This window comes from Myxacorys chilensis (assembly GCF_059505265.1).
Window position 1 is genome coordinate 1 of record NZ_JCACKG010000220.1, and the last position, 57,671, is coordinate 57,671.

A 57,671-nucleotide genomic window follows, 5' to 3' on the forward strand; every position below is an offset into this window, starting at 1 on the left:
CTCAGCCTTCTAAACCTTCCCGCAAATTATGAAGAAACGTATGCGTTCGCCCTAGAAAAGAGAGGGGATGAGGAAAGACTTAACTTCTAATTTTTGCTGTTCATTTATCAACCGGCTCTAATTCTACTGGTCTGGCAAGCTATCTCATGTACATGGGTTGTGTCACAAAAATGAGAAGGTGGAAAGGATGATGCCCTTTGACATCATCCTTTCCACCTTCTCCATCCTCCTTTAAATAGTTCAGCGTGCCTGGATTTCTGTTGCATTTGGATGGTTAGGTGGACTGATCGCAGTTAATCATCCACGGGGTACCAAATTGATCAACTAGCATTCCAAAACGGTAAGCCCAAAAGGTCTGCTGAAGCGACATTTGCACCTTTCCATTTTCTGCCAATGTGCGAAAGATGCGCTCTGCTTCTGCCGAATCGTTTAGGTTAATCGATACCGAAAATCCTTTTGCTTCTTCGTAGTATTCGGGTGGGCTATCAGAACCCATCAATTCTTGGTCACCAACCGTCAGGCTAGTATGCATAACTTTGCTGCGCCATTCTGGTGGTGTCTGTTCGACCACTGCTGGCTCCGGTGCTTCTCCGTAAGTCATCATCGCTGTGATTTTTCCACCCAAGCATTGCTCATAGAACTTAAACGCTGTCTCACATTGACCGTTAAACATCAAGTAGGGGTTCAATTTCATGGTGTACTCCTTGAATGAAGGACTAAGGAACGTGATCAGTACAGATTGTTACTCCCTGGACAAAACTGCCCAAGAAGCTAGGAACCGCGTGACGTAATGAGGCTATTCAGAACCTTGAGGCTCAAAACCTTGAGTCAGTACAATAGTACTATATTTTATCTGTTAACTAGAAAAATCTATCTTGAGAAAGACCACAAAGCGCGTTGAAATTGCTGTGAGTCATCCCTAGACGGCTCGATATTCCAGTTAAAGCTTGTTCGGCCGCGCGCAGGCGACCATCACTCTCGCAAAGTCTGAGCAGTTCTATGAATGATGTATTAGAGGATGCATGAGTGCGGCTTTGCTAATTAGCGAAAAAGACACACAACAGGATTTGAAGTTTGGAGATGGCGAATCTCGGTCAGTGAAGATTGCCAAGCATCATGACGGTCATCAACATCAGTGATCGGTGCGTTCACAAGTTGATCGATTGCTTTAGCTCATTAATGTCAATCTTTTTCATCTGAAGCATTGCTTCCGTGGCTTGCTGAGATTTTTCAGAATTGGAATCGTTGAGCATTTCTGGCAAGATGGTGGGAACAACTTGCCATGAAACACCGTATTTGTCCTTCAGCCAGCCACACTGCTGTGCCTTTTCGTCCCCACCTTCAGTTAGCTTTTCCCAGTAATAGTCCACTTCTTCCTGGGTCTCGCACATAATTTGCAACGAGATGGCTTCGTTGAATTTGAAGGTCGGACCACCGTTGAGCGCAGTAAATGCTTGCCCATTCAGTTCAAATGCCACTGTCATGACTGTCCCCGCTGGTTTTCCGTGGACTTCGTATCCAGCTTCTCCGTACCGAGAAATGTTCACAACTTTTGAGTCCTTGAAGATAGTGGTATAGAACTCAACGGCTTCCTCGGCTTGATCATCAAACCACAAACATGGAGTGATTTTTTGAACGACTTGCATGGTATTTCTCCTTACTAGTTTTAAGCGATCGCATGGCAAACTGAACTGGATGATGCTCCAATTTATCCAACCTGAATTCATCCTGAACTCTTTGTTTCTAGCGCCTTCTACAGCGTTGCTAAGTATTCGTCCAAGCAATCGAAACTGGAGTTCCATCCAGCAACAACACCCATTTCTTCGTGCTTGCGCCGATCATCAGCAGACTCATGCACAATTTGGAGCGTCAGTTTCGTCTTGCCGTCTAACTCTTCAAACAGTGCTGTTACCACCATGCCCTGCGGCAGATCTGCGTCCATCACTTTATCGAAGCCTTCACCAAATTCATCAGTGGTAACGATGCGTTCAGGAGGAACAATCTCACGAAAAACGCCTTTACCCGGATACTCTGTGCCGTCAGGGCCGACCATGACATAACGAGATCGCCCACCCGGACGCAGATCTAGTTCAAGCACACGAGTTGTAAACCCTTTGGGTCCCCACCACTGCTCAATGTGTTTTGGGTCTGTCCATACTTTAAACACTAGCTCTCGCGGTGCGTTGAAGATACGAGTGATAGTAATTGTGCGATCGCTTTCTGTACCCGTAGAGCCAGTTTGTTTCACCATTGTGTTTCTCCTTGAAGTAGAGCGGTGGCGTTATTCTGTGCGATCGCGCGCATCGTAATCTATGTCTTATGCTTGCGACCTTTTTTCTTTTCCTCTGCTTGTAATTCCTGAAGATAGTCGTCCAGGCGATCAAGACTCTGTTCCCAGAATTGGCGGTATTGGGTAAGCCAATGATCCACATCTTTAAGTGGTTCTGCCGCCAAACGGCAGGGTCGCCATTGCGCCTCTCGACTCCGGGTAACTAATCCTGCACGCTCTAGCACCTTGAGATGCTTAGAAATCGCAGGTAGACTCATGGCAAAGGGTTGAGCCAGCTCAGTTACGGAGGCTTCACCTTGAGCCAGATGAGCCAAGATAGCACGTCGGGTCGGATCAGCCAGGGCAGCAAAGGTAACGCTTAATTGATCAGTGGACATTTAGGGTGGGAAAGAGTATCTAACTGCGCAGTTAATTAACTATTAGGTTAAACGTACTATTCAAGGATGTCAAGGGGTAATTGGGAGGCTCTTTGTCATTGCTGTATTTGCAAATGACCAATGACAAAGGACAACTGACAATTTTGCTGGATTGAATTATTTACTGATCGCCAGCGTAAACAATGCGGCGGCTGCCAGTGCTGCGATCGTCCGCACATGGTTCCAGAACGTCCAGTTCGCCAGGTATTTGGCCCAGAGGTTTGCGCCTTCTGTGCTGTTAGGTTTAGCAATTGCTAATGCATCGTTGAGTGGGACGTTAAAGGCGATCGTGACCCCAAAAGTACCAATCAGATAGAGTAAACTGCCGACGAGCAAATAAGCAGCACTAGGGTAGTGCCACTTAATCAGCGAAAAGACAATTAGAATCATGCAGGTTATGCTCGTGCCCAGAAACGCAGTCATAAACCAAGGGTTAATCACCGTGATATTGATGGATTGCATGGCAGCAATGCCTTGTGCTGGTGGCTGTTGAGCTAAAGCTTTCATAACAAAGGTCGAGAAGGCGAAAAAAACTCCAGCAATCAGCCCACAACCAAGTGCTGCAATCAGTTTCAGTGAGAAAGATAAGTAGTCAACCGTTGCCATACAACCTCCTGCGAATTACTGCTCAATTTATGTAGCAATTAGCTCAGTGATTTTGGTACGAGCATTTGTAATCGAATCTGCTAACTTTTGTCCGCCATACTCATCATTCTCTACATGAACAAAGGTAATATCCGTAATACCCATAAATCCGAAGACGGTTAAGAGATAGGGATCGTGGTGGTTCATCTTTTCGTAACGTCCACCAGGTTGAAACCCAGAATCTCCCCGTGCTTCGATAATAAACATTTTCTTGCCTAGCACTAGCGGCTTATAAGCATTGACAACATTGTTGGGTTCAAAGTCAACTGTTCGTCCGATCCGCACAATCTGATCGATATACGCTTTGAATCCACTAGGGACGCTGAAGTTGTACATTGGAACACCAATGATATAGATATCAGCGGCTAAGAATTCGTCTACAAGTTGATCGCTGAGACGAATGGCTTCTTGAAGTTGTGGAGTATGCTGATCGGGTGGTGAAAAAGCAGCCGCAATCCAAGATTCATCGACATGAGGAATTGGATTGCGTCCAACATCTCGGTAAGCGATCGTATCGTTGGGATGCTGCTGTTTCCACTGTTCGACAAACTCACGAGTCATGCGGCGAGAATGGGAGCGCTCCCCACGTGGACTTGCATCAATGTGCAGTAGATGTGCCATTGTTCCTCCTGGCTGACAAATTGATTTCTAAAGACATTGTTAGCTTAGAAAAATGCTTTATCCTCCAGCTATCTGATTCTTGTGGCACTATCAAATTCTTGGGATGAGTTTTTGCAATGCGAGTTAATATTTTGTAGAAATGCATACAATCAGAACAAGACGAGTTGGGATGGCATTGTGGAGATTCCAGTAAACCATCAGGCTGAAACAAATTATCTGCCCATTTTGTCGAGTCAAAACCAGGGCTGGGAAAATATTCTAGTTAACCAATTTCGCCATCCACCTGGTGAGGCAACGTGCCATTTTAGCGATGAACACGCAATTTGTCTATCACTGGCAGCTCGTCCCGTTCGTTCTCTGCATATCAGAGGAGGCAAGACGCATATGGGACTGTATGGGAAAGGCGATATGTCCATCACACCGGCTCAAGTGCCACTTTTTGCCCGCTGGGAGGATGAGGATCACTTTTTAGAGATTCGGATTGCCGCTCACTTTGTCGAAAGTGTCGCTAGAGAAACTCTGGACAAAAATCCCGACCAACTTGAACTACTTTCTGAGTTTCGGATGCGCGATCCACAGCTTGAAGCGATCGCTATGATGTTACTGGCTGAACTCCAACAAGAAAACCTAGGCAGCAGGCTCTATATTGAATCGCTCTCAAATGTCCTGGCAGTGCATTTGCTCCGACAATATGCGACTGCAAAACCTCATGTGCCTATTTATGAAGGTGGCTTGTCTCAGCGTCAACTGGTGCAAGTGTTGGACTACATCAACGACCATTTAGATCAGGAAATTAAACTAGCAGATCTAGCTGCATTGCTGGATATAAGCCAATTTCATTTTTGTCATTTGTTTAAGCAAGCGATCGCTACAACTCCCTATCAATATCTGCTTCAGCAACGCATCGAACGAGCAAAACAATTGTTAAAGCAAACCGATCAATCAATTATGGAGATTGCTTTCCAGTGTGGCTTTAACAGTCACAGTCATTTGAGTAAGCAGTTTCGCCAACTTACGGGCATGACCCCAACAGCTTACAGAGCAAATTAAACAACCTTGCCTTTGTAGCTTACGTGGGTTAGCGGCAAAGTTGTGTGGCGGCAGATAACTTTACAACTCTAGAAGCAGCTTTCTAATCCCTGCTGCTATGCAGTGTTAGGCAACTCTAAACTAAAGGGTTGAAGTAATTAAAAATACTAGTTTTTTTGTACTAAAATAATAGTAAACGAACATCAGTCTTGTAAATTCTCCTATTTTATAGGTTCTGCTTCCTGTGCAAAAGAAGACTCATACAGAGATCTCATCTAGCTTTTCGGCTGAGGGTTACAGGCTGCTCAGCCAGTACGAAGACGCCCATAGTAAAATGCATGCTGTCTGTCCTGTTGGGCATAAAGTATTAATGAGATGGAGCGGTTTTAAGTCTGGGAAGCGATGTCCCGAATGCGCAAAGCTTATAAGAGCAGACAAACGTCGAACACCTGAAAGTGTTGTAAGAAAAGCCTTTGAGGATGCAGGCTACCAGCTATTGGCAGAACGCTATCAAGACAATCTGACTCGAATGGACTGTCTCTGCCCTGAAGGGCATCAGATCAAAATGGATTGGGCATCGTTTAAAAATGGAGTTCGGTGTAATGAATGTGCAAAAGTGAAGCGAGGAAAAACCAGGAAACAGAATACTGCTATTAAGGCTCATGCTGCTTTTGAAGCTGAGGAGTATCAATTATTAGATGAGTACACTGATGCTCATACTTTAATGCGCTTCATTTGTCCAAAGGGGCACAGACACGAAATAAGCTGGACAAATTTCGATTCAGGATATAGATGCGCTTACTGCGCCAACGCTGCACCTGTTACACAGGCGCGAGTGCAGCAGTCTTTTGAGACTGAGGGATATCAATTATTAGATAAGTATAAAACAAAAAAAAAGCGGCTTCGTTTTATTTGCCCAGTAGGACACAAATACTCAATATCTTGGGATAACTGGAATGCAGGACATCGGTGTGCTATTTGTACGGAAAGAGTTGTGACCCGCAAGTACGTCAAAGATGCTTTTGGGGCTGAAGGTTATACATTGTTAACTCAATACAACAAAAATAACACTGAGAAGTTAGATTTTATATGCTCAGAAGGACACGAACACAACATTACATGGGCTGACTTTCGCTCAGGATGTAGATGTGCTGTTTGTAATAAACCATCTGTTGATCCTGAAATTGTTAGAGAGTTTTTTATTTCTGCTGGCTACACTCCTTTAGGAGAATATCAAAAATCTGCTGATAAGATTCCATACATTTGTCCTCAAGGTCATCGCCATTCAACTACCTGGTATTCATTCAAATGTGGATGTAGATGTCCAGAATGCAAAGGAAAAATTGTTCGACATGAAGACGTTGAGTTAGCATTTGCTGCTGATGGATATGAACTGCTGGATGAATACAAAAAATCATCTACGCATATGAAATATATTTGTCCTGAAGGACATCAACACTCAATTGTTTGGAGCGCCTTTAAGCAAGGAGTGAGATGTCCGTATTGTGCTGGAATGAAGCCTAGCCAGGAACAACGAGCAATTAATCTAATAAAAAAGGGAGTTGCTGGGTTAATTTACATGTACTTAAAGCGACAAGAAGCTCAAAAACCATTTTCAATAACAACTTTTTCTGGGCAAGTGGCATCAGAGATTCATCAAGAATTAGGAGTACGTCCAAAAGGACATCATCTTGATCACATCATTCCTCAAAGTTTTTTTGATTTTAGGAGACAGGTTGAGATAGAAGCTTGTTGGAATATTGAGAATCTACGCTGGCTTCCAGCATACGAAAATGTTTCTAAAGGGAATCGGCTAACGAGCAAAGATGTTGAGAAGTTTTCTTTAAACCAGCTTAAATTACTAGCTAAAGCATCACGGAAACCGAATATGCTTAACTCTTTTTTGATCTCTAAAAATGTTAGAGATGAAAGAGATTTAAAAGATGATGGCTCTACCTCCAGCTTTATTCAACTACTTTTACCTCTTTAAAGTAGCCTCAGTCTAGAAGTTTAAGGTGGTCTCAGCCTAAATCTCTTTAGACTGCTTTTCTTTAAAGGCAATCAATTACCTAACTATCAAATCATTGGACTTTTTCCGTATATTTCCATAAACAATATGCAATGCGAGTCCACGCACTGTATAGCCGTTGGTAAAATCAGTTACAGGTTAAATTTCCTAACAGGTTTCCCGCATTCTTTACCTATTTTGTAGTATGATGTAGTATCAATAGAGAAGTCGGTTTTCTAACCCTACGCATTCGATTCCATATCACTATATGGTTTTGTCCGGGCGCATGTGCGATGTGAAGCCGCTCTCCCTTCGGGGTAATCGCCACTGTCAATAATGAAGCCGTTAGCGGTCAACAAATTCACCTTACTTAATGAAAGGAATTGAGTATGCGTAAACTCAACTACTATGTCGCTTGCACTGTTGATCACGTCATCGCTGGGAAGGATGATTCGTTTTATTGATCTAAACGGTGGTGTATTTCGACTGGTTTAGTGGATGACCGATGCAGTCCCACAGCAGTAAATCTCTAAGATTAATTATTAGAAAAGAAAGGCAGTGAGAAATTGAGAGGTTAGCGAATGACAAAGACTTTTTATGCTGTTCTAGCAAACTCACTGTTAGCCTCGCTGACCAATAATTTTGTCTGGTTTGCGGTCACGTTTTGGGTGTATTTGCAAACGAAGTCTGTGTTAGCGATGTCAGTTATGGCAGGCGTGTATCTTTTAACGGTTGCCCTCTCTGGATTTTTCCTGGGGTCTTTGGTTGATCGCTACAAAAAGAAAACAGCAATGCTGCTTTCAAGTATTTGCTCCCTTATTTTATATATCCTTGCCTATATCATTTTTGTTTCGACTCCATCCTCTGCCTTTACTAATCCTGCTAGTGTTGTGCTCTGGATATTTATTACGCTTGCCTTAGTAGGAGCGATCGCGGGTAATATTCGCACGATCGCTCTACCCACCCTTGTGACCATCCTGATTCCTGAAGCAAAACATGACAAAGCGAATGGTCTGGTAGGCACTACAAACGGTGTATCATTCCTCATTGCGTCGATCTTTAGTGGAATGACGATCGGATTCCTTGGTATGTACTGGATGCTTGTGTTTGCGATTGGTCTGATGATTCTAGCGATTCTCCATTTAGTAACGATCGCTATTCCTGAGAAGGGAATTGTCCATGTGGAAAATCAAACCAATCACATTGATATTCGCGGAACGATTCGAGTTGTTCATCTTGTTCCTGGACTGTTCGGACTTATTTTCTTCAACTGCTTCAACAACTTCCTGGGCGGAGTCTTCATGTCTCTGATGGATGCCTATGGCTTATCACTGGTTTCTGTACAAATGTGGGGTGCGTTGTGGGGGCTGTTGAGTTTAGGTTTTATTGTGGGTGGATTGGTTGTTGCTAAGGTAGGTTTGGGAAAAAGCCCGTTAAGAACGCTGTTTCTAGCGAATATTGTTATGTGGATCATCGCAATGTTCTTCACGATTCAGGCATCGATCGTATTACTGGCGATCGGTTTATTCATCTACTTGTGCCTGATTCCTGTCGTTGAGGCATCAGAGCAGACTATTATCCAAGCCGTGATTCCACTTGAGCGCCAGGGTCGCGTGTTCGGGTTTGCCCAAAGCATCGAACAGGCAGCATCCCCGCTGACCGCTTTTATGATTGGGCCGATTGCCCAATTTATTTTTATCCCGTTCATGACAACAGGTGCAGGCGTTGATCTCATCGGCAGTTGGTTTGGCACTGGTGCCGCTCGGGGAATTGCACTTCTGTTTACAGTCACCGGATTGATCGGGCTGATTGTGACATTCATGGCAATGCGATCGCGCTCCTACCAAAAATTATCAGCAAATTATCAAAAGCATTAATTTTATGGTGAACCTCCGCCCTGCCACCTCTAATGATTTAGTTCTCCTGCAACATTGGGATGAACAACCTCATGTGATTGCCTCAGACCCAAATGATGATTGGCACTGGGAGGTAGAACTCGATCGCACTCCTGATTGGCGAGAACAACTGATTGCTGAGATCGACGGTCGTCCGATCGGGTTTATCCAGATTATTGATCCAGCCCGTGAGGAGAGTCACTATTGGGGAGATATCGCTGCAAATCTTCGTGCGATTGACATCTGGATTGGCGAAGAAACTGATTTAGGCAAAGGTTATGGAACGAAAATGATGCAGCTTGCCCTTGCTCGATGTTTTGCTAACCCAGAGGTGATGGCTGTACTCGTTGATCCGCTGGTCAGCAACGCTCGCGTTCACCGCTTCTACGAACGGTTTGGTTTCCAGCGTATCGATCGCCGCCAATTTGGTGACGATGATTGCTTTGTGTATCGCTTGAATCGAGCAGATTGGCGTCCTACAAACGCTGAATGATGTCTATAAAGCGCCAATCTTTTCCTCTCATTTGCTTAATTGCGGCTGAATTTCTTTCTCAAGTTGGCAATCAAATTGCTGCGATCGCTATTCCAATTTTAGTGTTGCAATTTACTCATTCAGCGATCGCAACTGGTATCGCTGTAGCAGGTAATATCATTCCGGTTGTCATCGCTGCATTTGTGGGTGGAAGAGCAATCGATCGATTTGGAGCATGGCGAGTGAGCGTCACGGCTGATGTTCTAAGTGGCATCTCAGTTTTATTGCTACCATTGGTTTTTATTTGGTTCGGTTCAGCATCACCTTTGATCATTTTCTTGTTAGTGTTCATCGGTGCATTATTTGATCCAACTGCAACATCTGCTCGTCACACACTAGTTCCCAAGTTTGCCAAACTCGCCCGCATTCCACTAGAAAAAATGAATGGTTATCGGGGCAGTTTAGAAAATGGTGCAGATCTTTTAGGCCCAGTTGTAGGAGCAGTTTTAATCAGCTTGATTGGAACGGTTAGTACATTCTTTGTGAATGCAGCTAGCTTTTTTCTCTGCGCTGTGTTGTTTCTAATCTTCATTCCTCGTCCACATCAACGGTTCTTGAAACGCGAAAGTGGTGATCCCGTTGCAGGAATTCGCTTTATTTTTCAGCATCACCAACTGCGATCGCTGGCAATCAGCGGAATTGCTCTCAACTTTGTGCTGTTGCCGTTTCTCGGGCTGTTGCTTCCCGTTTTAACCACTCAAACCTTTGCTAATCCCGCATTATTGGGTATTTGTCTGTCCCTATTTGGTATGACAGCAACCCTCAGTGCATTGTCCTATGCCACGCTCACCAAATGGTTATCCCGTTCAGCGATATATTACAGTGGCTTGCTGCTAACCGCAGTTTCAGTCCTGCTCTGTGCAATGGCAACCACATCGATCGCATTAATGATTTCGGTGACGCTAGGCGGATTGCTGCTAGGAGCTGGAAATCCTTTGGAACAGACCGTTCTACAAGAGACGACACCAAGTAGAATTTTGGGACAAGTGTTTACTGCCCAAACTGCCATCAGCTATGCGGCAGGGCTGTCGGGATTACTGGTTGCGGGGGTTGCTACAGAATTAACGAGTGCCAATCTAGTGTTGATTCTGGCTGGAAGTTTGTTAGCAATTGTGGCTGCGATCGGCTGGTGCCTCATGCCGCTTACAGAGCAGAAAGCTACTGTTGGGCGATGAAGGCGATCCGAAGCGCGATCGGGTGCTTGTACATAAGAACACTCATGACTGTAAGTATCGCTTATATTTGAACTTTAAGTACTTTGCGAGTGTTGCGTAAACAAATTGTAGTTAGTTCATAGACAAGAACATCAATGGCTTAAAGCATCACTACGTAAAGTCTCGAGGTATTTAGAGACTATACTTTGAGCACCTTTATTCAGGTTCCGCTGAAGACTGTCAATATTTCTTGAAATGTATGTATAAAAAGTGTCCTGAGATAGCCGCTTATAGTTGCATTAGGGGATGTTGAGCAAGGTTAAGGTGCTATTAAATCCAATGTACGATCTAGCAACATTTACCCAAAATGACATGCAGCGCTGTGCGGTTAAACTCCGCAACATGGACGAGAGATCCCAAAGCATGGAAGAAACGGCGGGTCGAATTGTCCGCTATCTTTATGAAAATCTAACTGATCGGAAGACTGGCAAACAAGCTTGTACGCTCGTTCGGTTTTTTAAAACTCATCCTTACGGGGACCTAGATGAAGATCTTCAAGAAGCGGCTCAGGCAATCCTAAAGGGTCGTCCTATTCTTCGAGCCACCAAATGTCTTACTTTGCTAGCAACAGCAGGGGAAGAGCCTTATTGGAATCTCAGGCAAGACTCGATTGGTCATCAGGCTATTCCACTAATAGACGAAGACTTTGTAAATCGCGCTCCTATGATTCTGCAACTAATTCAGCAGTTTGGGTTGGATGTCAGTACGGTGATCGAACCATCGCCAACGTTGATTACAAAGTCAACCCACAAAGCCTTTAACGTCTTTTATGTCGCTAACGCGATCGGCAGCCCGTACATTCCTGCTCAAGAAGAATTTGTACGGCCATATCGAGTTCAGTCCGTTTTAGGGTTCGGAGGCATGTTGCCCTCTGGAAATCTGTTTGCTGTTATTTTGTTTAGCAAAGTTCCGATTCCGCTCGGCACAGCCAAACTTTTTAGGTGGATTTCTGCTTACGTTCGGATTGCCATCACGTCTTTTGATCGGAGGAATGTTTTTATCAAAGATTCTTGAATTGTTGTCATTTCAATTCAATCGCGCTACATCTCGTTTATGGCACTTGCCTACTCTATTCACAGAGTGAGCGATCGCTGAGAATTGAATGAGAGAGCGTGTGTATGAAGCTTGCTATTTAAAGCACAAAAACCCATCTCATAGGTGGGAAGAATTAGCACGTGAATCAAATTCATCGAAAAAAGATCAACTCATCACCTTTTCTCCTCAGGACAACATTATTGTATTAGCTGAATATTAAGGATTAGTTGCAACGATATTGATTGCGGATTCGTGGATTCATTCTGACCATCGGCGCGATTGGCTCCGCCAAGCTCCGGAGGATCGCTCTTGCTAATTTGCTCAACTAAATACCAGAAACCGTTGAAGGACTGACGTAACTCATCAGGGTGAAGGCGATTGCAACTTCTGTAGCCGGAGGGTCGCCTCCTGAATTTGCGTTTGCAGTAGTGCTAAACTTGCTTCACTCGTTTTTCTGTTAACTTCCAAAATCTCAGTTTCCTTACGTAATCGAGTCATTCGCGATCGATGATCCTCGGAGCGACCCGGCTGATAAATCACACCGAAAGAAACTGTAACGTTCGATGCCTCTGCTGTGTTGACACCCACCGATAAGTTCATACCAAAATCGTTTTCTGAGTTGACGTAAGCATTAGGTATCTGCAACGGCTGGATCGGAATACTCACAGATGTCGAGTTAGATGTTGAATTATTAACAGGCACTTGCGGGTTAGATTGCACAATCTGATTGAACGCAGAATTACTGCCGATCGCGCTCGTTTGATTGCTAGATGCGGTTTGAGCTTGGACAGGACTGATTGTAGTAGCCAACTCAGCGCAGATTAGCCCGATTGTGGTGAGAACTAATGCTTGAGTATGGCGCTGCTTAAAGAACTTCACGGTTATCTCCAAAGGGTTCGAGTTTCATCGCCCTAATAGGTCTAAAAATTGAAATGAGTATCAGTGGAAAGCAATACTTACAATACTTTTACGCTGCTATTTACGCTTTTTGACAATGCTATCGAACAGTAATGACTAAGAGATAATTTAATTTTCCATTACCACTTGTCTGTTGCGTTACTTGCGTTCCTACTGCCGAAAGCTTGACTTGAATCGGTGTATTAGTAGAAGAGGAGTGACCACTAATCTCAACAGTTTTTACACCCTTAGATAAATAGGGAGAAAGATTAAAAGATGTGCTGCCCTTCAATACTCGAATTGTTTTACCGTCAACTTTTACCTGCCCAGTTAGAGTTGCGCCTGGGGCTAAAATCGTTAGTTGGCAGGGCTGTTTGAGTGCCACAGCAGAAAGCGTAATCGACGATCGCTGCACTGAAGAAGAGCGAGAAGTTGAATAGGGTTCCATTGTCCAACCTGCGGTGCGATCCTTTAAAGTTTGGCGGAGCAAATTGTGCGAAGGGAGAGCCTGACTGCCATGATTCAATTCTAATGCACCGGCTCTGGACTGGATGATCATCTTGCCATTGCCAATTTGTAGCGAGGACTGAGCGAATCCAGTTTGAGCAATAAGACACGATAGAGTAACCAAAATTCCACAAGCAGAGGAGAGTTGAATGTTCATGACGATTGGGGTTCCGAATGGAGTGGGCAAGACCAGAATCCAGTTGCGAACGACGAGAAGGATGGTAATAGTGGCAACTGAATTCTGTATCAATTGGGATGGGAATCATTTGGTACATCTCATCATTAGCCGATGTTTGGCTTTGGTATGCCGCTAAAGAGTCCATTCATAAACGATGGGTCTAGTGCAGGGCTATAGACATCAACTTGAGTGTTAACCGGAATCTGAATTGTTGGACTACCTAAACCCGGAACGTTTGGCACACCCTGCGCTCCATTGGTAATCGTAGAATTGCTGTTACGAATCTGCGTAGCATCGCCAGGAGTAACAGCAGTCTGAGCGTTTGTGGTCACGGCTGCTCCTCCAACACAGTCGCCCTTGCTTGCCATACTGACGTTGTTCTCTTGCGTCGAAGGCGTGCGAGAGCCATGAATAGCTAGCTGGTTAGACACATCTAACATGACACATTGAGCAGAGGCAGCAGGCGTCAAGGATGGCAAGAAAGGCAGAAGCGCAGTGAGTAAGCCAAGGGAGAGGGGTTTGAACATAATAATCTCCAGAGTGTAAAGAGCGAAGGATAAGTAGAGACGAAGAGTGAGTAGCGACCAACGGACTTCGTAAAGCAACCTCTGTGAGCTTGGCAGAGCCGATCGTGCCCACAAGAAATTTAGAAAGAAATTGCCGATTTTAGCAGCAGCGCGGTGAGGAAATCGGCAAACCTTAGCGCGGGGGGGCATCTAATTTTGTGGGTGATATGCTTTGTCAGTCCTGCAATACGGTTGCATTTGCTGCGTTACCTTGAACAGCAGAGTTACCTACCCCAACTTGGGTTGCAGTCTGAGCATTTCCTTGCAGCACTTGGCTACCATTCACACCCATAGCCGGATAGTAAGGGAACGGGTAGGAACCCAAGCCTTGCAGCACATTAGCCGTGCTAGAGTTGCCTTGAATTGCCGTGTTGCCCACTCCAACTTGGTCAATGGTTTGATGATTGCCTTGTACAACCGTTGCACCGTTTACTCCGGGGAGCTGGCAAGGAGCAACAAAGCATTGAATTCCAGCGTAAGGGACGTCCCCGCCGAGTTGATTCACAACTCCAGTTTGCACATTGCCTTGCACTGCGACATTACCGCTACCGTTTTGCACAACATTTTGGTCAGAGGTTTGAATCACAGAGGCTGCGTTTTGAGCAAAGGCGGGAGCCGCCGCAAAACCACAGATTGAAGTAACAACAGCCAATGCACAGAATTTGAAGGATTTAGCAGACATGATGTGAATTTCCCTAAGTTGATTAAGTTGAATGTCGACGTTGGATGAATCAGGTAGTTTGCCGATTTCTCAATCCTAAAAATCGGCAAACCGTAAGCGTGAAGATCAGTCATTCGAGAGTTGAGATTAGTGCTGGATCACGGTTGCATCGGTTGCATTACCTTGAACAGCAGAGTTACCGTGACCAGCTTGCAGAACGTCTTGGTGACTGCCTTGTAGTACCGTTGCGCCATTGATGCCAGGAGCTGGGTAGTAGAAGGGATATCCAGGTGTACCTTGCAAGACATCCGCTGTGGTGACATTTCCTTGAATGGCGGTGTTGCGGATGCCCACTTGAGCGACTCCTTGCTCGCTATCTTGTTGAACAACTGCGCCATTAATTCCGCCACCGAAGGGAAAAGGAACGCCAGTCTGAGTTACAATTCCTGATTGCATGTTGCCTTGCACTGCCACGTTTCCCTGACCGAGTTGAGCTGCATCTTGCTCAGAGGTTTGAATCACTGAGGCGGCATTTTGAGCAAAGGCAGGAGCCGATAATAATGTTGCAGATAGAAGACCAAACAAGGAGATGGATAAAGATTTTACGGATGCCATGATCGTGTTTCCTTTTGTTGAGTAGAGTGTGTTTGAGTTTGAGAAGTGTTTTCCGTCTCACTGGTTAACTACGACTCGTTTCTTAGTTTATGCATCTTGCGTTGAGCGTTATTTTTAAGTTGACTCATCTGTTGCAAATGCAGTTACTTAAGCGTTGAGATTCGTGAGTTTCAAGGTTGTGACTTTGGATTGTTTTCTCTCACATCCAACATTACGACTCCTCCATCTGGTTTATGCAGCGTCCTCCAGATTTCTTCTAAGATTTCGCGATCGCAAAGGGATGAAACCTAGATGCAGTCTAAATTCTGAATTTCGGGAAAATTCCAAATTCTTTTCGGGCGTCCTGATTACAAGCTCTTCTAGCCGGGGTCTGCATAAATGATCTAAGTCAGTCTTACTAAGAGATAGAAGCAAATCAATCATCTCAACTGGGCAACCTTTCGCCCAAGTCGTTGGAGGATGGCAGATTCATAAGGAGGCTGAAATGGTTGAGCATCAATTAGGGGACGCATTTGTCAAGATTGTCTACGCCAAAGTGAAATCTAACGGCAGAACTGAGATGGTTCCGCTCAAGCTCTACGTTGATGGTTCGTTAGAGCATATTACACAATCCTTGTTCACCTCGGATTCTAGTGTATCTCCGCAAACCATGTTGGGCGATCGCTATCGTGTTCAGCGTCTTCTGGGTCAGGGTGGCTTTGGGCGAACCTACTTAGCCGCCGATTGCCATCGGTTTGATGAACTGTGCGTGCTGAAAGAATTCTTGCCGCATCGGGTGGGTGATTATGAAATTCAGAAGTCCCGCGAATTGTTTGAGCAAGAAGCCAAAATTTTGCATCAGATCGAGCATCCTCAAATTCCAAAATTCCTCGCTTATTTTGAGGAAGACGGACGCTTATTTCTGGTGCAAGAATACATTAAGGGCTGTACTTATTCCTCGCTATTGCGAGAGCGCCATCAGCGAGGCGAAATGTTTTCTGAAGCTGAAGTTGTTGACTGGTTGCATCAACTTCTACCAGTATTAGACTATATTCACGATCGTAAGATCATTCACCGAGATATTTCACCTGACAACATCATGCTGCACCAAGATCACAACACTCCAATGTTGATTGATTTTGGGGTGGGCAGATGGACACTTGAGCAAGTTCAAGGCGCACCGAGCTATTCGCGTAAGCATTCTGTTGTGGGCAAGGTTGGCTACGCGCCGCACGAGCAAATCTGGATGGGGCAGTGTTTTCCGAGCAGCGATTTGTATTCGCTGGCGGTCACGGCGGTGGTTTTGCTGACCGGAAAAGAGCCTCAAACGCTGATGGATTCGTGCTCGCTGGAGTGGCAGTGGCGGGATCATGCTCAAGTTAGTGATCGCGTTGCTCAGGTTCTTGGCAGAATGCTGAATGCCAAGCCGACGGAGCGCTATCTCTCGGCTCAAGACGTAATAGCTGCCTTGAATACTCTATCCTCGCCAAGTGTCACGTTTGTTAGCCAACCGCTGAGCGATTCGGTGACAAATTCGGTGACCATAGTGAGCCAATCTTCTCCTCAAGCAGCGAATGCTAAGCACAACGATGAAACATTCTGTAGCCCAATTCGTGCCAATTTCTCTGCACCATCATTGACTGCAATGTTTGTCCAGAATTGTGAACAAGAGTTGATGAATTGTATTGGGCCGATCGCAAAGTTTTTAGTACAGCAAGCACTAAAAAATGGAAACACTTCCGGAAGGACTACAGATAGAGCCTCAAATGACGCTACTCTCACGCCGGAAGCATTAGTCAATGCTTTAGCAGAAAAGATTCCGAACCCGAATCAAGCGATTGAATTTCGGCATCGGTTATTACATTTCTGATTCGATAAGCTTAAACACAAAAACGATTGCATAAGTGAGCAACTATAGTCGTAGCAGATTATAGGAAGACCAATCGGAAAAGCTGGTTTCTTCGCTCGATTCATTAGCCGTTTTGTAACACTAAGAGGTAAAATCATGTCTCGTTCTATTCACTGTGCTGTCAAACTTAGTGCAATGCTTCCTCTCTTACTAGGAGTTACGCTCTTTAATCCAGCAAAAGCTTCTGCATTAGACATTTCGCAAATTCCGATTCTAGGATCGGCGCTTCAACGAGGATTATCGCTTGAACCTAGTTTAAGGCTTTTCGATCAAGGCATAAACCGAAACAATCTACAAGTTTGCGTTCTGTCTTGCTCACCAATGCCAAATGGTGCAGTGTCTATGCCTGTCGCTCCGCAATTGAATCGCTCTCTGCCTAATGCTGGAGTAGGAACAGGAGGGTTAGTGCCTCAACAGGTGATGCAGTTGCCACAGGTGTTGCAGCAAGGAATGCAGTTGCCAAATCAGATTTTGCAGCCTAATTCGCTCATGCAACAATCGCAAATGCCACTACAAATGCCACAAGCTGCGCCTATGCAATCGCTTCCTCAAGGTGTTGTACCTCAGGGTGTACCTCAGAGTTTGCCTCAATCGAGCCAGATTCAACAAAGACGGACTTCGACACTCCAGCACGTCGGGCAAGTGTTGCAGCCCCAAATCATGCAAGCGATCGGACGTTAAGCGAATCTGTGAGAAGACAGAAAAAAGTCAATGTGAAACGCCTGAACTGCCCTCACACTCTCCTGTAGGAAACAAGGAACAAGAATTAGATTGGTTCCCCTCGCCCCTCTCCTATGATGGGCGAGGGCAATTCTGTTAAGTGCATAATGCTCTTGCTTCTATCGTATGTCCTCATCAGAGGCTGCTTGATGAGCATCAGAAGGCTCTTCTCACTTCCTCCAATTGATGCATTGTTTTTGGATCTGCTGTCATGCTAAACACCCTAGATCACACCACTATTGTCGGCCAAACTCAGCCCTTCATTGAGTTAAATAATCATGGAGAGATTCTACGATTCCAATTGCAAGAAGAGCAATATCAGTTGGGGCGCGATCGCACGTGGTCTGATCTAGAAATTCCCGAACAAACATGGGCTGTTTTATCGCGACGACAAGCGATTTTACAACGCGAAGGTGATTGCTATCGCATCTATGATGGGGATGGCAATACCCCTAGTCGAAACGGCATTTTTATTCATCACGCTCGCCTTTCAGATCAAGGCTGTCTGCTCAAACACGGAATGCAATTAGAAATTGGACAAGATCCAAGCAATCGCATTCTGCTGACTTACCTTGATCCAGCCAGTAGCCCCACAGTGACGCCCAGTAACCTCCGACTCGATCTGAAACCGTTGCGATCGCCCGTCGAACTCGGACGTGAACCCGATGCAACTCGCTATGCGGCCATGAAGCTTGACTCCCCGGTCGTATCTCGCCGTCATGCCACGGTGTACCAGACTCCAGATGGTGGCTACACGCTGCAAGATCACAGTACGAATGGCACGTTTGTCAATGGAGTGCGAGTCGAGCGATTTGCAAAATTGCAATCTGGCGATCGCATCCGCATTGGCCCATTTACGTTGCTCTATCAATGGGGCATGTTGGAACTCGCCGATCGCGGCAACCAAATCCGACTGGATGCGGTTCAACTCGTTCGCAAAGTGACAGATAAGCTCAAAAACGAACGAGTGATTTTAGACAATGTTTCGCTCTCGATCGAACCTGGGCAACTGGTGGCATTAGTGGGTGGTAGCGGAGCCGGAAAATCAACGCTGATGAAAACCTTATTGGGAATCGAACCAACCAAATCCGGCACTGTTTATTTGAATGGAGATGATCTGCGGCAACACTTTGATCTCTATCGCTCACAGTTGGGATATGTGCCGCAAGACGACATTGTGCATCGTGACCTCACGGTTGAGGAAGTCTTGGTCTATGCCTGCAAGCTACGGCTGCCGCCCGACACCAACGTAAACCAAGTCGTGCAGCGAACGCTAGAGCAAATCAAGTTGCATCATGTCAAACAGACCTTTATTCGCGATCTGAGCGGTGGACAGCGCAAACGAGTCAGCATTGGGGTCGAGTTACTGGCCGATCCAAAGCTCTTCTTTCTCGACGAACCCACGTCTGGACTCGACCCCGGACTTGACAAAGAAATGATGGCTCTGTTGCGCGAATTAGCCGATCAGGGACGGACGATCATTCTGGTGACTCACGCAACGGCAAATCTAGAAGTCTGCGATCGCATTGCGTTTATGGGACGCGGCGGAAAACTGTGCTATTTCGGGTCACCGCTTGCGGCACTCGACTTTTTTGAGATGCCTGCCCCCGATTTGAAATACTTTGCCGATATTTACATCAAGTTAGATCAAGGCAAAACTAAGCAAGACGTTCAGGCAACGGTGCAACATTGGGCAACTAAATTTCACAGCACTCAATCGGCTCAGCTAGACCTAGTGTTAGCCGCAAAATCAAGGCGTTCTTCGAGTCAGAAAGACAAATCCTCTATTCAGCATGGACAATCGCCGCTTCAGCAACTCAGATTGCTGAGTCAGCGCTACGGGCTACTCGTGTGGCGCGATCGCTTGAGTCTCTGCCTGACCCTACTGACGGGACCCATTGGGATTGCTCTGATTTATCTCGCCATTCATGACCAAGATCCATTCCTGCAACTCTCCCCACAAGAGGCAATGCACGCTTCTCTCTGCCTGCGAACGGTATTGGTAGTTGGCTGCATTGCAATTTGGGTGGGCATTTCGGGATCAGCCCAAGAAATCGTTAAAGAATCTGCGATCTATGCTCGCGAACGATTGGTCAACTTGGGCCTCGTGCCGTATTTGGGATCAAAGCTGCTCGTTCGCACGGCGATCGCCGCTTTGCAAACTCTGCTGATGGTCGCCGCTTTGCTAATCGGCTTCAAATCTCCAGAGCCAGATCTGTTCTCTTGGGTACTGGGCTTCGGAATCACGAACTTTTTCACGTTGTTGAGCAGCTTATGTTTGGGCTTGTTACTGTCAACGTTTGTTAAGACAGAAACAGAAGCAAACAATGCTCTGCCGCTAATCATGATTCCTCAGCTAATTTTTTCCGGAATCATGTTTGAACTTCAAGGCTTTCCGACCAAGCTGTCTTGGCTGATGTTGAGTCGCTGGTCAGTAGGAGCTTACGGCGCATTAGTGGATGTCAATCAAATGATCCCCGCCCCGATTCAGATTCCGGGTCAAGCGCCGATTCCTCAACCCCTTCAGCCGAACGCGATCTATGACGCTACGTTGCCTAACCTCGGATTGAATTGGATGATTTTACTAGGAAGTGCGGCGGTGTATGTCGCGATCGCGCTCTACCTGCAAAAACGCAAAGATGTGATTTGAGGAACAACTGCGATTACCCCTTGGGGAAACTCCAAAGCAACCGTAAAGGGGAGCGGGCTTAAAAGTTAATTTTTTGCTACAGTTTGCATGATTCCGGTAGGGAATACAGTGTAATGGCAGTATGGCGACATGTTTGAAAGTACAGGTTTGAATGGAAGAAGCATTGAGAAAGTGACACTCTATACAATTAGCTGTAATGGTTTCAGTTGTGATGGTTTCGCCGGATCAGGGTGTTAGATTAAAGTGTTGTTTATTGGGTTGGTAGAGTAGAACATGCCTCCAGTTGGTGTTGGTGCTAGTCGGTTTGCGTCTGCCCTCGAAACGGGTGAGGCAAAGCTCTGGGTGCTGCTCATTGGAGTCAATCAGTACCAAGATGACGCGCTGCCTCCGTTGCGGTACGCTGCCCTAGACTGCCAAGGATTGGGCGAAGCCTTGAGCGAGGCAACTCAACCCTTTCCGCAAAAAGAATTTCTGATTCATCACGATCTCGTATCCGAGAGGCCAACTTTAGCGACGATTCAAGCAAGTTTGCAGCGACTGGTGAGAGAAGCCAAACCGAAAGATACTGTTCTCACCTACTTTTCAGGACATGGCATTGTCGATCCGGCGAGTCAGCAAACTGTGCTGTGTGTCAGCGACACGCAAAAGCAAAATGCCCTCCAGACGGGTTTGGGTCTCCAAGAAATGCTGCAAATGCTGGGGGAGTGCGATGCCCATAGTCAGATTGTGTGGCTGGATGCCTGCCATAGCGGAAACATTACCTTGTCTGGAGCGAAAGGATCTGGAGCGAAAGGTCAATCGACTGATCCGGCTTTGCTCAATCCCACCCCACACCTGCTAGAACTGCTGCGACAGCGAGCCGCTAAAAGTCGGGGATTTTACGCCCTCTTATCCTGCGACCAAGGACAGCAATCGTGGGAATTCCCTGACTTGGGGCATGGCGTGTTTAGCTACTATCTCATGCGCGGCTTGCGGGGAGAAGCCGCCGGGTCGCATGGCATTATTGATGCCGATGGGCTTTACCGCTACGTCTACTACCAAACGCTTCAGTATGTCGAGCAAACCAATCAACAACTCCGGCTCGTCAATCAGCAAAAGCGCAACAAAGGAGACACGCATTTTCATTCTGAGTACTCGCTGCAAACGCCGAAGCGAATTGTCGAGGGAGTCGGTGAAACCATTTTAGGACTTAAGCCCCACATAACGCACATCTGGCAAAAGCGGCAGGCGTTGCTGATCGACGGTTTGATGGAGCAGCCCCTCTATAGCGAGAGTCCTCGAAGTTTGACAGATCCAATTGCAGAAGTGTTGCAGAGTGATGGCAACTTTGAGTTGCAGTGTTTCTCACCGTCCGACTATCCCGCGATCGCTGATCCGTGGCTAGAAGTGCGGAACGTCATTCTCCGCTTTCTTCAGTCTGATCCTGCCTCGTTGGAACCGCACTCCAGCCCAGTGCAGCAGGTTGCGACTCGCTTGCTCTATCTGCGGGGCAGCATTGTGACATCCGAGGAGGGTGACTCTTGGCTGGTCTTGGGCGACGGCGTGAAGATTAGTCGAGCATGGCTGCGGCAAGAACTGCGGCGATCGCGGGTGGCTCAGCAAGTGGTGATTTTAGACTGTCCGGGCGCAGTGGGTCTAGAAGACTGGCTCGACGATCTAAAGATGGAGTCGGATTACGGGCAGTGTATTCTGGCCTGTGCCTCTCCTGCCGACGATCCAGAGTTGTTTGCTCAAGTTTTGCTAGAAGCACTGATTGCGGCAAATCCTCAAACCGGATTACCGATCGCGACGCTGCTGGCTAAGCTTCAGACCAATTTAGACGGCTTGGGGTTGACTTGCCATCTTTGGCTGTCAGGAACCCAAGGCTTAATTGAAGTATTGCCATCGACGTCGGGGAACAGTCCTTCGGCGTCAACTCCATCGATTTCAACCAAACCGATGCCTGCGATTAGCGCAACGAGCAACTTCAAGGAAGACGCTTTGCAGTTTCCCCAAGAGGCGCTCGCGAGTGTGCTTTCTGAGCAGGTAAGTGGGACGCCGACGTCCATATCTGCCCCGATCGTGCTGGAACCAATCGAGGATGACCCCGCCCTAACGGATCTAAAGCATCGCCTGCTGCTGGTGCTGATGCCGTTGGTGGGGCCTGTCGCCCCGACCTTAATTGCTCAAGCCGCCGCGATCGCCGATCATTCTCACGGTCTGATCGAGACGATTTCGCAGCTACTTCCAGCCAGCAAATGCGCTACTTTTGAGCGTCAAGCGCAGGCCGTGATTGAAACGTGGGTAGACCGCCCCGAAGAGACGCCCCCGAAACAAGTCGTCCCAGTTCTATCCGAATCTCCTACGACCTTGCACCAGTCCGCTCCCGACGCGGAAGGGCTGTCTCCTGAGCATTTGGCGGTTGCCAAGCAAGTTTTGCTGGAGTTAGTCGGGCCCATCACATCGGTTTTACTGAACCAAATTCCACCGGAGACCAATAGCGTTGCAGCGCTAGTAGCCGCTCTCTCCAGCCATCTTTCGGCTCAACAGTGCGCCATTTTAGAGCAACGGCTACCGTTAATATCACCCGTTCCAGCTCGAACGGATGAGCAATCAGCGTTGCCTAACGCTGAAGGGGTTCGTCTCACGAAGTCCGTTGAATCGCCGAAGCTAGACCAGGTTTCTACCGGAAGTGGGCGCGGGGTTTCAACTTCTAATTCAGGCGCGATCGATGAAACATTCATTCAAACATGCGAATACGAATTGACTCGAATTGTCGGGCCTATCGCTAAGTGGATGGTGAATGGACAGCGGGGTGAAATCTCAAAGATGTCTTCTGTAGCGTTTGTTGAGACTTTGGCTGCCAATATTCCTAATGATCAGAAGGCAGCAGAATTTCGGCAGCGATTGCTGAACGCAAAGTTTTAAGACAGGTTGAATACTGAGAACTCATTGAGCTAGAAGCGGTTCTCCTTTATGGGTAATGAGTACTCCCTTGCTGCTCATGAGTACTCTTTTGTTACTCGCGGGTACTCCTTTACTGCTTGCGGGTACTCCTTTGCTGCTCATGAGTTCCCCTTTGCTACTTATGAGTACTCCTTTGTTACTCGCGGGTACTCCTTTGCTGCTCATGAGTACTCCTTTGTTGCTTGCAGGTACTCCTTTGTTGCTTGCAGGCACTCCCTTGCTGCTCATGAGTACTCCCTTACTGCTCATGGGTACTCCCTTACAGGTGATGAGTTCTCAGAATTAGTGAACTAGCTCTTAGGGCTAGAAATTGGAGGGTTTGCGGAAGCTGTAGCCTTTAGAGAGCCAAGAGAGCCAAGCGATCGCTAGATATTTCGCCAACGTCTTTGCCCTTCTCTTAAGTGGCAGAAGCGGAAATAAGGGCTGATTTAACAGGTCAGACCCAGATTCCGCAACACTTTAACTTATTTCTTCAATTGGCCACTCAAATGCAGCTTAGATTACTGTTTCTTGTTCAACAAATTCATCGAGATTTCTAAACTCGACTTCATGCGATTAAACGCGGCTGCCAGCGTGCCAATTTCATCGCGGCTATTTTGCTCAAACTCGGTCGCCATTTCTCCCATACTGACGGCTTCTGCCGTGCGTGCCATCTGACGAATCGGACGAATGACCGATCGCTTCAGCAAATAATTGATCACAAAAACGATCGCTAGAAATACTCCCAGCAAAATTGACATGATCAAGGCAAGCGATCGCCGCGAATTCTCCAACACCTCTTCCGCCGGAACTGAGACGATCTGAGCGGCAATAATATCGTTCAGCTTCCAACCAAAGCCATTCTGATCCCCATACGTTGCAATTTGGCTCTTGGGTGCTTTATCGACCGTAGAGTGACAGCGCAAACAGCTTTCTTTTCCTACAGCTAACGGACGGGCAATATAAAACACTTGTCCTCCGGGCAAATCGCGGAAACCAGAGATCTCTTTGGTATTTGATTCTTCACGAAATCGTTTGACTAGATTTGCTTCAAAGGAATCGGCTTTGTCTCGCAAATTAGTCGGATCTAACGTGGCTTCTTTATAGAAAAAGTCTTTGTAATCATCAACTTTGCGGACGCGCTGAAAAACCTCGGTTGCCGCGAAAGCTGGGACTGTTTCGGCAATAAACGTAGAATCGGTGTCTAGTCGAGGATTCAAAAGCGGTTGAATGTTAGTCGTGGTATAGTCGCGCACCGAATTCATGGTCTGAATCAGAACCAGAGCCTTCGACGTGACTTCGTTCTTGGCACGACTTTCTAACACGTTAGAGAGCGCAAGTCCACTCAGCGCAAAGCCTGCAACAAATACCAGAGCTAACAGGACGTTAAATCTAGGTCCTAATTTTAGTCGTTGTAACCACATGCTTCAAACCTCGGTGCTGATAAACTGACTCTGACCCGTTTATAATCTTCAGAATTTAGACAAGTGCAATCTGCGTCAGTAGACAATCCTATAGACAGACAATTCTAGAGCCGCTCACTCAGCAATTTTTTGGAGCTTAGCGGTGCGAATCGCAGTGATTTGTCTTCTGATGTGACTCTTGATGAATCTACTTCTAATCATCGAATGAAATGGAGAAAATGCTGCAAATTTAAACAAAAACTAAGGTTATTCGCAATACTGTTTTACCTGAAAAGAAAGATGGTATGAAACAATTGAATGGTTCACTTGAAGACTCAGCTTCGTTTATAGCTTGTGCAACGAAAGTTCCCTCGTCGTTTATTTCTAGCTTCTCTCGTGATTGCCGCGTGCAGCCCCCAATCTCGCTCGTCTAGCCGACAGCAGCTTGTGTTAGGAACGGTAAGCTATGGCTCTGGCGAGAAAACGATCGCGCAGTACGATCGCTTGATTCGCTACCTTGAAGAAAAACTGCAAGCCGTGGTTCAGCTTGAACCCGCCTACAATGAGCGCAAGGCATTGGAGCGCATCAAGTCGCAAGCGTGGTCGATTGTCTTTGCTCCGCCCGGACTTGCCGCGATCGCGCTGACAAAACATCGATACCTTCCGGTGGCTCCGTTGGTAGGCGTGAGTAGTCTGCGATCGGTGCTGGTCGTTCTAAAAAATAGTCCTTATCAAACTCTGGGATCGCTTGCGGGCAAAACCTTAGCGATCGGACAGCCGGGATCAGCCGTTGGCTACTATTTCCCCATTTTCAATCTCTATGGATTAACCTTGGCGAGTTTAGCGATTCCAGGAACTCCGAAAGCGATTTTAGACGCGATCGCGCAAGGCAAAGCCGACGTGGGAGCACTATCGCTAGAAGAGTTTAATACCTATAAAACTGAGATCAATCAAGCTGAGTTTCGGATCTTGTTTACCGACGCTCATACCGTTCCATCTGGACTTGTCTTAATCAGTCCCAACGTCGATCGCACCGTGCAAGAATCCATTCAAAAACTTCTGAATGATATGCCATCGGTGGTGGCTCAAGAAGCCGGATTTGTTCCTAACGGCGCGATTCCAGACTACACTTACATGATCTCAGTTGTGGAGCGAGTCCGCGCCATTTTTCCTGCCGAAACCGAGGAGGGAGCCGCTTTGCTGACTCAAAAACCTGTGCGTCTATTTAGAGATGGAGAAACACCGCCTGAAACGTCAGCGACTCCTGCGGCTACCCCATTGTCCCCTTCAGATCCCTCTACGTCCTTGCCCGATCCTAGTCCTACTTAATTCACCTGCGATCGCTCCCCAATCTGCCAAAGGAATCAAAACGCTCACTCCCACGTCTTCAACTAGCCATTGATCCGATTTTCTGTTCTAACGTTCGATTCAGTAACTGCTCGATTCAGTCAATATCAGTCAATAACAGTTAAGGTTTCTAATCGCGATGCGTCCCCGTCGAAGCATTCTTGAACTTTTCTCAACATTCCTACAATTTGAAAATGATGCAGCCCGCGATTGGCTCAGCGATGCGCGATTGCGACGGAGTATGCAAGCCAATCTCGATGGCTCCGCAAGCTTCCAAGGGAATCAATCTGAGCAAATTGAGCCGACCGAAACCTTTTGGGCGTTGTACTGGCACAAACTCTGGCAATCGAAGGAACATCCTCTCGCAAGCGGGCATCTGGCGGCTTACCTACAAGAAGTGTGTTATTGGAGTGCCCAAAAGCTGACGCTCAATCTATCCACTCGATCGTCTCTGGCAGATTTCTTTCAAATTGCGATCGCAAAGCTCGATCGCGTCTTAGCTGGGTTTAATCCACAACACAGTTCGGGCTTAAGAAGCTATGCCAGCTTAGCCTTTAGTAACGTAATTAAAGACACACTGCGCTTACGGCAGGAAGTCGATATTTGTACAGATTGGGCATTGCTGCACAAACTGAGTTGCAAACGGTTTGTGGAGTCATTACAAAACTTTGGATTCAATGCCACTACGATCGCGTCCTATCGGTTGATTTGGGAGTGCTTTAAACTCATCCACGCACCCACAGATGGAAAGATTCGTAAATTAGGTAAACCGGATGCAGCGACATTCGAGGCGATCGCTCAGCAGTATAACCGCGATCGCATCAGTACGCTCGATCCTTTGTCTCCACCCACAACACCCGTCTTGGTAGAGCAATGGCTGATTAGTTGCGGCAGAGCAGCGCGATCGCTACTTTACCCGATGCTCGTGTCAGCCGATGCCTCAAAATCGGGTCAAGAGAGCGGCGAATTATTAGACGACATTGAGTTCACCTTTCAAGAATCGTCGCTTATGAAGGTGATTGCTCAAGAGGAAGAAAAGAGCCGCGACGATCAGCGATCGCAGCTAAACGCAATTTTACTGCGATCGCTCGTCAAATTAGATCTCCCGTCTCAGCGACTATTGCAGCTTTACTACGGACAGGGACTGACTCAGCAAGACATTGCAAAACAATTAGACATGAAACAATACACGGTGTCGAGACGGCTTACCAGTCTAAGACAAGGATTATTAGATACTTTAGGCAAGTGGAGTCAAACAACCCTGCATAAATCTCTCGACTCAAACGTAGTGCAAACCATGAGTACAATTTTGGAGGATTGGCTGAAAGTGCATTACGCTCATCCAGACCTTCCTTCTTAAACCTACCGTGTACACACACGTCGTTTATCGCTCCGTTTGGGGGGCGAGGATCTCGGCGATGACGAACCGAGAGACGTGTGTGTTCACGGTAGCCTTCCTAAACCGAGGCAAGTTCATGTTTTCTCCTGCGTCGTCCATGATTACTGATATTCTTCAACTGCATCTAGCCATCCCTGAGACATCGATTGAGCGATTTTGGCAACAGCAGCCATCGCCCTTTTCTGCCAACGGAATCTGCTGGATGGCGTCGCTAAATCAGATCTGCTTGGACGCTCTCTTGCCGTGGATTCAAGAAGTCCATGCTTCAAAGGCGCGGGTGTGGAAGAATCCTGCTAGCCTGTCCAGCATTTGGGAAGTGGTCAACGGTTCCGCCATTGATTTTGATCATCAGCGCTTGGTCATCATTCCGACAGCAGCAGCGGATTTTGAGGAGTTGCGAGTGCCGCAAGAGTGGGCAGACTTGCCGAGTTGGGCAGGAGACTATTATGTGTCGGTCTATGTCAATCCTGACGATCAAGAGATTCGGGTGTTGGGCTATGTGACCCATCACATGCTGAAGCAACAGGGACAGTATGATGCCTACGATCGCACCTACAGCCTAGAAGCTGACTGTCTGATCGGGGATTTCAATGTACTGTGGACGGCTCGCCGTCTCTGTGCGGATGAAGTGCGGCGAGATGCGATCGCGTCCTTACCTGCCCTCTCGCTTGAGCAAGCGGATTCCTTAATTCATCGCCTCGGTGATGCTTCAATTTTGGCTCCTCGTTTGGCAGTTCCATTTCAGCAGTGGGGAGCGTTGTTAGAGCATAACGGCTGGCGACAGCGCTTATATCAACGCCGGTTAGGACTTCCTGAGGCGTGGTCAGTCCAGCAATGGCTGCAAACTGGAATTTCTGATCTGGCTCAACAATTTGGGTGGGGCACAATGGACTTGCAGCCCAATCTCGCCCGTGGAGCCAATGGTGCAGCGAGAGTGCTAGTCCGGCAACTGACGATCGCTGGTAAGCTCTACGAGTTTTGCGTGTTTCAACAAAGTGAAGAGGTGTGGCGATTTGAATTGCAGAGTGCGTCGATTGGAGGTCTGATTCCAGGCGGGTTTAAGTTGCGGTTACTGACCGAAGATTTGATGCCATTTGAGAACAACGAAGACATCGCTACGACTGCCATTGAGCAACTTTATCTTGAAGTTTGTCTCAGTCCAGGAGATGCGTTGACTTGGGAAATCGAACCTTTGCCAGACAGCTATGATCGCGAAATTTTGCGGTTCTAAGATCAAGTTTTAAGGTCAGAGGGCGTGGATCAAATACCTCTTTGGGCTAGTTGCTGCATGCAACTCGGCTCAAGCGGCGCGTTTGTCATTAGAATTATTGGCAACTATCTGCGACAGAACCGACGATCGCGGCAAAGGTTGTTAATCTAGTTCTTTACTCTTCTCTTTAACAACGATGGTTTTAGCTCCGTTCCTTGGCGTTGCCGTACCTGCTGCTTGGCAAGCGATCGCGCAATTAATTGATCCTTCCTTTCTAGCAAAAGCCTTTTTAACGTTGTTTGTGGTGATTGACCCGATCGGGCTGATTCCGCTATTCATCACGCTGGCACGAGGTCGCACCGAAGAAGAACAAGCTCACATTGCCCGTCGCGCTGTTCTGTTCTCGGCAGGCATCTTGCTGGCATTTTCGTTTAGTGGCGCGTTTCTGCTACGCTACCTCGACATCAGTATGGAGGCATTTCAGACAACGGCAGGCATTCTGCTCTTCAAAATTGGTATTGATATGGTGTTTGCTCATCGCGAGCGAGAAACCAAAGAAGAAGAGCAAGAGGCGCAGATTCGGGAGGATATCAGTGTGTTTCCGCTCGCCATTCCGCTGATTGCAGGGCCGGGTACATTAGCCAGTCTACTGATCTTGATCAATGAGGGAAAGGATTACTCGCTTGGAACAGAGATCGTGTTAGCCGATGCCGCGATCGTACTGTTGATTGCTTACGGCTTGCTGCTGCTCGCGAATGTGCTGGCAAAACAACTAGGTCAGACCGGGGTGAACGTCGTCACGCGGCTGTTTGGCGTGTTGCTGGCAGCGCTGGCTGTGCAGTACATTGCCGATGGCGCGATCGCGCTGCTCAAAACTGGGCTACTCGACGTTTTACACACGGCTTAGTAAGCTCTTGATCACGATGCCCTTGATCACGATTTTAGCTGCCCTTCTCCATGCGTTGCTTTAACTGTTGGGCTAAGTATTGAACATGAGGACTCCTTAGCATCGTGAGGTGATTTCCTGGAATCGGACAAAGGTTGACCTCCTTCGTCAGCTTTTCCCAGCCTAACGTTGAATTTTGGTTAGTTTTGCTGGTTTTGAATAGCGTGATTGGACGGGAATACCATTGAGGACTGTAGCTCAGGAATGCCTTAGCATTGGCACGGTAAGTTTGAAGTATGGGACGTAAGGATAGCTCATTTAGCAATTGCGATTGGCTGTGCCAAGCTTCAGCGGGGTTCGCTGCGCGAAGTTCGTTGTCGCCCCTCGGTTGCCGCCGAAAAGACTTGAGGAAACTAGACAAAAATTGTGTGCTCTGAGTTTGAACCTGAGTTTGAAGAGAAGATTTGAGCAAGCAACCGTAATCGATTAGAAAAGGAAGCAGCGATCGCGTAAGGGTGGTTAGCACGTTGAAATTATCTCGGTAAGAGAGCTGATGCCCTGGACTTGCGGTATCAAGCATTGCCAGTAGTGCAACTTCATGTCCGGCTTGTTCAAGCTGCTGCGCCATCTCGAACGCAACTACCCCACCAAACGACCATCCACCAATGTAGTAAGGGCCTTCGGGTTGAATTTGGCGAATCGCTTTAATGTAGTAGGCTGCCATCTCTGCGATCGTCGTATGAGGTGAATGACCTTCTAGTCCAATCGGATGCAACCCATAAAACGGACGATTGGCTGTACCAAGCTCCAAAGTACTTTGAGCAATAGAGGTTTGATTCGCGGAGTCCGTTGGAGCGCTGAACTGTTGCGCCAACTGGTAATAGGGAAAAACAGTACCAAAGATGGGATGTACGCAAAAGAAGGGCGGCTTTGAACCTGTGGGCTGAAGCGACACCAAGCTAGGAATTTCAGACGCAAAAGTTGAACAATTCGCTTGATCAAGTTGCTGTGCTAATTGTTCAATTGTAGGAGCAAGAAATAAGCTAGAGAGCGGCAGCGCTCCAACTTGCTCAAAGTGCTGATGAATTCGATCCATCAGACGCATGGCTTTGAGAGAATCTCCGCCCATGTCAAAAAAGTTTTGGGTCACGTCTATTTCTGTGAGGCCAAGCTGCTCAGCCCAAAGTTTTGCCAGAGTTACTTCTGTCTCAGTCCGGGGAGCAACCGCAGCAGGATTAAGTGACAAGGTAGCAAGAGATTGGCGATCTATCTTGCCATTCGGTAACAGGGGTAACGTGGACTGAATGGCAATGACCGAGGGAATCATGTAAGCAGGTAATTGTTGCTGTAGAAATGCCTTTAACTGGGAACTTAATTGGGGCGTTGCGGCTGAATTTGGCACAACGCAAGCCACAATATGCTTTTCCTCAACCGTCTTTTCTGCAACTTGAACAGCGACCACCGCCGCCGAGATCGCAGGATGTTGTTTCAATACGGTTTCAATTTCTCCAAGTTCAATCCGATAGCCGCGAAGCTTGATTTGCTCATCTACGCGACCGAGAAATTGAAGGCTGCCATCAGAGCAATAGCGGACGCGATCGCCAGTTTTGTACAGGCGTGAATCAGGTTTGAACGGATTGGAAATAAAGCGTTCAGCCGTCAAATTGGGGCGATTGAGGTAGCCTTTTGCGAGTCCGTCACCGCCAATGTATAGTTCTCCAGGAACCCCAATCACCACAGGTTGGAGATCGGAATTGAGGACATAGAGTTGAGTGTTTGCGATCGCGCGTCCAATCGTTACGGTTTGGCCCACTTTCAGTTCAGCAATGGTTGACCAAACGCTGGTTTCAGTCAGTCCGTAAGCGTTGAAAAAACGGCGACGCGTTGCCCAGCGATCAACTAGCTCGCTCGAACAAGCTTCTCCAGCCGCGATGACGACTTTGAGATCGGGCAATTCGGGTAAAAGGGTGAGCAAAGCAGGAGGAAGAGTCACATGCGTAATGTGCTGCTCCTGCAAAAATTGAACCAGGTTTGCTCCTAATCGCGAAGCAGATTGGATTAAGTAGAGAGTTGCTCCAGTCGTCAATGCCATCACGATTTCAAAGATTGACGCATCGAAGCTAAGAGACGCAAATTGTAGAACGCGATCGCTCGGTTGCACATTGAAAATTTGGTGTTGAGCTTGAGCAAGATTAGACAATCCTTGATGAGTGACAAGTACACCTTTCGGCTGTCCGGTAGAACCAGAGGTGTAAATCAAATAGGCAAGATTGTTAGCGGTAACGCGGCTGAGAGGAGGGTTGCTGCCGAGTTGATATTTTTGCTGATCTAAGCAGATCACAGTTTGTCCTAATTCTACAAACCGATCGACTAGCGATTGCTGAGTGAGCAAGATAGAAACTTGAGCATCCTGGAGCATGAATTGCAGACGCTCTGTAGGATAGGTTGGATCGAGCGGAACGTAAGCACCTCCGGCTTTCAGAACGGCCAGAACCGCGATCAGCATATTAAGCGATCGCTCCACACAAATTCCCACCAACTGATCAGGAACAACACCCATTTGTTGTAAGGAATGGGCGAGTTGATTGCTGCGATCGCTCAGTTCACGATAGGTAAGCTGTTGGTCTGCAAAAACAACGGCAACGGCATCGGGAGTTTGATTGACCTGCGTTTCAAACCAATCATGTATACACCAGTCTTTGGGGTACTCTGCCTCAGTTGCGTTCCACTGTAACTGTTGATGTTGCTCGGCGGACGTCAAGATTGGTAGATCAGACAGGTGGTGATTCGGATTCGCCACGATGTTTTCTAGTAATGTTTGAAAGTGCTTCAGCATGCGTGCGATCGCGGCTTGATCAAATAAATCAGTGCGATAGACTGCCACAACGCCCAGTGTGTCTAAACATTCTACAATTTGAAACTCCAAGTCAAATCGGGCTGTACCCGGATCGACAGGCACAGGACTCAAGGTTAACTTAGGCAACTCTAATGACTCAGCAGGCGAGTTTTGTAGCGCAAATACCACTTGAAACAGAGGATTGCGGTTTAAGTCGCGATCGGGTTGCAAGGCTTCTACCAATTTTTCAAACGGCAAATCTTGATGAGCATATGCGCCCAATGCGACTTCTCGCACCTGGTTGAGCAAATCTAGAAACGTAGGGTTGCCTGATAGATTTGTTCGCAAGACCACGCTATTTGCAAAAAAACCAATCAAGTTTTCAAGTTCGCTGTGATTGCGATTTGCAATCGGAGAGCCGACAGAAATATCAGTTTGTCCGGTATATCGAAAGAGTAATGTTTGAAACGCAGCTAGCAGAGTCATGAATGGAGTCGCGTTTGCTTCATCGCTCAATTGAGCGATCGCTGACTTCAACGCTTTGGGCAACACTAACGCTTCACGTGCGCCCTCAAACTTTTCGCTAAACGCAGAGTGCAACGCAGGAACCACAGATTGGTTTTTCTCCCCTAGCCTCGGCAATTCCAAAATAGGAGCTGCACCCTCTAGTTTTTGTTGCCAGTAGGCGAGTTGGCTTGCCAACACTTCTCCCTGGAGCCAGTCTTGCTGCCAATGAGCAAAATCAGCGTACTGAATTGGCAACTCGGCTAACGGGGAAGGATGCCCAGCCGCGAATGCAATGTAGAGCGCTTCTAGTTCACGAATCAACACGGCGATCGACCAACCATCCGTAACAATGTGATGCATTGTGAGCAACAGCACATAGGTTGTCTGATCTAATTGCAGCAGCTTCACCCGCAACAGCGCGTCTTGAGCCAGATCAAACGGATGCTGAAATGCTTCAATTGTTAGTCGTTCAACTTCTGCTTGCTGGTCTGCTGGTCGCAAATTTTGTAGATCGATTACTGGCAGAGGCAAGGTCAACTGCGGCAGCACGACTTGCCTCGGCTGCCCTCCTATCATTTTGAAATTCGTCCGTAGAGACTCGTGACGGCGCACAATTTCATTAAACGTTTGCTCTAGAGCGGCGATATCCAGTTCACCGCTAAGCTGGACTGCAAGCGGCACATTATAAGCCGAATTTTCGGGCATCAATTGCTGGAGAAACCAAAGTCGCTGTTGAGCAAAGGAGGTTGGCAGGACGAAAACTTCGGCTTCTGAATCAGCATGAGAGAGCGTTTGAGTCATTTCGGATCGTTCTGAAGGGATGATAATTTGACACGATAACTCTCCCGCGAAAGCGGCACGATCGCGGGAACTTTGGATTTAACCATACTGTTTTGCAAGCGTTCAATCTCGTTTGCTAATCCGTCTATTGTTGGCGTCTCAAATAAGCTACGTAGGGGTAACTCAACCTCAAAGATGTCACGAATGCGAGAGACCAGTTGAGTTGCTAACAGCGAGTGCCCCCCCAGTTCAAAAAAGTTATCATAGACACTGACCTGCTTTAGACTCAGCACAGTACACCAAATCTCGGTCAGCCGTTGTTCAACTTCAGAGCGGGGTGGTGCATAGGCTTTAACGGATTGAGAGCGATTCCCCTCAGGCTTAGGCAAAGCGCGACGATTGATTTTTCCATTCGGAGTTAATGGAAATGATTCCAGAACGATGAATTGGTTAGGAATCATATAATCGGGCAGTTTTTTACTTAAGTGCGATCGCAACTGAGGAACTAAATGCGCTGCTAACTTAGCATATAGAGGATTATTAGCATAAGACTGCCAAGAATTAGAATGCTTTACTAACGGAAATTCAGGCGTTGTTTTATTGTCATTGTGAATAAACAAAACATCATAATGTCCAGCGCTAGAAACTGACTCACACAACCGAATCGTATAAGGTAATTCGTTGATCAGCGATCGCAAGGCTTCAGGATCTACGCCTGATGTACTCTGCATGCTGCGAAATTCTCCGACCGTCTCAGGAGCTTCTGCGTCCTCTAACCATTGCACCGCTTGCATTGCATGAGACAACCGCGCGTTTGGAATTTGAGTGATTCCTAAAACGTCGGGCTGTTCGTGTAGAAGCTGCTGCACACTGGAGAGACTTAAGCGATCGTTCGTCCAGTTCAGCCACGTTGGAGAATCGGTTGGAGCCGTGACTTCGGTTCCGATATGCAGCGTCACGTTATAGCGAAACTGCGTCATTTCATTGTGGTGATGTCCTTCGGTTAGATCGATTTGAACGTAAGTGATTTCAGGAAAGCGATCGCGCAATGCCTGAAAAAAAGCGGGGTCAATCACGAGTTCTGATTCTCGAAGGATTTGGGTCTGAACTCGTTGCCCTAGTTGGGCTTTATCCAGCGACGATTCTGCTTGATAAAGCTGTACCGAGGTGTGAAACGCTTTTAACAATGGCAAACTCCGAATGTCGCCCAAGAAGATAAAGCCAGACGGAGTAGATGAGCCTTCAGGGGTGCGCAACGCCTGAATTGCACCTTCTATTACCTGCACCAAATACTCAATGCTAGGAAAATACTGCACAACCGAATTGAGAATCACCGCATCAAAATTTGGTGGTATTCCATCAAAATCAGTTGCCACTTTCTGCAGCAGTTCGACGTGTGGAAGTGAGCCATTAAACAACTGCTGACCAATAGAGCGAAGGCCAACCTCAGAGAAGTCGGTTCCGCAGTATTGGGTACAGTGTGGAGCAAGTCGGAACAACATCAGCCCTGTACCACAGCCAATTTCTAGCACTCGCTGAGGCTGTAATGACAGAATGTAGTCAACGCGACGATCGACCCATTCCTGAATCTGTTTAGCCGGAAGCGGTTGTCCGGTGTAGCTACTGTTCCACCCAATGATATTAAAGGTTGGATCAGCCGGAGCAGGCTGACCGTAGGTTTCTTCATACAGCATTTGCCACTGTAACACTTGCTCAGCTTGCAATTCTGTTGTTTGATCGGCGTCAAGGGGGCCAGGGCGTTGCGTCACATACGCAATTAAACGAGGGTCGCCTTCATGCTCATCGGCGATCGCGATCGCAGCTTGCACTGCAGGATGTTGCGCTAACGCTGTCTCAACTTCTCCAAGTTCAATTCGGTAGCCGCGAAGATTGACTTGTTCATCCAACCGACTGAGAAACTCTAACTGTCCGTTGGCTCGATAGCGCACGCAGTCACCAGTTTTGTAGAGTCGTGATTCAGGGTTAATCGGATTGGCAATAAAGCGTTCAGCCGTTAGCTCAGAACGGTTGAGATAGCCCCGCGCTAGGCTGTGACCACCAACGTAAAGCTCTCCTTTTGCGCCAAGCGGCACGGGTTGAAGATTGGCATCGAGAACATAAAGTTGCGTGTTTGCGATCGCATCTCCAAGCGTTGGAACGTCGCCTGTGATTTGTCCTGATGTTGCTACAACCGTTGTTTCTGTCAATCCATAGTTATTCACTACGGGAAATGGCAGGGCAACGGGTAATTGACGCAGTTTGTCACCGCCCGTTAGTAGGAACCGCAACGCACTACTGTTTGACCAATCGAGATCAAATATTTTCTCAGCTAAGGGGGTAGGTAGAAAGCTAATTGTGATTTGTTGCTCAACCATCCACGCCTGCAAGTGCGCAGGTGAGGTTCGGGTGATGTCGTCGGGAATGTGAATGCTGGCTCCAGCCGTAAGATAGGGAAATAGTTCCCAACCACAAGCATCAAAGGCAATTCCAGCGACTTGAGTCGCGCGATCGCTTGCCGAAACTTTAAAGGCGTGCTGATGCCAAAATACTAGATTCAGCAAACTTCGATGTTCGACTAACACTCCTTTGGGCTGACCTGTGGAGCCAGACGTATAGATGACGTAAGCCAGATTGCTCGCCGTAATGCAGGTATTGGGATTTTCCTGACTATAAGCTGCAAAGGTATCCCAATGATCAAGACAAATAACGCGCTGCTTCAAAGAATCGCAACCACCAGGGAACCGATCGATTAAATGCTGTTGAGTCAGCAAAATTACAGCTTGAGCATCATTTAGCATAAACGCTAATCGCTCTGAAGGATAAGCTGGATCGATCGGCAGATAAGCACCTCCAGCCTTAAGAATAGCGAGTAATCCGATGAGTAAATCAGGAGAGCGATCGACACAGAGACCAACGGGAGTTTCAGCGGTAATGTTATGTAATCGTAAATAATGGGCGAGTTGATTACTGCGACCGTTTAATTCGCGATAGGTTAGCTGCACCGTTGCAGAAGCGGTTGCAAGTGCATCTGGTGTGCGTTCTACTTGAGCTTCAAATAGCTGATGAATACACTGATCTGTAGCGTATGGAACCTGAGTGCGGTTCCATTTCACTAGACGTTGATATTCATTAGTGGTAAGAATTGGTAATCTTGAAATCGATTGATTTGGATTTGTGGTAATGCTAGTGAGTAAAGTTTGAAAGCTCTGGAGCATCTGCGCGATCGTCGCTGCATCAAATAAGTCCGTGTTGTAAACCGCGAGTACTGTCAGTTCAGTTGTGCCGCCTGTCAAATCTCCCAAATGCGTAGAATGGCTGACATGAAACTCCAGATCAAATCGTGTTGTTCCCGGATCAAACTCGATTGAATTTAGTATGACTCCAGGTAACTCTAGTGCTTCTCCGGGCGCATTTTGCAGCGCCAGCACCACTTGAAATAATGGGTTGCGGCTCAAATCGCGATCGGGCTGAAGTTCTTCGACCAACCGCTCAAACGGTAAGTCTTGGTGAGCATAGGCATCAAGCGCCACTTGCCGCGATCGCTCCAACAATTCGATGAATGTTGGATCACCTGACAAATCGGTTCGCATCACCAAACTGTTTACAAAGAAGCCAATCAAGCCTTCGATCTCACTGCGATTGCGGTTTGCGATTGGGGAACCGATCGCAATATCTGTTTGTCCCGTGTAGCGACACAGTAGCGTTTGAAAGGCCGCGAGCAACGTAATAAACAGCGTTACGCCTGAATCCTGACTCAAGGTTTCTAGAGCATGGCTCAGATCGGCAGAAAGTGCTAGCGATCGCGTTGCCCCTCGGTACTGTTGAACAGCAGGTCTGGGTCGATCTGTTGGCAAGTCTAGCGTCGGTAAATTCTCAAGTTGCTGTCGCCAGTAGGTTAGCTGAGACTCTAAAACGTCTCCCTGCAACCAGTTTCGCTGCCAATGGGCAAAATCGGCGTACTGGAGTGGTAAATCGGTTAACGGAGAAGGTTGTTCATTCGCAAAGGCGCTGTATAGCGTCCCCAACTCGCGCACCAAAACCCCGATCGACCATCCATCTGAAATGATGTGATGCAACGTCAACAACAACACAAAGTCTGCTTGATCGAGTTGTAACAATTTCACTCGCAATAGCGGAGCTTGAGCCAAGTCAAACGGCTGTTGAGACTGAGCGATCGCGAGCGTTTGCACCTGAGCAGATTGCTCTTCTGAGCTTAGAGATCGTAAATCAACCACGGGCAGCAACAGCGTAATATCAGGCGCAATCACCTGTACTGGGTGGGTGTCTTGCATCCGAAAACTCGTGCGGAGCGTTTCATGGCGACGAACAATCTCGTTAAAACTTTGCTCTAGCGCAACAATATTGAGCGCTCCCGTCAACCGCATTGCCGTTGGAATATTGTAGAACGCATTTCCGGGAACAAGTTGCTCTAGAAACCACAGCCGCTGCTGTGCAAAAGACAGTCGTGGCGCTGAGGTGCGCTGAGGGGATCGGTGAAATTCGGACGGTTGGAGTGTCGTTTTAGCGTGGTGCAGAAAAGCGATCAATTCTGCTTTGCGATCGCGAATCTCGTTCTGTAAATTTGGTGTGAGAACCCCTTCAGGAGCATTGCAGCGTAGTTTATCCCCATCGGCAGAAACCTGAATATCCAGACTTCGCAGATAAGCTAAAAATTCGACTGTTTTCAAAACTCGACCTCCTCACGGGAATCCTTTGCTTCTAGTTCGTCGCGCTTGATCTCAGTAGGATGCACGGCGGTCGCCCAACGAACGGTCTCAATATACTCTGCGACCTCCGCGACTGTTGGCGACTCAAACAGCAGTTGTAGAGGAACGTCCACCTGCAAGCTGTCTCGGATGCGAGACGTAAGCTGCGTGGCAAGTAAGGAATGTCCGCCTGAGGTAAAGAAGTTGTCATAGAGACTAACGGGTCGCCCTAATACCTCTGTCCAAAGCTGCACCAGTGACGTTTCGATCGGCGTTCGCGGCGCAATCGGTTCTACCTCAGGATAAGCTACGTCTAATGCTGCCAAAGCTTGACGATCAACTTTGCCGTTTTGCGTCAGTGGCAGGGCATCCACTTCCACAAACCTCCACGGAATCATGTATTCCGGCAGTTTTGCTTTTAGAAATTGGCGTAGCCTCCCCTTTTGCACCCCTGCTGAATCTAAGACGACATACGCTACTAATCGCCTATCTGTGGGCGTAATTTCTTGAACCAAAACAATGGTTTCCCGGACAGTTGAATGCTCCATTAGGGCACGCTCAATGTCTCCTAGCTCAATCCGAAAGCCGCGAATCTTCACTTGATCATCGCCGCGACCTAAAAACTCTAAGCGTCCGTCGGCTCGATAGCGTACCCAATCTCCTGTTTTGTAAAGCCGCGAACTCCCACAAAACGGATTGGCAATAAAGGATTCCGTTGAACCGCTCAAATAGCCCCGTGCTACGCCCTCTCCGCCAACGTACAGTTCACCCCTTGCCCCAATTGGGACAGGCTGTAGATGGGTGTCTAACACGTACAGTTGCGTGTTGGCGATCGCGCGGCCAATCGTTGGTGCTTCTCCCGCAGAAACCACGCCCGATGTTGTCACGACCGTATTCTCAGTCGGACCGTAGTTGTTCACAACGGTAAACGGTAATGAAGCGGGGGGCAGTTGACGGAGCTGATCGCCGCCAATCAGGAGCGATCGCAACGACGTACCCGACCAATCCAGTGACCATAGTGACTCGGCAAGCGGCGTCGGTAGAAAGCCGATCGTAATGCGTTGAGCAATGAACCAATCTCGTAATTTTTCTGGAGATAGCCGAGTCACTTCGTCGGGGAAGTGGAGACTGGCTCCGGCGGTGAGGTAAGGAAAAATTTCCCATGCACAGGCATCAAACGCAGGAGCCGCAATTTGGGTGGCACAATCGTTCTGTGAAACTTGAAACGCTTGCCGATGCCAACTCACTAGATTGAGCAATCCTCGATGCTCGATTTGAACGCCTTTTGGTTGACCTGTTGAGCCAGAGGTGTAAATGACGTAAGCCAGATCGTCTGCTGCAACTTGACTGACCGGATTGTCGGATCTGTGCTGTATTTTTCCTGAATCCTGCGACGCAAAGTTCGCAACATCAATCACCTTTAATCGCTCATCTTTTAATCGCCTATCTAAGGCCAGCAAGCTGTCGCCCAGATGAGATCGCGTCAATACGATCGCGACCCCAGCATCGTGTAACATCGCCTTCAAACGTTCATCTGGAGAATGAGGATCAAGGGCAACGTAAGCTCCTCCAGCTTTGAGGATGGCTAACATGCCTATCACCCATTCGCAAGAGCGATCGCAGCATAGCCCCACCAATACATCCGGTTTCACGCCGAGCCGTTGCAACTCGTGCGCCAGGTGATTGGCTCGCGCATTTAACGTGCGGTAGGTCAACTGCTGCGTCGAAAACTGGAGCGCAATGCAGTCAGGTGTTTTCTCAACCTGCGCCTCAAACTGCTGATGCACAAGGCATTTCTGTGAGTAGTCAACTTCAGTCTGATTCCAATCGATCAGTACTTGTTGCCGTTCTGTGGCTGACAATAATGGTAGTTCTGCGATCGCTTGATCAGGGTTCGCCACCATTCCGGCCAACAAAATCTCAAAGTGTTGTAGCAAACGCTCGATCGTCACTGCATCAAATAGATCGGTGCTGTACTCTAATGATCCCTTCAGCCCCTGTCCGGTGTTCTCGAACGACAGCGTTAAGTCAAACTTAGCAACCTGGCTTTCGACCTCCATATAGTCCAGCGTTAGCCCAGTCAGTTCTAGCGGTGGAGTCGGAGCCGATTGCAACGCAAACATCACCTGAATCAAGGGCGTGTGGCTCAAACTCCGCGTTGGCTGAAGCTCTTCGACCAAGCGCTCAAACGGCAGATCTTGATGGCTGTAAGCATCTAGCGCAATCGATCGCACCTGATGCAATAGCGATCGCACCGTGGGCTGACCCGATAAATCTGCTCGCATCACCAATAGATTGACAAAGAATCCGATCAATTCTTCGGTTTGGCTATGGTTACGATTGGCGATTGGCGTTCCGATTGCTAAATCGGTTTGTCCCGTATAGCGAAAGAGTAAGATTTGAAACGCTGTCAGCAATGTTACAAACAACGTCACTTCAGTTTGCCCACTCAGATGTTCTAACGCCTCGGTCAAGCTCGGAGACAGCTCTAAATATTGCGTTGCTCCTCGATAACTCTGAACTGCCGGACGGGATCGATCGGTTGGTAGATCGATCGCAGGCAAACCCGCTAACTGCTGTCGCCAATAGTCTAGCTGCGTTTCCAGCACGTCACCCTGAAGCCACTGCTGCTGCCAATGGGCAAAATCTGCATATTGAATAGGTAGCTCTGGGAGCGGAGACGGGTTTCCATCAGCAAAAGCGGTATAGAGCATACCTAGTTCTCGCATCATCACACCCATTGACCAGCCATCTGAAACAATGTGATGGAGGGTGAGCAACAGAATGTGATCTGTGGAGTCAAAGCGCAGCAATTTAGCCCTAATTAGCGCTCCTTGGGTCAGATCAAACGGGTGTTGCGATTCCTCCAAAATTAGCGGCTTATAGTCTGGTGAAGATGAGTCTAGTGAGCTTTGTTGAACATCTACCACAGGCAAAGCAATCCTCTGCTGAGCCGCAATCACTTGAACGACCTGTCCATCCACCACCCGAAATGTCGATCGCAGCGTTTCATGGCGACGAACAATCTCATTTAGGGCTTGCTGCAAGGCACTCACATTCAGCAACCCTGTAAGCCGAATGGCGGCAGGCACGTTGTAAACGGCACTTTGCGGCGATAACTGATCAAAAAACCATAAGCGCTGCTGAGCAAAAGAGGTCGGAAAGAGATAGGCTTCGGTTGAGGAAGGATCAGTCGGGATTGCTTTTGGAGTCATTCCCAATTTATAGAAGTGATTGCTCGCAAGCGAGACAGAATTTAACTTAATTTTAGATACTCAAGAGTGTTAAGACGGGTAAGCATTGATCTAGATGACGCGCTGATTTCTTTGCTTCTCTCTTTAGGTGGATCTCAAGATAGATCTCGCCTTTGAATACGCTTGCCCTTGCTGAAGTTAAACCGCGTTGAAATTAAACCGTGTTGACACGAAACAGAGCGTAAACCATCAATACAGAAGAAATAACGCCCACTTTGCGCTGTAGAGTGAAATTGGTTGCGGGCAAAGAACAATGGCAGCATCTTCTGGTTACATTCTGGCACTCGATTTAGGAACAACAGGAAATCGCGCGTTTCTGTTCGATGCGGCGGGCAGTGTCATCAGTCAGGCATATCAGGAATTAACTCAGCACTACCCGCATCCTGGATGGCTAGAACACGATCCGCTTGAAATTTGGCAAACTACTTGTACCGTGATCCAGTCGGCAGTTCAACACGTTGGGATACAAGCTTCAGACATTCACGCGATCGGGCTAACAGTTCAACGTGAAACCTGTTTGCTGTGGGATAAAACTACTGGGCAACCGCTTTACAACGCGATCGTATGGCAAGATCGCCGCACGGCCCCCCAGTGTCAGCAGTTGCAGGAGCAGGGCTACGCGGCAGAGATCTTAGACCGAACGGGACTCGTGATGGATGCTTATTTCTCTGCCACGAAATTAGCTTGGCTGTTAGAACATGTCGTTACGGCTGATACGAACTTAGAGAATGTGCTTGCAGGCACGATTGACACCTGGATTTTGTGGAAGCTGACAGGGGGCAAGGTACATGCAACCGATGACAGCAATGCCAGCCGCACGATGTTGTTTAACCTCACGACCCGGCAGTGGGATGCTCAACTGCTTGACCTATTTGGCATTCCGGCACATCTGTTGCCTAATATTCAACCCAGTTTGGGATATTTTGGTACGACCGATTCTGACGTAGTAGGGGCAGAAATTCCAATTACGGCAATTCTAGGGGATCAGCAAGCCTCTCTGTTTGGACAAGGGTGCGATCGCGCCGGTTTGGTGAAGTGTACCTACGGAACGGGTAGTTTTTTGGTTGCTCATACCGGAACTCAGATCGTCCGTTCTGATCAACTGATTGCGACCATAGCTTGGACTCAAACTGATGCGACGGGACACGAGAGCGCGAGCTATGCCCTAGAAGGCAGTATGTTCACAACAGGAGCGTGCGTTCAGTGGTTACGCGATGGTCTTCAGATCATTCGCACAGCGGCTGAAACCGAAGCTTTAGCGCAACAAGTGCCCGATAACGGAGGAGTCTACTTTGTGCCTGCGTTTAGCGGCTTAGGCGCACCGCACTGGGACATGGGAGCGCGGGGGGCATTTTTGGGGCTGACCGGAGGGGTACAGCGACAACACATGGTGCGCTCTGTTTTAGAAGCGATCGCATTTCAGGTCAAAGAAGTGGTAGAAACCATTCATCGCTCTGGTGCTGTACAGATCGAGCGACTGAAGGTGGATGGAGGTGCTTGTCAGAACAATTTTCTGATGCAGTTTCAGGCAGATGTTTTAGGCATTCCTGTCGAGCGACCCAAGATGCAAGATACAACGGTACAAGGAGCCGCCTTTGCCGCAGGATTGGCAAGCGGATTCTGGCAGAGCAGCCAAGAATTAATGGATCACCGTCAGCTCGATCGTGTGTTTGAACCGGGAGATAGCGATTATGCGATCGCGCATTTTAGGATGTGGCAGAATGCGGTCGAACGGGCGAAGCATTGGACGAGCTAAGGTCTGTGCCTTGAAACAGAAACTCCTCTACTAGTGCCCAAGGCCCGCCCTGGTACTGCCAGAGCAGCAGTCCTTCTCCGACTCCGTTGAGGGGTTCCCACTCCTCGGTGAGTTGCTCGTACAACTGCTTTGCCTCGTCCGACGCAACCTTGTTCTGGAGAGTGATGTGCGGTCGGTAGCCTTGGCGATCTTGAGCCGTGAGCCAGTCGCTCCATTGGGTTGCCAACCGTTGATGGATCCGCCCCAATTCAGGAGCCTGAACTTCTACCGCTACTCCTTTGCCTAAAAACCGGGGCTTCGGAAATTCGAGAGGCAGGGTTGGAGTTTGTGAACACAGCGTTTGCACCGTCTGCCGAATGCTCGATTCCTGCTCACCTGGTAGCGCATGGAAGAGGCTGATGTGGGCAGGTATAAAATTTCTGGTGGGAGGAAAGTGCTGCTGACGCAACTCGTTGAACCGATCAAAGATGGATTGGTCTAATTTGAGGGTCAGAACGAGAGGCGGAGAAGAAGACATCATCGGCAAAGGTGTTCCAAGGCTAACACCGCCTACTGTACCGGAGAGTTGAAGTCATGCCATCCCCTTCCCGAAGCAAGCAAGTGCGATCTTTGTGGACTTAACTTTGCTAAATTCCTCAGAGCTTCGCAGAGCGAATTGTAAAACCCGCTGATTCCCCTTACCCGCTAATACCACGGCGAAATTCTGCTACGGCTGCTCCTTCATCTGTTTCAGCCATTAGCACACATCGATTGAGCAAAGCAATATTTAACTCCTCTAAGCCTGGCAATTCGCTGCGATCGATCCGCTCATACCGATTTTCCCGAAGATGGTAGAGGCTGAATACACCATCCTCCCAAAACCAAACCTCAGGGACTTCTAGCTCTTTGTATCGAGCTAATTTGCCCTCACCACCGCTACTAAAGACAACTTCAATTGACAAGTCAGGAATCGGTTTAGAGTCACCAATGCAATAAGATTCATCCGCTTGAACTGATGCCACGCCTGCTTTTTCCTGGGTCATGGATCGAGTGGGTTTGAAACGAATCCCTTTTACTAGCAGAAACGTCATGACTAGATAGCCAATGAAGCTGGCAAACATTTCGTGATCACGTCCTGGCATTAGAATTTCAACTGTTCCATCGTAGTAAAACAACCGAACACCCGGAAATCCTTCAAAGCCTTTCTGGATTAGTTTAAACTGATCCCAGGTATGTCCACTGTGAATCATCCGTTGTTCAGCCGTACCAAGTACTTGAGTCATTGTGGTTACTATTTCCTCTTTGCACTTGCTGTTCAACTTTGTACCCACTAATCTTTGTAGCCACTGTTGATGCAGATACGATAATAATATCCATTTGCTTAACGCGGCAGAAAAAGAGTTATAGATTATCCAAAATTTGTCGAATCACCCGATAAATCGATTCGAGTTCATCCGTGGTAATGCAGTAAGGCGGCATCAGATAAATGGTGTTGCCCAATGGACGAATCAGAAATCCCGCGTCTAGAAATTTGGCTTTTAGAATGGGCGCGATCGCATTGAAATAGCCGTCTGTTCCGTCTGTTTTCACCTCCATTGCCGCGATCGTGCCGCAGGTGCGGAGGTGTTCAAGTTTCGGATGCCCTTGCAGATACTGCACCAAGTAGCGACGGTGATGCGTCTCCATGTCTTGAAAGCCTTGGGGATGCTGTTCAAGGAGTTCTAACGAGGTTAATCCTGTCGCGCAGGCAAGCGGGTTGCCCGTGTAAGTGTGACCGTGATACAGCGCTTTCGTCGCGTCGTTGCTGTAGAACGCCTCATAAATCGCGTCAGTTGCCAGCGTTACCGACAGGGGTAAACAGCCGCCTGACAGCCCTTTAGAAAGACATAAAATATCGGGCGCTGTCGCAGACTTCAAACAGGCAAACAGCGAACCTGTACGACCAAACCCCGTCATTACTTCGTCATAAATTAGCAGAACGCCAAATTGACGGGCAAGCTGGGCAAGAGCTTGCAGAAATTGGGGGCGGCACATCCGCATTCCGGCGGCTCCCTGGATTAGCGGCTCAATCACGATTCCGGCATGATGCCCTTGTTTCAAAAGAAATTCGATTTTATCCAGCGTTTCGGATTCTTTAGCTTCAACCTGCTCGTCTCCATCAAACGTCGCTGGAAACGGAACCATATCGGTTTCAAACAGTAGAGACTGGAACGCCTGCCACCAGGGAGAACTTTTGCCGACTGACATCGCCCCGATCGTCTCGCCATGATAGCCGCCCTCAAAGCTAATAAAGCGCGATCGCGGCTCTCCCCCATTGTGCCAATACTGACATGCCATTTTCAGCGCCACTTCAACCGCCGTTGAACCATTGTCAGAAAAAAAGACGCGAGTTAGAGAAGCCGGAACATGGGTTAATAATTTGCGGGCTAACTGCTCGGCGGGTTCATGCGTAAATCCAGCAAAAATCACCTGTTCTAACTGCTGTGCTTGCCGATACAAGGTTTCAGCGATCGCAGGGTGAGCGTGTCCATGAATTGTCACCCACCAGCTAGAAATGCAGTCCATGATGCGCCGCCCATCATCCAATTCCAGCCAAATGCCTTCGCCCTTGATGACATTGAGCGGAGGCGCGGCAGTTTTCATCTGAGTGTAGGGTCGCCAGATCGGGGAATCAGAGTTGAGCATGAATTCACCAGAGAATGTGTCCTGAGACGAATGATCGTACCTTGCCATCGGCGCATTTCAAGAGAAGATGTCCGCGATCGCTAATGCCGCCTGCCTCGCCTGAAATCTGTTTATTGCCCAAATCCACCGTGATGAAGTGCCCAAGCAAAGCATCCCGTTGGCGGAGTGCGGGTAATAGTGCTGTAAGTCCAGGGCAGTCATCCGCGTCGCGTTTCTCTAATCGCATCAATTCTGAGGCTTGCAGTAAGTAATGCCGCAACCGCTCCAGCAACAGGAACTCGTCGGGCACGATCGGCGAGATTTGATGTAAGCTGACGGCCCGCCCGATTAGCGCTTCGCGCACCTCCGAAGCAACTGCGCTGGTATCCAATCCAGCTTGCTCAAACTCGACACAGCGATTGAGTCCCACCCCGACTACGGCTCGTCCCATTCCCCGACTCGCGGTTCCGTCGGAGTTGTACTCGGAGTTGCACAACGGGCTAATCGCTTCACACAAAATTCCTGCCAGCTTTCGCCCGTCAAATAAAACATCGTTTGACCACTTTAAGCGCAGCCGATCTTTCAAATCGGGTAGCAAATCTTCGATCGCATAGATCACCGCCAGTCCTGCTGCCAAGCTTAATTGGGGTAAATGCACAGTAGGAATTCGATCGAGGACAATGCTGGCCGTCAACACGCCAGGAGGGGAATGCCAGATTCGCCCGTGCTGTCCCCGTCCAGCAGTTTGCTGAGGCGTAAATACCACATCCCCATGCTGCAACCGGATTTGGGTTGTCTCATTTGGGTGGCGTGAAGCATTCATTGCCCAAGTATTGGTGCTAGGGCAAGACTCTAGCCAGTGCAACCAGTTAGCGACATCGGAAAGCGGCATGATGGAACCTAGAATGGCAATTTGTAGCTGTCGCTACAATCTTGTGGACTAGTTTACAGTTATCTACCTAAAGGATCAGTTGCCTTAGAGATTTAGCTGTGCTAAAAATCTAGCTATTGCCTAGGAAGCATGTCAGCAGAATTCTAACGTAGGGGTAGGGTATTTCAGCAAGTCTTTGAAGTTTGGCCTAGCCATCTTCTCCAGAGTTGCGCTAATCGCATCACATTTAATTTTTTGCTTCTAGGGTTCCGGTCTGGCTTACGAGCCAGATGCCTGGTCCGAGAGAAGCAGCCGCTTTTAGATCTGCAACTCCATTAGAGTTCAGAAGCGGTCACACGGCGGGACAAAAGCCCGGGAGAGCCAAGCAACAGAGGGTTACTGTTGTCGGCTTCCTGGGCTTTGTTGTTTGGATCGTTGTTTGAATCTTGAATCGTTGTTTGGATCATTGTGTTTGAATCATCGTAACTGGAGGACTTTATGGGACACACCGCGTCTACTCAACCAAACGCCGCCATCGCGTCAAACCTAGTACTTTTAGACGAAACCGTACCGGGTGGTGCGTATTGGCAGGGCGTAATCAAACGCGGCAATACGCTGCGAGTCACTGATTTAGCAGGCTCACACGGCGTGTCGTTACTTGCCTACAACGCCGACAATCCGATCGAGCGGCTCAACGTCGCTGACACCTCCAAAATTCAGTTCAACGCCTTTCTCAAAAAAGGCATGGTGATCTATTCCGATATGGGGCGCGTGTTGTTCTCCATCACGGAAGATACGTCTGGCTATCACGATTTGTTGGGTGGATGCAGCAACGCCAGCCGCAATACCGCGAAATATGAGGGCGGCGACTTTTGGCAAAATTCCCGCGACCACTTTCTCAAAGCACTAACGCGCCGAGGTTTGGGCAAAAAAGACATCATGCCTAATCTCAATTTGTTTAGTCGCGTTGCGATCGCTCCAGACGGCAAGATGAACTTTGTAGAAGGTGGCGCGGCGGATAGCTTTATTGACCTGCGAGCAGAGATGAATGTGCTGGTAATTCTCTCCAACTGTCCGCATGTGCTTCACCCCAGTAACATGTTTAACCCAAAACCGATTCAAGTTACCATTTGGGATTCCCCTGCATCCGAACCTGACGACTTGTGCCGGACAGCGAATCCTGAAGCAATTCGTGGATTTACTAACACCGATGCGTTGTTCGCGCAGTAATTCCCTTTGGCTAAATTTACCTTTGCCTAGCAATCTATCTATTATTCATCTAGACATTGCATTCTTTGTAGGAGAACTAAATCATGATCACTGCTGAACATGTCCTTGATCCCGCTACTGCGATTTACGACGAGGTGTTACCTGCTAGACATCCCTGGGCTCATGTGGTGAAGCAGGGACAGATTCTTCGCATTGAAGATTTGGGAGGAAATCAAGCGGTCGATTTTTTGGTGTATAGCGCCGATGATCCATCCGAGCGATACAGCGCTCAAGATACAACTGTCGCTCAAGGCAACATCTATTTGACCACAGACAGCAAACTGATTTCCAATGATGGTGGCGTCCTGATGACCATTCTGAAGGACACTTGCGGACGACACGATACATCTGGTGGAGCGTGTAGCTGTGAAAGTAATTCGGTGCGCTTTGGTTTAGATAAAAAGTACCAGCACGCCTGTGTGGAGAACTTTCTAACAGCGCTGGCTCCTTACGGGCTAGGCAAACGCGATATGGTCAGTAACATCAATTTCTTTATGAATGTCCCGATATCAGAAGATGGCACATTAGAGATTGTTGATGGGATTTCCGCGTCAGGCAGTATTGTAGATCTGCGGGCTGAGATGAACGTGCTGGTTGCTATTTCTAATTGTCCGCAGATGAACAATCCCTGTAATGCTTACAATCCCACTCCGATTCGGTTAATCATTTGGGATGCGATGTAAGTCGCAACAGAGAAGGCAAAAGAAAAAGCGTTTGTCCCTCTGTTGTGTTGCCCTTGATTTACTTTGTCAATTCCTGTGGTGACACAATTTCCTTGCCCTCATTCTCTATTTAGGAAGCTAATTCTTGTTCCTGCTCCTAGGGGAGCAGGCTAGGGTGAGGGCAATTGAAGATTTGTTAGTCAACTGGCCTCTATGCCGTCTTCAAACTCCTGAGTTCAAAAGCACGTATGTTCAACAAAATTCTGATTGCCAATCGGGGTGAAATTGCCTGTCGGATTATTCGCACCCTCGATCGCTTAGGGATCGCTTCTGTTGCAGTCCACTCAGAAGCGGATGCTCACGCAAAACATGTGCTCATGGCAACAGAAGCGGTGTGCATCGGTGAAGCCGCCGTAGCGAAAAGCTATTTGAACTACGATCGCATCCTAGAAGTAGCAAAGCAAACCGGGGCGGAAGCCATTCATCCGGGCTATGGCTTCTTGAGCGAGAATGCTGAGTTTGCGGAGGCGTGTGCGCGAGCCAATATTGTATTCATTGGACCGACGCCCGCTCAGTTGCGTCAGTTTGGTCTGAAGCATACTGCGCGGGAACTAGCAGAGGCAAATCAAGTGCCCCTCACGCCAGGAACGCCTTTGCTAGAAAGCTTAGAGGCAGCCCAGACCGCCGCGATCGCAGTTGGTTATCCAATTATGCTGAAAAGTACAGCAGGCGGCGGCGGAATTGGATTACAGGTATGTCACACCGAACATGATCTAACAGAGGCGTTTGAGAAAGTTCAACGCTTAAGTCAAAGCAACTTTAAACAGAGCGGAGTATTTTTAGAGAAATACATTCAAACGGCTCGACACATTGAAGTGCAAATCTTTGGAGACGGGAACGGCAATGTTGTTGCTCTCGGCGAGCGCGATTGTTCAGCACAGCGTCGCAACCAAAAAGTGATTGAAGAAACGCCTGCACCAAACATCACTGATGAATTAAGAAAAGAACTGTCAGATGCAGCCGTACGGTTGGGAAAAGCTGTTCATTATCAATCGGCGGGGACAGTGGAATATGTGTTTGATGTGCAAACGCAGCAGTTTTATTTTTTAGAAGTCAATACGCGCTTGCAAGTTGAACATGGCGTTACTGAAGCCATTAACGGAGTCGATTTAGTCGAGTGGATGGTCAAGCAGGCATCGGGCGATCTGTTTTCCCTGTCAGAGTTTCAGTATCAGCCACAAGGACACTCGATTCAGGTACGGATTTACGCTGAAGATCCAGCGAAAAATTTTCAACCGAGTTCTGGTACGTTGCATCAAGTCACATTTCCCGACACGGTGCGCTGCGATCGCTGGATCGAGACGGGAACGGAAGTCACGCCCTACTATGATCCGCTGTTAGCAAAAGTGATTGTTCACGCAGACAATCGTGAGGACGCGATCGCGCATCTCAAAACAGCGCTCGACGACAGCCGCATTGATGGCATCGAAACTAACCTGGCGTATTTGCGCCAAATTCTAGACGATTCTAGCTTCAATAGAGCAGACCTAAGTACCTGCTTTCTAAATTCCTTTCACTATGCGCCGCTCACGATCGACGTTCTGGATGCGGGAACCTATAGCAGCATTCAAGACTATCCGGGACGGGTTGGCTACTGGAATGTCGGTGTGCCGCCGTCAGGCCCGATGGATCATCTTGCGTTTCGATTGGCGAATCGGTTGCTCGACAACCCAGAATCGACAGCAGGGCTAGAGTTTACGGTTACAGGCCCAACGTTGCGCTTCAACACCGATACTGTCATCTGCCTCACGGGTGCTGAGATGAAAGCAACGCTGAATGGTGAAGCCGTACCCTTTTGGAGTGCTGTTCCCGTTCGGGCGGGAAGTACCTTGAAGCTAAAAGGCATTCCGGGAGATGGCTATCGCACCTATTTAGCGGTTAAACATGGGTTCGATGTCCCCGATTATTTGGGTAGCAAATCGACATTTGCGTTGGGCAAATTTGGCGGACATGCAGGACGAACCCTGCGTCCGGGAGATGTCCTGAAGCTGAATCAGTCGGCTGAAGTGGAACACGCAGAGCCTACGCTGCCGACGGCACTGATTCCGACCTACACCAACCATTGGGAAATTGGTGTCCTCTACGGTCCTCACGGTGCGCCCGATTTCTTCACCGAAGAAGATATCGATCTGTTCTTCTCGACCGATTGGAAAATTCACTACAACTCAACACGCACCGGCATTCGGTTGATCGGGCCAAAACCGAAGTGGGCACGTTCTGACGGCGGCGAAGCTGGACTTCATCCGTCTAATATTCACGATAATGCCTATGCGATCGGCACCATTGATTTCACGGGCGATATGCCAATCATCTTAGGGCTAGATGGTCCGAGTCTCGGCGGGTTTGTCTGCCCTGCCACCATCATTCAGGCAGAACTGTGGAAAATTGGACAACTCAAACCAGGCGATACGGTTCGATTCTACCGTCTAACGTTTGCAGAAGCTTTGCAGCGTGAACTGGCGCAAGATCAGCAAATCGCAACGCTAGAAGTCACGCCGCCATTGCGATCTATCGTTTCCCAATCCATTCATTCTCCCATTCTCCATTGCATTCCTGATTCTCCTGATCACATTGGTGTCACCTATCGACAGGCAGGAGACAAGTACGTGCTGATCGAATACGGATCTCAAATCCTCGATCTCAAACTGCGCTTTTGCGCTCATACCTTAATGGACTGGTTAATCGCCCATCACATACTGGGAATTTTGGATCTCACGCCCGGAATGCGATCGCTGCAAGTCCACTACGACAGTCGTGTGTTGTCACAACAAGCGTTGCTCGATGCTCTGATTGCTGCCGAAAACGAATTGCCCTCCGTTATGGAAGCAGAAGTGCCGACACGAATCGTGCATCTACCTTTGTCCTGGGATGATGAAGCAACACAGTTAGCCATTCAGAAGTACATTCAGTCTGTGCGTTCTGATGCGCCTTGGTGTCCGAGCAATATTGAATTTATTCGTCGAATTAATGGACTAGAGAGCGTCGAGCAGGTTAAAGAGATTGTCTTCAGCGCCAGCTATTTGGTGATGGGGTTAGGAGATGTATATCTCGGCGCGCCCGTTGCCACTCCACTTGATCCGCGTCAACGCTTGGTAACGACCAAATACAACCCCGCGAGAACCTGGACACCGGAAAATGCGGTCGGCATTGGTGGCGCTTATCTCTGTGTGTACGGGATGGAAGGTCCGGGCGGCTATCAATTTGTAGGGCGCACGCTGCAAATGTGGAATCGCTTCAAACAAACCGCCGATTTCAGTCAACCGTGGTTGTTGCGCTTCTTCGATCAAATTCGGTTTTATCCCGTTTCGCATGAGGAATTGCAGCGCGATCGTGCTGCTTTCCTAGAAGGAAAAGTGCAGCTTAAAATCGAAGAAACTACCTTTAGCCTCAAGCAATACTACGAATCTTTAGACGCGATCGCGCCTCAAATCACTCAGTTTAAAGCGATTCAGCAAGCCGCCTTTAATGCAGAGCGCGATCGCTGGGCAGCCGCCGGAGAATTTGAGGCCGAAGCCAAGGCAGAAGAAGCGCTAGACGCGGCAGATGAAGTGGCAGAAATTATCTTACCGCCCGGAACAGACGCGATTGTCGCTCACGTTTCGGCGAATGTCTGGCAAGTGCTGGTTAAGCCTGGAGATGCGGTTGCAGAAGGCGATCAACTGATGATTTTAGAAGCGATGAAAATGGAAATAGCGGTCATCGCGGATGAACCAGGCACGATTGCGGAAGTGTTCTGTCAATCAGGGCAGACGGTGACGGCAGGACAAGTTCTGGCGGCGATCCAGCTTGGGGATTGAGCAAGAGCGATGAGGAATGAAGCAAGATTGAATTCATCCCTTGCTTAACAAAAACCAATCGTCATAACAGCATTACTTGAAAGGACAACAACGGTATGGATTGGACAGAGAGTTTAGACCTGCGATCGCTGGCTCACCGATATGCAACAGGACAGACCACTCCGGAAGCTGTGATTAAGCTCGTCTACGATCGCATTGAGCAGTACGCTGATCCGGCGGTGTGGATTTACCTCGCCCCGATTGCTCAGTCGTTAGCTCGTGCCAAAGCCCTTGCCGATCAAGATCCTCGCCGCCTTCCTCTGTACGGAATTCCATTTGCGATCAAAGACAATTTAGATTGGGCAGGCATTCCCACAACCGCAGGCTGTCCGGCTTATGCCTATACTCCAGAACGCAGCGCCACTGTTGTCGAGCGACTATGCGCGGCTGGTGCAATTCCAATTGGCAAAACAAACCTAGATCAGTTTGCTACTGGATTAGTAGGAACTCGCACCCCCTATGGCGTTTGTCGGAACCCATTTCATTCAGATTACATTCCGGGCGGCTCTAGCGCAGGGTCAGGAGCCGCCGTATCTGCTGGACTCGTTAGCTTTGCCCTAGGAACGGATACGGCTGGCTCAGGGCGGGTTCCAGCAGCGTTCACGAATATCATTGGCCTTAAACCAACTAAGGGCTTAATTAGCACCCGTGGTCTCGTTTCGGCAGTGCGAACTTTAGATTGTGTGTCAATCTTTGCTCTGACGTGCGAAGATGCGGCGGCGGTGCTGCAAGTGGCGGGCGACTACGATGCAGAAGATGGATTTTCGCGTCAACCAACCGTAAACGCATTGCCAGAAATTGCTCAATTGCGTGTCGGCATTCCCAGCGATCGGGACTTGACGTTCTTCGGCAATCACTCCGCAGAACAGCAGTATCGAGATGCGATCGCTCATCTCCAAACCTTGGGCTGCACAATAGTGCCAATCGACTTCCAGCCCTTTGCAGAGGCGGCTCAACTGCTGTACGGCGGGGCATGGGTAGCAGAACGGCTCGCCGCGATCGCAGACTTTCTGAACCCTGCCCTTATGAATCCGACTGTGTATGAGATTATTAACGGGGGCAAACGCTACGATGCTGTGGATGTTTTTCGTGGGATCTACCGCTTAGCAGATCTGCGTCAGTTAGCCGATGCCCAGTGGCAAGCAATGGATGTGTTAGCCGTTCCCACCACGGGCACGATCTACACCGTGGCAGAAGTCGAAGCAGAACCGATCGCGCTCAACAGCAATCTAGGACGCTACACAAACTTTGTGAATCTGCTGGATCTTTGTGCTGTGGCAGTACCAAGCGGGTTTCAATCGAATGGACTACCCACTGGCTTAACGCTGATCGCGCCTGCATGGCATGATGCCTCTCTCTGTCGAGTGGGAGCCGCCTATCATGATCTTCTGGGTGGCACTCTTGGTGCGACGAAGGTTCCGCTAAGGAGGGATGAGGGATGAAGTAAGCACAATCATTCTTTCATTCCGCATTGTTCAACCAACAGATTAACCAGTTCAATCAACAGAGTTGAATCAACAGATCAATCAAAGTTTCTTTCGTCCCTCAGTCCTTTCCAACTCCATTCATTTAGTAAGTGACGACGCTATGACCTCTCAATCTTCTCCACTCGAACGGATAAAAGTGGCGGTCGTGGGAGCACATCTCACCGGACAGCCGCTCAACTATCAACTGACGGACGAAGGGGCAACCCTAGTGCGTGCCTGCAACACTAGCCCGATCTATCGCCTCTATGCTCTGACCGGAGGAACTATCCCTAAACCTGGCTTGATTCGTCAGCGCGAGGGGGGTAGCGCGATCGCGCTCGAAGTGTGGGAACTTGCGATCGCGGGCTATGGGCGCTTTGTCGCTCAAATCCCGTCTCCGCTTGGCATTGGCACTCTGGTTTTAGAAGACGGCGAAACGGTTCAGGGCTTTATCTGCGAGTCTTACGCTGTGGCAGACGCCCGCGATATTTCTCACTTAGGCGGCTGGCGAGCGTACCTCGACCAAATACGCCAAACCGAGTCTTAAGGTTTAGCCGCAAGATTTGCCACAACGGCGACTAGCTCTTCTGGTGAAACTGGCTTAGGAATATGGGTCTGGAACCCAGACAGCAACGCTTGTCTCCGGTCTTCTTCTTTGGCATAGGCCGTCAGCGCGATCGCGGGAATTCTGCCACCCCGCTCGGCAGGCAATGCTCTAATTTGGCGAATCAGCGAAAAACCGTCCCGATCGGGCATTCCCAGATCGGATACCAAAAGATCAGGCTTAACTTGACGTAGCGCGTTGAGGGCTTCGACGGCTGATGTGACGGCAGTAACCTCAGCGCCCGCCTGCTCAAGAATGAAGGTGACGAGGGCGAGACTGTCAGCATCGTCATCGACGGCAATCACTCGCAGCCCGCTTAGGGAACCCATCGGCTGAGTTGCGATCGACGACGGCTGGTTAAGAGAGGAGGGTTGAACCTGTAACCCTGGCAACCGTACGCTGAACGTCGCGCCCTGTCCCGTTCCCCCGCTGTCTACTCGTACCGTTCCCCCATGCAGTTCGACTAAATGACGCACAATCGTTAGTCCTAGCCCCAGCCCGCCCTGCGATCGCGTCGTACTGCTATCGGCTTGACGGAACCGCTCAAACACGTGAGGCAGAAAATCGGCGCGAATACCAATTCCAGTATCCTTAACTTGGATCTGAACCCACTCCTCTACTAGCTCTAACCAAACTTCAATCCGTCCAGATGGAGGCGTGAACTTAATCGCATTGGAGAGCAAATTCCAGACCACCTGCTGTAAGCGATTTGCATCTCCAGAGACAAGACTTGCATCAGGATCAAGTAGGGTTTGAATGTGAATGGATTTTGCGTCGGCACTGGGGCGCACCGTATCGATCGCAGCCGTAATAATGGAGGGGAGCGAGACGGGCTGAAGATTCAGGTGTAGCTGTCCGCGAATGATGCGAGAAACATCAAGCAGATCATCAACAAGCTGCGCCTGCGTTTTGGCATTGCGCTCGATCGCATCCAACGCTCGAATGCTCGTCGAAGCGTCTAATTTCCCTTGTTTCAACATCTGCGCCCAGCCCAACATTCCGTTCAGGGGAGTGCGAATTTCGTGAGAAAGAACTTGCAGAAACTCGTCCTTCATCCGGTTAGCCGTCTCTGCTTCTACCCGCGCCGCCTGCTCCCGAATGCGCTCTGCCCGCTCTAGTTCTGCTTGTTTGCGGAGTCGAGACATTTCGAAACTTGCCCGCACTCGCGCTAAAAGTTCGCGAGCGGAGAAGGGCTTGATCACATAGTCATCTGCCCCTGTTTCTAACCCTTCTAGCCGCGATTCTTCGCCAGCCCGCGCCGACAGCAAGATAATGGGCACTTCTCTTGTTGCAGGATCAGCTCGCAACGCTTGGAGTAGCTGGAGTCCATCCAGCTTTGGCATCATCACATCGCTGAGGATGAGATCGGGCAGTCGGGATGTGGGGTCAGAGTTTGACTCCGCAATCAGCGCGATCGCGGCTTCCCCATCTGCGGCAATCTCCACATCATAGTGGGGCTGAAGCAGCCGTTTGAGGTAATCGCGCATGTCGGCATTATCGTCCACGACTAGAATGCGCGATTGGCTCCGTTCTGTCCCATTGTCTGTTCTGTCTAGACTTGTTGCCTGTTCATGCGTCCGAGGCGCGAGTTTAGTGTTTTCAATCGGGTTCTCATTAGTGTTTTCAACCGGGTTCCGGGGCAACCAGCGCAACGCTTCTTCCAGATAGGGCAAGGCTCTAGTTGATGGGAACGCTTCTTCCAAATAAGGCAAGGCTCTAGTTGATAGGGGTGAACCGTCAGTTCTTCTAGAATCAGTGCCCGTTTGGAGTGCGGCGCTTGGTAAATGAGCGCAACCTGTTGGAAGGGATACCGTAAAGCTCGTTCCTTGATTCACCACGCTGCGCACCGCGATCGCGCCGCCATGCAGATGCACCAGTTCTCGCACCAGTGATAACCCAATGCCCGATCCTTCAAACGTGCGTCCTCTCGCTCCCTGAACCCGATGGAACCGCTCAAATAGGTAGGGCAGTTCCTCAGCCGGAATGCCTGTTCCTGTATCCCGCACTTCTAGCTCAACCCGATTGGGGCGTTGTCCGTCTCCGTCAGAACTGCCAACCCAACGCAGTGCAACAGCAATCTCTCCTTCAAACGTGAACTTAAAGGCATTGGAGAGCAAATTCAAGACAATTTTTTCCCACAGATCGCGATCGACATACACGGCTTCTGGTAAAGAGGGACAGTCTACAGTCAACCGCAGACCCGCTTGATCGATTGCCGATCGAAAGACGCTAGCGAGTTCTGCGGTAAGGGTTGCCAGATCCCTTGGCTCAAAGGTTGCTTGCGTCCGTCCTGCCTCAATCCGCGAGAAATCGAGGAGGGTGTTGACCAGCTTCAGCAGACGTAAACTGTTGCGATGCAGCACTTCAACTCGGCTGCGCTGCGGTGGGGGAAGGGGATGCTCAACATCGGCCAGCGCATCTTCAGCCGGGGCGAGCATCAAGGTTAGAGGCGTGCGGAACTCGTGAGAGACATTGTTAAAGAACATGGTTTTGGCACGGTCTAGCTCAGCGAGTGCCTCGGCGCGCCGTCGTTCTTCTTCGTAGACCTGAGCGTTGCGAATCGAGACTGAAACTTGACTGACGAGCAACTCATAGAAGGATCGATAGCCTTCATCGAGGGCACGGTTGGGGCTAATGCCTGCGACTAAAACGCCGAGCGGGGCAGTTTGAGTAGACGCCGCGATCGGCATGACCAAAGCAGAATGAACAGCCTCATCCCACGGGCCGCCCGGTACGGTTATCGAGCGATCGAGGGTTTCAACGACAACGGTTTCACCGGCGGCTACCCGCGCCAATGACCAAATTTCATCGGAGGAGGCTGTGATCGATCGTGGAGTGACATCATCCTCGTCTAGTCCTACCGAGGCGCGTAAAGTCAGCGTAC

Annotated in this window: 41 protein-coding genes and 1 riboswitch (1 of these 42 running past the window's edge); of the genes, 21 read left to right on the forward strand and 20 right to left on the reverse strand. The window is 48.6% G+C overall.

The annotated features are described in order from the left end of the window. Window positions 1–274: 274 nt before the first annotated feature. The 6 genes from AC5JLB_RS21990 to AC5JLB_RS22015 form a co-directional block, all read right to left on the reverse strand. Entirely contained in the window at window positions 275–694 is a 420-nt protein-coding gene (locus AC5JLB_RS21990; protein WP_495875961.1) for a VOC family protein, read from the reverse strand. A 454-nt stretch (window positions 695–1,148) separates the two neighbouring features. Beyond that, window positions 1,149–1,646 carry a VOC family protein gene (locus AC5JLB_RS21995; RefSeq protein WP_495875962.1) on the reverse strand — a complete coding sequence of 166 codons (498 nt, stop codon included), beginning with the start codon at window positions 1,644–1,646 and terminating at the stop codon, window positions 1,149–1,151. 107 nt (window positions 1,647–1,753) lie between these two features. After that, complete coding sequence (locus tag AC5JLB_RS22000; RefSeq protein WP_495875963.1) at window positions 1,754–2,251, reverse strand: SRPBCC domain-containing protein; 498 nt, start codon at window positions 2,249–2,251, stop codon at window positions 1,754–1,756. Window positions 2,252–2,310: 59 nt separating this feature from the next. Next, complete coding sequence (locus AC5JLB_RS22005) at window positions 2,311–2,667, reverse strand: ArsR/SmtB family transcription factor (RefSeq protein ID WP_495875964.1); 357 nt, start codon at window positions 2,665–2,667, stop codon at window positions 2,311–2,313. Window positions 2,668–2,823: 156 nt separating this feature from the next. Continuing rightward, complete coding sequence (locus AC5JLB_RS22010) at window positions 2,824–3,312, reverse strand: anthrone oxygenase family protein (RefSeq protein ID WP_495875965.1); 489 nt, start codon at window positions 3,310–3,312, stop codon at window positions 2,824–2,826. Window positions 3,313–3,339: 27 nt separating this feature from the next. Beyond that, entirely contained in the window at window positions 3,340–3,972 is a 633-nt protein-coding gene (locus AC5JLB_RS22015) for an FMN-dependent NADH-azoreductase (protein ID WP_495875966.1), read from the reverse strand. A gap of 177 nt (window positions 3,973–4,149) precedes the next feature. Here AC5JLB_RS22015 and AC5JLB_RS22020 point away from each other — a divergent pair, with 177 nt between their 5' ends. The 6 genes from AC5JLB_RS22020 (at window position 4,150) to AC5JLB_RS22045 (ending at window position 11,664) form a co-directional block, all read left to right on the forward strand. Next, complete coding sequence (locus tag AC5JLB_RS22020; protein WP_495875967.1) at window positions 4,150–5,022, forward strand: AraC family transcriptional regulator; 873 nt, start codon at window positions 4,150–4,152, stop codon at window positions 5,020–5,022. Window positions 5,023–5,245: 223 nt separating this feature from the next. Next, window positions 5,246–6,991 (forward strand): hypothetical protein, encoded by a 1,746-nt coding sequence (locus tag AC5JLB_RS22025; protein WP_495875968.1) that lies wholly within the window; start codon window positions 5,246–5,248, stop codon window positions 6,989–6,991. Between the two features lie 599 nt (window positions 6,992–7,590). Next, on the forward strand, window positions 7,591–8,886 hold the full coding sequence (locus tag AC5JLB_RS22030; protein ID WP_495875969.1) for an MFS transporter: 1,296 nt from the start codon (window positions 7,591–7,593) through the stop codon (window positions 8,884–8,886). Window positions 8,887–8,890: 4 nt separating this feature from the next. Continuing rightward, window positions 8,891–9,397, forward strand: a complete 507-nt coding sequence (locus AC5JLB_RS22035) for a GNAT family N-acetyltransferase (protein ID WP_495875970.1) — start codon at window positions 8,891–8,893, stop codon at window positions 9,395–9,397. Then, a complete protein-coding gene (locus AC5JLB_RS22040) occupies window positions 9,394–10,611 on the forward strand; it encodes an MFS transporter (protein WP_495875971.1) in 1,218 nt (405 codons plus the stop codon). The genes AC5JLB_RS22035 and AC5JLB_RS22040 overlap by 4 nt, the downstream gene beginning before the upstream one ends. Window positions 10,612–10,929: 318 nt before the next feature. Next, the gene (locus AC5JLB_RS22045; protein ID WP_495875972.1) at window positions 10,930–11,664 is read left to right on the forward strand and encodes a hypothetical protein; all 735 of its coding nucleotides are present in this window, start codon (window positions 10,930–10,932) and stop codon (window positions 11,662–11,664) included. Between the two features lie 384 nt (window positions 11,665–12,048). On the opposite strand, the gene AC5JLB_RS22050 is transcribed toward AC5JLB_RS22045, so the two are convergent. The 5 genes from AC5JLB_RS22050 to AC5JLB_RS22070 form a co-directional block, all read right to left on the reverse strand. Beyond that, a complete protein-coding gene (locus AC5JLB_RS22050; protein WP_495875973.1) occupies window positions 12,049–12,564 on the reverse strand; it encodes a hypothetical protein in 516 nt (171 codons plus the stop codon). A 118-nt stretch (window positions 12,565–12,682) separates the two neighbouring features. After that, window positions 12,683–13,246, reverse strand: coding sequence for a hypothetical protein (locus AC5JLB_RS22055; protein WP_495875974.1), 564 nt, complete (start codon window positions 13,244–13,246; stop codon window positions 12,683–12,685). Between the two features lie 125 nt (window positions 13,247–13,371). After that, on the reverse strand, window positions 13,372–13,794 hold the full coding sequence (locus AC5JLB_RS22060; protein ID WP_495875975.1) for a hypothetical protein: 423 nt from the start codon (window positions 13,792–13,794) through the stop codon (window positions 13,372–13,374). A 214-nt stretch (window positions 13,795–14,008) separates the two neighbouring features. Next, window positions 14,009–14,515 (reverse strand): hypothetical protein, encoded by a 507-nt coding sequence (locus AC5JLB_RS22065; RefSeq protein ID WP_495875976.1) that lies wholly within the window; start codon window positions 14,513–14,515, stop codon window positions 14,009–14,011. Between the two features lie 126 nt (window positions 14,516–14,641). Further along, complete coding sequence (locus AC5JLB_RS22070; RefSeq protein ID WP_495875977.1) at window positions 14,642–15,109, reverse strand: hypothetical protein; 468 nt, start codon at window positions 15,107–15,109, stop codon at window positions 14,642–14,644. A gap of 484 nt (window positions 15,110–15,593) precedes the next feature. Between AC5JLB_RS22070 and AC5JLB_RS22075 the strand changes: the two genes are divergently transcribed. From AC5JLB_RS22075 to AC5JLB_RS22095, 5 genes are all read left to right on the forward strand, one after another. Next, window positions 15,594–16,958 carry a protein kinase domain-containing protein gene (locus AC5JLB_RS22075; RefSeq protein ID WP_495875978.1) on the forward strand — a complete coding sequence of 455 codons (1,365 nt, stop codon included), beginning with the start codon at window positions 15,594–15,596 and terminating at the stop codon, window positions 16,956–16,958. Window positions 16,959–17,093: 135 nt separating this feature from the next. Then, window positions 17,094–17,678, forward strand: coding sequence for a hypothetical protein (locus tag AC5JLB_RS22080; RefSeq protein WP_495875979.1), 585 nt, complete (start codon window positions 17,094–17,096; stop codon window positions 17,676–17,678). 250 nt (window positions 17,679–17,928) lie between these two features. Beyond that, window positions 17,929–20,367: an ATP-binding cassette domain-containing protein gene (locus AC5JLB_RS22085; protein WP_495875980.1), complete on the forward strand. Its 2,439-nt coding sequence runs from the start codon at window positions 17,929–17,931 to the stop codon at window positions 20,365–20,367. A 273-nt stretch (window positions 20,368–20,640) separates the two neighbouring features. Then, window positions 20,641–23,274: a DUF8082 domain-containing protein gene (locus AC5JLB_RS22090; RefSeq protein WP_495875981.1), complete on the forward strand. Its 2,634-nt coding sequence runs from the start codon at window positions 20,641–20,643 to the stop codon at window positions 23,272–23,274. A 160-nt stretch (window positions 23,275–23,434) separates the two neighbouring features. Continuing rightward, a complete protein-coding gene (locus tag AC5JLB_RS22095; protein WP_495875982.1) occupies window positions 23,435–23,599 on the forward strand; it encodes a hypothetical protein in 165 nt (54 codons plus the stop codon). A 214-nt stretch (window positions 23,600–23,813) separates the two neighbouring features. On the opposite strand, the gene AC5JLB_RS22100 is transcribed toward AC5JLB_RS22095, so the two are convergent. Beyond that, window positions 23,814–24,716, reverse strand: coding sequence for a Tll0287-like domain-containing protein (locus AC5JLB_RS22100; protein ID WP_495875983.1), 903 nt, complete (start codon window positions 24,714–24,716; stop codon window positions 23,814–23,816). Window positions 24,717–25,049: 333 nt separating this feature from the next. Between AC5JLB_RS22100 and AC5JLB_RS22105 the strand changes: the two genes are divergently transcribed. The 4 genes from AC5JLB_RS22105 (at window position 25,050) to AC5JLB_RS22120 (ending at window position 29,558) form a co-directional block, all read left to right on the forward strand. Beyond that, window positions 25,050–26,024 carry a phosphate/phosphite/phosphonate ABC transporter substrate-binding protein gene (locus AC5JLB_RS22105; protein ID WP_495875984.1) on the forward strand — a complete coding sequence of 325 codons (975 nt, stop codon included), beginning with the start codon at window positions 25,050–25,052 and terminating at the stop codon, window positions 26,022–26,024. Window positions 26,025–26,181: 157 nt separating this feature from the next. After that, window positions 26,182–27,402: a sigma-70 family RNA polymerase sigma factor gene (locus tag AC5JLB_RS22110; protein WP_495875985.1), complete on the forward strand. Its 1,221-nt coding sequence runs from the start codon at window positions 26,182–26,184 to the stop codon at window positions 27,400–27,402. Between the two features lie 58 nt (window positions 27,403–27,460). Next, the gene (locus tag AC5JLB_RS22115) at window positions 27,461–28,672 is read left to right on the forward strand and encodes a DUF1822 family protein (protein ID WP_495875986.1); all 1,212 of its coding nucleotides are present in this window, start codon (window positions 27,461–27,463) and stop codon (window positions 28,670–28,672) included. 175 nt (window positions 28,673–28,847) lie between these two features. Beyond that, the gene (locus tag AC5JLB_RS22120) at window positions 28,848–29,558 is read left to right on the forward strand and encodes a MarC family protein (RefSeq protein ID WP_495875987.1); all 711 of its coding nucleotides are present in this window, start codon (window positions 28,848–28,850) and stop codon (window positions 29,556–29,558) included. Between the two features lie 34 nt (window positions 29,559–29,592). Here AC5JLB_RS22120 and AC5JLB_RS22125 read toward each other — a convergent pair whose 3' ends face one another. From AC5JLB_RS22125 to AC5JLB_RS22135, 3 genes are read right to left on the reverse strand one after another with little or no spacing between them, the layout of a single operon-like run. Beyond that, complete coding sequence (locus tag AC5JLB_RS22125; protein WP_495875988.1) at window positions 29,593–33,681, reverse strand: non-ribosomal peptide synthetase; 4,089 nt, start codon at window positions 33,679–33,681, stop codon at window positions 29,593–29,595. Continuing rightward, a complete protein-coding gene (locus tag AC5JLB_RS22130) occupies window positions 33,678–38,348 on the reverse strand; it encodes an amino acid adenylation domain-containing protein (RefSeq protein WP_495875989.1) in 4,671 nt (1,556 codons plus the stop codon). Before AC5JLB_RS22130 ends, AC5JLB_RS22125 begins: the two co-directional genes overlap by 4 nt. Then, window positions 38,345–41,581 (reverse strand): non-ribosomal peptide synthetase, encoded by a 3,237-nt coding sequence (locus tag AC5JLB_RS22135; RefSeq protein ID WP_495875990.1) that lies wholly within the window; start codon window positions 41,579–41,581, stop codon window positions 38,345–38,347. The genes AC5JLB_RS22130 and AC5JLB_RS22135 overlap by 4 nt, the downstream gene beginning before the upstream one ends. Before the next feature lie 292 nt (window positions 41,582–41,873). Here AC5JLB_RS22135 and glpK point away from each other — a divergent pair, with 292 nt between their 5' ends. After that, a complete protein-coding gene (gene glpK, locus AC5JLB_RS22140; protein WP_495875991.1) occupies window positions 41,874–43,376 on the forward strand; it encodes a glycerol kinase GlpK in 1,503 nt (500 codons plus the stop codon). Here the strand turns inward: glpK and AC5JLB_RS22145 are convergent. The 4 genes from AC5JLB_RS22145 to AC5JLB_RS22160 form a co-directional block, all read right to left on the reverse strand. Then, window positions 43,327–43,896 (reverse strand): 2'-5' RNA ligase family protein, encoded by a 570-nt coding sequence (locus AC5JLB_RS22145; protein ID WP_495875992.1) that lies wholly within the window; start codon window positions 43,894–43,896, stop codon window positions 43,327–43,329. The two genes, glpK and AC5JLB_RS22145, sit on opposite strands and share 50 nt — an antisense overlap. Window positions 43,897–44,053: 157 nt before the next feature. Next, window positions 44,054–44,638 carry a Uma2 family endonuclease gene (locus tag AC5JLB_RS22150; RefSeq protein WP_495875993.1) on the reverse strand — a complete coding sequence of 195 codons (585 nt, stop codon included), beginning with the start codon at window positions 44,636–44,638 and terminating at the stop codon, window positions 44,054–44,056. Between the two features lie 118 nt (window positions 44,639–44,756). Beyond that, window positions 44,757–46,040: an adenosylmethionine--8-amino-7-oxononanoate transaminase gene (gene bioA / locus AC5JLB_RS22155; protein WP_495875994.1), complete on the reverse strand. Its 1,284-nt coding sequence runs from the start codon at window positions 46,038–46,040 to the stop codon at window positions 44,757–44,759. Window positions 46,041–46,044: 4 nt separating this feature from the next. Next, window positions 46,045–46,911: a biotin--[acetyl-CoA-carboxylase] ligase gene (locus tag AC5JLB_RS22160; protein ID WP_495875995.1), complete on the reverse strand. Its 867-nt coding sequence runs from the start codon at window positions 46,909–46,911 to the stop codon at window positions 46,045–46,047. Window positions 46,912–47,140: 229 nt separating this feature from the next. Further along, window positions 47,141–47,271, forward strand: a riboswitch (guanidine-I (ykkC/yxkD leader). Between the two features lie 117 nt (window positions 47,272–47,388). Here AC5JLB_RS22160 and AC5JLB_RS22165 point away from each other — a divergent pair. The 5 genes from AC5JLB_RS22165 to AC5JLB_RS22185 all read left to right on the forward strand — a co-directional run bounded on the left by AC5JLB_RS22165 (window position 47,389) and on the right by AC5JLB_RS22185 (window position 54,730). Next, entirely contained in the window at window positions 47,389–48,120 is a 732-nt protein-coding gene (locus AC5JLB_RS22165; RefSeq protein WP_495875996.1) for an urea amidolyase associated protein UAAP1, read from the forward strand. Window positions 48,121–48,203: 83 nt separating this feature from the next. After that, complete coding sequence (locus tag AC5JLB_RS22170) at window positions 48,204–48,842, forward strand: urea amidolyase associated protein UAAP2 (RefSeq protein ID WP_495875997.1); 639 nt, start codon at window positions 48,204–48,206, stop codon at window positions 48,840–48,842. Window positions 48,843–49,069: 227 nt separating this feature from the next. Beyond that, the gene (gene uca, locus AC5JLB_RS22175; RefSeq protein WP_495875998.1) at window positions 49,070–52,678 is read left to right on the forward strand and encodes an urea carboxylase; all 3,609 of its coding nucleotides are present in this window, start codon (window positions 49,070–49,072) and stop codon (window positions 52,676–52,678) included. 95 nt (window positions 52,679–52,773) lie between these two features. Further along, a complete protein-coding gene (atzF, locus tag AC5JLB_RS22180) occupies window positions 52,774–54,159 on the forward strand; it encodes an allophanate hydrolase (protein ID WP_495875999.1) in 1,386 nt (461 codons plus the stop codon). Window positions 54,160–54,304: 145 nt separating this feature from the next. Continuing rightward, window positions 54,305–54,730 (forward strand): allophanate hydrolase-related protein, encoded by a 426-nt coding sequence (locus AC5JLB_RS22185; RefSeq protein ID WP_495876000.1) that lies wholly within the window; start codon window positions 54,305–54,307, stop codon window positions 54,728–54,730. Here the strand turns inward: AC5JLB_RS22185 and AC5JLB_RS22190 are convergent. Beyond that, window positions 54,727–57,671 carry the 3' portion of an ATP-binding protein gene (locus AC5JLB_RS22190; RefSeq protein WP_495876001.1) on the reverse strand. The gene runs 712 nt beyond the window's last position, so the window shows 2,945 of its 3,657 coding nt (coding positions 713–3,657); the start codon falls outside the window, past its right edge; its stop codon occupies window positions 54,727–54,729. The two genes, AC5JLB_RS22185 and AC5JLB_RS22190, sit on opposite strands and share 4 nt — an antisense overlap.

Coding starts and splice junctions, on each gene's coding strand:
- AC5JLB_RS22110 (WP_495875985.1), top strand. CDS start 26,182: ATGCGTCCCCGTCGAAGCATTCTTGAACTTTTCTCAACATTCCTACAA.
- AC5JLB_RS22015 (WP_495875966.1), bottom strand. CDS start 3,972: ATGGCACATCTACTGCACATTGATGCAAGTCCACGTGGGGAGCGCTCC.
- AC5JLB_RS22135 (WP_495875990.1), bottom strand. CDS start 41,581: ATGACTCCAAAAGCAATCCCGACTGATCCTTCCTCAACCGAAGCCTAT.
- AC5JLB_RS22095 (WP_495875982.1), top strand. CDS start 23,435: ATGAGTACTCCTTTGTTACTCGCGGGTACTCCTTTGCTGCTCATGAGT.
- AC5JLB_RS22170 (WP_495875997.1), top strand. CDS start 48,204: ATGATCACTGCTGAACATGTCCTTGATCCCGCTACTGCGATTTACGAC.
- AC5JLB_RS22100 (WP_495875983.1), bottom strand. CDS start 24,716: ATGTGGTTACAACGACTAAAATTAGGACCTAGATTTAACGTCCTGTTA.
- AC5JLB_RS22080 (WP_495875979.1), top strand. CDS start 17,094: ATGTCTCGTTCTATTCACTGTGCTGTCAAACTTAGTGCAATGCTTCCT.
- AC5JLB_RS21995 (WP_495875962.1), bottom strand. CDS start 1,646: ATGCAAGTCGTTCAAAAAATCACTCCATGTTTGTGGTTTGATGATCAA.
- AC5JLB_RS22035 (WP_495875970.1), top strand. CDS start 8,891: ATGGTGAACCTCCGCCCTGCCACCTCTAATGATTTAGTTCTCCTGCAA.
- AC5JLB_RS22165 (WP_495875996.1), top strand. CDS start 47,389: ATGGGACACACCGCGTCTACTCAACCAAACGCCGCCATCGCGTCAAAC.
- glpK (WP_495875991.1), top strand. CDS start 41,874: ATGGCAGCATCTTCTGGTTACATTCTGGCACTCGATTTAGGAACAACA.
- bioA (WP_495875994.1), bottom strand. CDS start 46,040: ATGCTCAACTCTGATTCCCCGATCTGGCGACCCTACACTCAGATGAAA.
- AC5JLB_RS22040 (WP_495875971.1), top strand. CDS start 9,394: ATGATGTCTATAAAGCGCCAATCTTTTCCTCTCATTTGCTTAATTGCG.
- AC5JLB_RS22075 (WP_495875978.1), top strand. CDS start 15,594: ATGGTTGAGCATCAATTAGGGGACGCATTTGTCAAGATTGTCTACGCC.
- AC5JLB_RS22185 (WP_495876000.1), top strand. CDS start 54,305: ATGACCTCTCAATCTTCTCCACTCGAACGGATAAAAGTGGCGGTCGTG.
- uca (WP_495875998.1), top strand. CDS start 49,070: ATGTTCAACAAAATTCTGATTGCCAATCGGGGTGAAATTGCCTGTCGG.
- AC5JLB_RS22090 (WP_495875981.1), top strand. CDS start 20,641: ATGCCTCCAGTTGGTGTTGGTGCTAGTCGGTTTGCGTCTGCCCTCGAA.
- AC5JLB_RS22160 (WP_495875995.1), bottom strand. CDS start 46,911: ATGCCGCTTTCCGATGTCGCTAACTGGTTGCACTGGCTAGAGTCTTGC.
- AC5JLB_RS22150 (WP_495875993.1), bottom strand. CDS start 44,638: ATGACTCAAGTACTTGGTACGGCTGAACAACGGATGATTCACAGTGGA.
- AC5JLB_RS22125 (WP_495875988.1), bottom strand. CDS start 33,681: ATGACTCAAACGCTCTCTCATGCTGATTCAGAAGCCGAAGTTTTCGTC.
- AC5JLB_RS22000 (WP_495875963.1), bottom strand. CDS start 2,251: ATGGTGAAACAAACTGGCTCTACGGGTACAGAAAGCGATCGCACAATT.
- AC5JLB_RS22085 (WP_495875980.1), top strand. CDS start 17,929: ATGCTAAACACCCTAGATCACACCACTATTGTCGGCCAAACTCAGCCC.
- AC5JLB_RS21990 (WP_495875961.1), bottom strand. CDS start 694: ATGAAATTGAACCCCTACTTGATGTTTAACGGTCAATGTGAGACAGCG.
- AC5JLB_RS22145 (WP_495875992.1), bottom strand. CDS start 43,896: ATGATGTCTTCTTCTCCGCCTCTCGTTCTGACCCTCAAATTAGACCAA.
- AC5JLB_RS22030 (WP_495875969.1), top strand. CDS start 7,591: ATGACAAAGACTTTTTATGCTGTTCTAGCAAACTCACTGTTAGCCTCG.
- atzF (WP_495875999.1), top strand. CDS start 52,774: ATGGATTGGACAGAGAGTTTAGACCTGCGATCGCTGGCTCACCGATAT.
- AC5JLB_RS22065 (WP_495875976.1), bottom strand. CDS start 14,515: ATGTCTGCTAAATCCTTCAAATTCTGTGCATTGGCTGTTGTTACTTCA.
- AC5JLB_RS22010 (WP_495875965.1), bottom strand. CDS start 3,312: ATGGCAACGGTTGACTACTTATCTTTCTCACTGAAACTGATTGCAGCA.
- AC5JLB_RS22070 (WP_495875977.1), bottom strand. CDS start 15,109: ATGGCATCCGTAAAATCTTTATCCATCTCCTTGTTTGGTCTTCTATCT.
- AC5JLB_RS22115 (WP_495875986.1), top strand. CDS start 27,461: ATGACGAACCGAGAGACGTGTGTGTTCACGGTAGCCTTCCTAAACCGA.
- AC5JLB_RS22120 (WP_495875987.1), top strand. CDS start 28,848: ATGGTTTTAGCTCCGTTCCTTGGCGTTGCCGTACCTGCTGCTTGGCAA.
- AC5JLB_RS22005 (WP_495875964.1), bottom strand. CDS start 2,667: ATGTCCACTGATCAATTAAGCGTTACCTTTGCTGCCCTGGCTGATCCG.
- AC5JLB_RS22060 (WP_495875975.1), bottom strand. CDS start 13,794: ATGTTCAAACCCCTCTCCCTTGGCTTACTCACTGCGCTTCTGCCTTTC.
- AC5JLB_RS22045 (WP_495875972.1), top strand. CDS start 10,930: ATGTACGATCTAGCAACATTTACCCAAAATGACATGCAGCGCTGTGCG.
- AC5JLB_RS22055 (WP_495875974.1), bottom strand. CDS start 13,246: ATGAACATTCAACTCTCCTCTGCTTGTGGAATTTTGGTTACTCTATCG.